At 71.2% G+C, this 56883-nt stretch carries 52 protein-coding genes and 1 pseudogene; 19 read left to right on the forward strand and 34 right to left on the reverse strand.

Going from position 1 to position 56883, the window contains the following annotated elements:
• Positions 1–60: 60 nt before the first annotated feature.
• Together RBL05_RS09085 and RBL05_RS09090 are read right to left on the reverse strand one after the other, a co-directional pair.
• Positions 61–324, reverse strand: coding sequence for a hypothetical protein (locus RBL05_RS09085; protein WP_308739780.1), 264 nt, complete (start codon positions 322–324; stop codon positions 61–63).
• A 568-nt stretch (positions 325–892) separates the two neighbouring features.
• Complete coding sequence (locus tag RBL05_RS09090; protein ID WP_308739779.1) at positions 893–2326, reverse strand: aldehyde dehydrogenase family protein; 1434 nt, start codon at positions 2324–2326, stop codon at positions 893–895.
• Between the two features lie 138 nt (positions 2327–2464).
• Here RBL05_RS09090 and RBL05_RS09095 point away from each other — a divergent pair, with 138 nt between their 5' ends.
• Positions 2465–3520: a MauE/DoxX family redox-associated membrane protein gene (locus RBL05_RS09095; protein WP_308739778.1), complete on the forward strand. Its 1056-nt coding sequence runs from the start codon at positions 2465–2467 to the stop codon at positions 3518–3520.
• Positions 3521–3535: 15 nt separating this feature from the next.
• On the opposite strand, the gene RBL05_RS09100 is transcribed toward RBL05_RS09095, so the two are convergent.
• Both RBL05_RS09100 and RBL05_RS09105 read right to left on the reverse strand, forming a co-directional pair.
• Positions 3536–4273, reverse strand: a complete 738-nt coding sequence (locus RBL05_RS09100) for a hypothetical protein (RefSeq protein ID WP_308739777.1) — start codon at positions 4271–4273, stop codon at positions 3536–3538.
• A 105-nt stretch (positions 4274–4378) separates the two neighbouring features.
• The gene (locus tag RBL05_RS09105) at positions 4379–5038 is read right to left on the reverse strand and encodes a choice-of-anchor G family protein (RefSeq protein ID WP_308739776.1); all 660 of its coding nucleotides are present in this window, start codon (positions 5036–5038) and stop codon (positions 4379–4381) included.
• A gap of 317 nt (positions 5039–5355) precedes the next feature.
• Between RBL05_RS09105 and RBL05_RS09110 the strand changes: the two genes are divergently transcribed.
• Positions 5356–5919, forward strand: coding sequence for a hypothetical protein (locus tag RBL05_RS09110; RefSeq protein ID WP_308739775.1), 564 nt, complete (start codon positions 5356–5358; stop codon positions 5917–5919).
• Here RBL05_RS09110 and RBL05_RS09115 read toward each other — a convergent pair whose 3' ends face one another.
• The 3 genes from RBL05_RS09115 to manA are packed head-to-tail and all read right to left on the reverse strand — an operon-like array spanning position 5920 to position 8560.
• Positions 5920–7065 (reverse strand): hypothetical protein, encoded by a 1146-nt coding sequence (locus RBL05_RS09115; protein WP_308739774.1) that lies wholly within the window; start codon positions 7063–7065, stop codon positions 5920–5922. It lies immediately after the preceding gene.
• Positions 7062–7349, reverse strand: coding sequence for a PqqD family protein (locus RBL05_RS09120; protein ID WP_308739773.1), 288 nt, complete (start codon positions 7347–7349; stop codon positions 7062–7064). Before RBL05_RS09120 ends, RBL05_RS09115 begins: the two co-directional genes overlap by 4 nt.
• Complete coding sequence (gene manA, locus RBL05_RS09125) at positions 7346–8560, reverse strand: mannose-6-phosphate isomerase, class I (protein ID WP_308739772.1); 1215 nt, start codon at positions 8558–8560, stop codon at positions 7346–7348. Before manA ends, RBL05_RS09120 begins: the two co-directional genes overlap by 4 nt.
• 120 nt (positions 8561–8680) lie before the next feature.
• On the opposite strand from manA, the gene RBL05_RS09130 reads away from it, so the two are divergent.
• The gene (locus RBL05_RS09130; protein WP_308739771.1) at positions 8681–9514 is read left to right on the forward strand and encodes a nucleotidyltransferase family protein; all 834 of its coding nucleotides are present in this window, start codon (positions 8681–8683) and stop codon (positions 9512–9514) included.
• Here RBL05_RS09130 and RBL05_RS09135 read toward each other — a convergent pair.
• Both RBL05_RS09135 and RBL05_RS09140 read right to left on the reverse strand, forming a co-directional pair.
• On the reverse strand, positions 9414–9989 hold the full coding sequence (locus RBL05_RS09135) for a VanZ family protein (protein WP_308739770.1): 576 nt from the start codon (positions 9987–9989) through the stop codon (positions 9414–9416). The two genes, RBL05_RS09130 and RBL05_RS09135, sit on opposite strands and share 101 nt — an antisense overlap.
• A gap of 2 nt (positions 9990–9991) precedes the next feature.
• Complete coding sequence (locus RBL05_RS09140) at positions 9992–11476, reverse strand: sugar transferase (protein WP_308739769.1); 1485 nt, start codon at positions 11474–11476, stop codon at positions 9992–9994.
• 335 nt (positions 11477–11811) lie between these two features.
• On the opposite strand from RBL05_RS09140, the gene RBL05_RS09145 reads away from it, so the two are divergent.
• Together RBL05_RS09145 and RBL05_RS09150 are read left to right on the forward strand one after the other, a co-directional pair.
• Positions 11812–12852, forward strand: coding sequence for a glycosyltransferase family 4 protein (locus tag RBL05_RS09145; protein WP_308739768.1), 1041 nt, complete (start codon positions 11812–11814; stop codon positions 12850–12852).
• A 343-nt stretch (positions 12853–13195) separates the two neighbouring features.
• Positions 13196–14209: a glycosyltransferase family 4 protein gene (locus RBL05_RS09150; RefSeq protein ID WP_308739767.1), complete on the forward strand. Its 1014-nt coding sequence runs from the start codon at positions 13196–13198 to the stop codon at positions 14207–14209.
• A 6-nt stretch (positions 14210–14215) separates the two neighbouring features.
• On the opposite strand, the gene RBL05_RS09155 is transcribed toward RBL05_RS09150, so the two are convergent.
• On the reverse strand, positions 14216–16027 hold the full coding sequence (locus tag RBL05_RS09155; protein ID WP_318603580.1) for an ABC transporter ATP-binding protein: 1812 nt from the start codon (positions 16025–16027) through the stop codon (positions 14216–14218).
• A gap of 207 nt (positions 16028–16234) precedes the next feature.
• Here RBL05_RS09155 and RBL05_RS09160 point away from each other — a divergent pair, with 207 nt between their 5' ends.
• The 4 genes from RBL05_RS09160 to RBL05_RS09175 are packed head-to-tail and all read left to right on the forward strand — an operon-like array spanning position 16235 to position 19345.
• Complete coding sequence (locus RBL05_RS09160) at positions 16235–17380, forward strand: glycosyltransferase family 4 protein (RefSeq protein WP_308739765.1); 1146 nt, start codon at positions 16235–16237, stop codon at positions 17378–17380.
• 2 nt (positions 17381–17382) lie between these two features.
• A complete protein-coding gene (locus RBL05_RS09165; protein ID WP_308739764.1) occupies positions 17383–17616 on the forward strand; it encodes a hypothetical protein in 234 nt (77 codons plus the stop codon).
• Positions 17617–17636: 20 nt separating this feature from the next.
• On the forward strand, positions 17637–18461 hold the full coding sequence (locus RBL05_RS09170; protein ID WP_308739763.1) for a glycosyltransferase: 825 nt from the start codon (positions 17637–17639) through the stop codon (positions 18459–18461).
• On the forward strand, positions 18458–19345 hold the full coding sequence (locus RBL05_RS09175; protein ID WP_308739762.1) for a capsular polysaccharide synthesis protein: 888 nt from the start codon (positions 18458–18460) through the stop codon (positions 19343–19345). Before RBL05_RS09170 ends, RBL05_RS09175 begins: the two co-directional genes overlap by 4 nt.
• On the opposite strand, the gene RBL05_RS09180 is transcribed toward RBL05_RS09175, so the two are convergent.
• The 17 genes and pseudogenes from RBL05_RS09180 to RBL05_RS09260 form a co-directional block, all read right to left on the reverse strand.
• A complete protein-coding gene (locus RBL05_RS09180; RefSeq protein WP_308739761.1) occupies positions 19336–20484 on the reverse strand; it encodes a glycosyltransferase in 1149 nt (382 codons plus the stop codon). The two genes, RBL05_RS09175 and RBL05_RS09180, sit on opposite strands and share 10 nt — an antisense overlap.
• Positions 20484–21422 (reverse strand): glycosyltransferase family 2 protein, encoded by a 939-nt coding sequence (locus RBL05_RS09185; RefSeq protein WP_308739760.1) that lies wholly within the window; start codon positions 21420–21422, stop codon positions 20484–20486. The genes RBL05_RS09180 and RBL05_RS09185 overlap by 1 nt, the downstream gene beginning before the upstream one ends.
• Complete coding sequence (locus RBL05_RS09190) at positions 21412–22482, reverse strand: glycosyltransferase family 4 protein (RefSeq protein ID WP_308739759.1); 1071 nt, start codon at positions 22480–22482, stop codon at positions 21412–21414. Before RBL05_RS09190 ends, RBL05_RS09185 begins: the two co-directional genes overlap by 11 nt.
• Entirely contained in the window at positions 22479–23711 is a 1233-nt protein-coding gene (locus RBL05_RS09195; protein ID WP_308739758.1) for an ABC transporter permease, read from the reverse strand. The genes RBL05_RS09190 and RBL05_RS09195 overlap by 4 nt, the downstream gene beginning before the upstream one ends.
• A complete protein-coding gene (locus RBL05_RS09200; protein WP_308739757.1) occupies positions 23708–24811 on the reverse strand; it encodes a glycosyltransferase family 4 protein in 1104 nt (367 codons plus the stop codon). The genes RBL05_RS09195 and RBL05_RS09200 overlap by 4 nt, the downstream gene beginning before the upstream one ends.
• Positions 24802–25479 (reverse strand): sugar phosphate isomerase/epimerase family protein, encoded by a 678-nt coding sequence (locus RBL05_RS09205; RefSeq protein ID WP_318603583.1) that lies wholly within the window; start codon positions 25477–25479, stop codon positions 24802–24804. The genes RBL05_RS09200 and RBL05_RS09205 overlap by 10 nt, the downstream gene beginning before the upstream one ends.
• The gene (locus tag RBL05_RS09210) at positions 25443–27050 is read right to left on the reverse strand and encodes an N-acetylneuraminate synthase family protein (protein ID WP_318603584.1); all 1608 of its coding nucleotides are present in this window, start codon (positions 27048–27050) and stop codon (positions 25443–25445) included. The genes RBL05_RS09205 and RBL05_RS09210 overlap by 37 nt, the downstream gene beginning before the upstream one ends.
• Entirely contained in the window at positions 27047–27754 is a 708-nt protein-coding gene (locus RBL05_RS09215) for a cytidylyltransferase domain-containing protein (RefSeq protein WP_308739755.1), read from the reverse strand. Before RBL05_RS09215 ends, RBL05_RS09210 begins: the two co-directional genes overlap by 4 nt.
• On the reverse strand, positions 27751–28839 hold the full coding sequence (locus RBL05_RS09220) for a hypothetical protein (RefSeq protein ID WP_308739754.1): 1089 nt from the start codon (positions 28837–28839) through the stop codon (positions 27751–27753). The genes RBL05_RS09215 and RBL05_RS09220 overlap by 4 nt, the downstream gene beginning before the upstream one ends.
• Before the next feature lie 145 nt (positions 28840–28984).
• Positions 28985–29854 (reverse strand): annotated as a pseudogene (locus RBL05_RS09225) (hypothetical protein); the annotation flags it as partial.
• The gene (locus tag RBL05_RS09230) at positions 29851–30825 is read right to left on the reverse strand and encodes a glycosyltransferase family 2 protein (protein ID WP_318603585.1); all 975 of its coding nucleotides are present in this window, start codon (positions 30823–30825) and stop codon (positions 29851–29853) included. The pseudogene RBL05_RS09225 and the gene RBL05_RS09230, both read right to left, overlap by 4 nt.
• Entirely contained in the window at positions 30825–32435 is a 1611-nt protein-coding gene (locus RBL05_RS09235) for a polysaccharide biosynthesis tyrosine autokinase (protein WP_308739753.1), read from the reverse strand. The genes RBL05_RS09230 and RBL05_RS09235 overlap by 1 nt, the downstream gene beginning before the upstream one ends.
• 531 nt (positions 32436–32966) lie before the next feature.
• Positions 32967–34718: a pyruvate dehydrogenase gene (locus RBL05_RS09240; RefSeq protein ID WP_318603586.1), complete on the reverse strand. Its 1752-nt coding sequence runs from the start codon at positions 34716–34718 to the stop codon at positions 32967–32969.
• Between the two features lie 172 nt (positions 34719–34890).
• Entirely contained in the window at positions 34891–36228 is a 1338-nt protein-coding gene (locus RBL05_RS09245) for a hemolysin family protein (protein ID WP_308739752.1), read from the reverse strand.
• Between the two features lie 58 nt (positions 36229–36286).
• The gene (locus RBL05_RS09250) at positions 36287–37216 is read right to left on the reverse strand and encodes a serine hydrolase domain-containing protein (protein WP_308739751.1); all 930 of its coding nucleotides are present in this window, start codon (positions 37214–37216) and stop codon (positions 36287–36289) included.
• Positions 37217–37246: 30 nt separating this feature from the next.
• Complete coding sequence (locus RBL05_RS09255) at positions 37247–38392, reverse strand: type II CAAX prenyl endopeptidase Rce1 family protein (RefSeq protein WP_308739750.1); 1146 nt, start codon at positions 38390–38392, stop codon at positions 37247–37249.
• Positions 38389–39303 (reverse strand): class II glutamine amidotransferase, encoded by a 915-nt coding sequence (locus RBL05_RS09260; protein WP_308739749.1) that lies wholly within the window; start codon positions 39301–39303, stop codon positions 38389–38391. Before RBL05_RS09260 ends, RBL05_RS09255 begins: the two co-directional genes overlap by 4 nt.
• A gap of 124 nt (positions 39304–39427) precedes the next feature.
• Here RBL05_RS09260 and RBL05_RS09265 point away from each other — a divergent pair, with 124 nt between their 5' ends.
• Together RBL05_RS09265 and RBL05_RS09270 are read left to right on the forward strand one after the other, a co-directional pair.
• On the forward strand, positions 39428–40189 hold the full coding sequence (locus RBL05_RS09265) for a glycosyltransferase family 2 protein (protein ID WP_308739748.1): 762 nt from the start codon (positions 39428–39430) through the stop codon (positions 40187–40189).
• Complete coding sequence (locus tag RBL05_RS09270; protein ID WP_308739747.1) at positions 40186–40926, forward strand: hypothetical protein; 741 nt, start codon at positions 40186–40188, stop codon at positions 40924–40926. Before RBL05_RS09265 ends, RBL05_RS09270 begins: the two co-directional genes overlap by 4 nt.
• Positions 40927–40984: 58 nt before the next feature.
• On the opposite strand, the gene RBL05_RS09275 is transcribed toward RBL05_RS09270, so the two are convergent.
• The 3 genes from RBL05_RS09275 to cmtR all read right to left on the reverse strand — a co-directional run bounded on the left by RBL05_RS09275 (position 40985) and on the right by cmtR (position 43373).
• A complete protein-coding gene (locus tag RBL05_RS09275) occupies positions 40985–42007 on the reverse strand; it encodes an aldo/keto reductase (protein ID WP_308739746.1) in 1023 nt (340 codons plus the stop codon).
• Between the two features lie 407 nt (positions 42008–42414).
• Positions 42415–43017 carry a cadmium resistance transporter gene (locus tag RBL05_RS09280; protein WP_016997609.1) on the reverse strand — a complete coding sequence of 201 codons (603 nt, stop codon included), beginning with the start codon at positions 43015–43017 and terminating at the stop codon, positions 42415–42417.
• Positions 43014–43373 carry a Cd(II)/Pb(II)-sensing metalloregulatory transcriptional regulator CmtR gene (cmtR, locus tag RBL05_RS09285; RefSeq protein ID WP_006590980.1) on the reverse strand — a complete coding sequence of 120 codons (360 nt, stop codon included), beginning with the start codon at positions 43371–43373 and terminating at the stop codon, positions 43014–43016. The genes RBL05_RS09280 and cmtR overlap by 4 nt, the downstream gene beginning before the upstream one ends.
• A gap of 192 nt (positions 43374–43565) precedes the next feature.
• Here cmtR and RBL05_RS09290 point away from each other — a divergent pair, with 192 nt between their 5' ends.
• Positions 43566–44138 (forward strand): recombinase family protein, encoded by a 573-nt coding sequence (locus RBL05_RS09290; protein ID WP_054687552.1) that lies wholly within the window; start codon positions 43566–43568, stop codon positions 44136–44138.
• Positions 44139–44336: 198 nt separating this feature from the next.
• On the opposite strand, the gene RBL05_RS09295 is transcribed toward RBL05_RS09290, so the two are convergent.
• Positions 44337–45635, reverse strand: coding sequence for a thermonuclease family protein (locus RBL05_RS09295; protein ID WP_308739745.1), 1299 nt, complete (start codon positions 45633–45635; stop codon positions 44337–44339).
• 149 nt (positions 45636–45784) lie between these two features.
• Between RBL05_RS09295 and RBL05_RS09300 the strand changes: the two genes are divergently transcribed.
• The gene (locus tag RBL05_RS09300; protein WP_308739744.1) at positions 45785–46270 is read left to right on the forward strand and encodes a DUF2087 domain-containing protein; all 486 of its coding nucleotides are present in this window, start codon (positions 45785–45787) and stop codon (positions 46268–46270) included.
• A gap of 126 nt (positions 46271–46396) precedes the next feature.
• Here RBL05_RS09300 and RBL05_RS09305 read toward each other — a convergent pair whose 3' ends face one another.
• Positions 46397–46918: a hypothetical protein gene (locus tag RBL05_RS09305; RefSeq protein ID WP_308739743.1), complete on the reverse strand. Its 522-nt coding sequence runs from the start codon at positions 46916–46918 to the stop codon at positions 46397–46399.
• Positions 46919–47007: 89 nt separating this feature from the next.
• Between RBL05_RS09305 and RBL05_RS09310 the strand changes: the two genes are divergently transcribed.
• Positions 47008–47904: an ornithine cyclodeaminase gene (locus tag RBL05_RS09310; RefSeq protein WP_308739742.1), complete on the forward strand. Its 897-nt coding sequence runs from the start codon at positions 47008–47010 to the stop codon at positions 47902–47904.
• A gap of 203 nt (positions 47905–48107) precedes the next feature.
• Here the strand turns inward: RBL05_RS09310 and RBL05_RS09315 are convergent, their stop codons facing one another.
• Together RBL05_RS09315 and RBL05_RS09320 are read right to left on the reverse strand one after the other, a co-directional pair.
• On the reverse strand, positions 48108–48284 hold the full coding sequence (locus tag RBL05_RS09315) for a hypothetical protein (RefSeq protein WP_308739741.1): 177 nt from the start codon (positions 48282–48284) through the stop codon (positions 48108–48110).
• A gap of 27 nt (positions 48285–48311) precedes the next feature.
• Positions 48312–50954, reverse strand: a complete 2643-nt coding sequence (locus RBL05_RS09320; RefSeq protein WP_308739740.1) for an FAD/NAD(P)-binding protein — start codon at positions 50952–50954, stop codon at positions 48312–48314.
• Positions 50955–51101: 147 nt separating this feature from the next.
• On the opposite strand from RBL05_RS09320, the gene RBL05_RS09325 reads away from it, so the two are divergent.
• Genes RBL05_RS09325 through RBL05_RS09345 form a run of 5 tightly spaced genes read left to right on the forward strand, consistent with a single transcriptional unit; the run spans position 51102 to position 56650 of the window.
• A complete protein-coding gene (locus RBL05_RS09325) occupies positions 51102–52148 on the forward strand; it encodes an amino acid ABC transporter permease (RefSeq protein ID WP_308739739.1) in 1047 nt (348 codons plus the stop codon).
• Positions 52145–53176 (forward strand): amino acid ABC transporter ATP-binding protein, encoded by a 1032-nt coding sequence (locus tag RBL05_RS09330; RefSeq protein WP_308739738.1) that lies wholly within the window; start codon positions 52145–52147, stop codon positions 53174–53176. Before RBL05_RS09325 ends, RBL05_RS09330 begins: the two co-directional genes overlap by 4 nt.
• On the forward strand, positions 53173–54186 hold the full coding sequence (locus tag RBL05_RS09335) for a transporter substrate-binding domain-containing protein (RefSeq protein ID WP_308739737.1): 1014 nt from the start codon (positions 53173–53175) through the stop codon (positions 54184–54186). Before RBL05_RS09330 ends, RBL05_RS09335 begins: the two co-directional genes overlap by 4 nt.
• Positions 54183–55280 carry an LLM class flavin-dependent oxidoreductase gene (locus RBL05_RS09340; RefSeq protein WP_308739736.1) on the forward strand — a complete coding sequence of 366 codons (1098 nt, stop codon included), beginning with the start codon at positions 54183–54185 and terminating at the stop codon, positions 55278–55280. Before RBL05_RS09335 ends, RBL05_RS09340 begins: the two co-directional genes overlap by 4 nt.
• Positions 55277–56650, forward strand: coding sequence for an LLM class flavin-dependent oxidoreductase (locus RBL05_RS09345; protein ID WP_308739735.1), 1374 nt, complete (start codon positions 55277–55279; stop codon positions 56648–56650). Before RBL05_RS09340 ends, RBL05_RS09345 begins: the two co-directional genes overlap by 4 nt.
• Positions 56651–56883 lie beyond the last annotated feature (233 nt).

A 56883-nucleotide genomic window follows, 5' to 3' on the forward strand; every position in this document is an offset into this window, starting at 1 on the left:
GCACATTAGCCCCGGCGCGCTGCGACGACGAATGCCGCAGGGGGCCCATGTTCGGACGCGTCAGGGCGTCGGCGCCAGCGTGGAAGGGCCACGCTGCAGGGTGTAGTCCCGCCCGTTGTATGTGACGCGGCGGAGACTGTAAACCGTCAGGGCGGGCACCGTGGCGTTGGACCCGACCGATCGAACGGCCTGGAAGTGGGGTCGACCCGTGGCGTAGATGCGACGCAGGTTGTTGTCACGAGCCCAACTAGTCACGATGGCCGGGTTCGAGTAGGTGGTGGTATATGCGGTGTAGCCGCTGATGGCGGGCGCGCCGCTGTCCACCGTGGGAATCGTCCAGGTCGAGTCAGTGCCGACCCGAGTCCACGTGAGGGCGGCATGCGTCGGAGAGGGGAGATAGAGCGTGTATCTCGCCGCCGTGGGGTTCGGCGAGGCTGGGACGTTCTCCATCCAAATGCCCGCCGTCGGGTATTCGGCACTGCCGTTGATGGTGATGGTCTGCCTACGATTCGTCGTGCCAGCCGGGCCCGTGCTCGACGACACTGTGAGGATGCCTCCCAAGAGAGGCGCTGACGAGGCAGCGACTGCGGGCGCTGCAACAGCCACAGCGGCCACAGGGGCAACCCAGGCCGCACCCCGCAGGAGGTGCCGACGGGTGGGGATGGGATCGGAGCCGGTCATTGGCACCTTCCTGATGGTGGCGGCACCCTCGAGGGCACGGCGTGCGGACACGTCCCATGCCCGGTCGGAGCCTAGGACGCTCTGAACGGTAGCCAAGCTACGGCTAAACCTCGCGCCGGCGCAACGGTCTCGCGGCTATGTTCGACCGATGTGTCACGCCGCACGACGCACTACGCCCGGGTTCAGTCATTTTGGGCGTTTTCCCAGGCAGTCAACGGAACAGCCGACCCAGCAGCGCCCGCTTCGCCCCGCGATACGGCGGGGTGACGAGGCGCAGCGTGTCGGGGCGCAGCGGCTTCTTCACCACGGGCTTCGCATGCGTGAACACCTCGAAACTCGCGCGGCCGTGGTACTTCCCCATGCCGGACTCCCCCACGCCGCCGAAGGGCATGGTCTGGGAGCCGAGATGGGCGAGCGTGTGGCCGAGAGCGAGGGAGCCCGAGGAGGTCTCGGCCGTGAACCGCTCCTCGATCTCGGGGCGGGGACTGAACACGTAGGCGGTCAACGGCTTCTCGCCCCCATTGATGCGGGTGATCGCCTCGTCGGGCCCGTCCACGGCGAGCAGCGGGAGCACGGGGCCGAAGATCTCCTCCCCCATCACCGGATCATCCCAGTCCACGCCGTCGAGGATCGTCGGCGGAAGGTAGCGATTGGCCCGATCGGCTGCGGAGGTGCCGCCGAGCACAGCCTTGCCGTCGTCGATCAGGGCGAGCACGCGGTCGAAGTGCTTCTGGTTCACCATGCGGCCGTAGTCGCGGCTGCGCCGGGGGTCGCGCCCGTACATCGAGGCGACGGCGTCCTTCAGATGGGGCACGAGGGCGTCGAGGGTGGAGCGCTCGGCCATGAGGTAGTCGGGGGCGACGCAGGTCTGCCCGGCATTGGTGAACTTGCCCCACACGATGCGGCGAGCAGTGGCCGCAAGGTCGATGCCTCGATCGACGAACACCGGCGACTTCCCGCCGAGCTCGAGCACGGTGGGGGCGAGGTGCTCGGCGGCGGCGCGGGCGACGATCCGGCCGACGGCACCGTTGCCTGTGTAGAAGATCAGGTCGAAGCGCTGTTCGAGCAGGAGCGTCGTCTCCTCGACCGCGCCTTCGACGACTCGCACCCAGGCCGGGTCGAGGTGGGCGCGCACGAGGTGCGCGAGCGCGGCGGAGGTGGCGGGGGCGACCTCGCTGGGCTTGAGCAGCGCGGTGTTGCCGCCGGCGATCGCGCCGATCAGCGGTGCGAGCGCAAGGTTCACGGGGTAGTTCCACGGGGAGATGATCAGCGTGGTCCCGAGCGGCTCGCGACGGATCTGCCCGCTGGAGGGCGCGAGCAGCAGCCCTGGGCCGAAGCGCTCCGGTCGCAGCCAGGCGCGGAGGTTCTTCCGCAGGTGCGCGATCTCCTGGGTGACGACGCCGACCTCGGTGATCAGCGATTCGGTGCGGGACTTGCCGAGGTCCAGCTCGAGGGCCTTCAGCAGCCGGGGGCGTTCGGCACGGAGACCGCGGGCGAGGGCGTCGAGCTGCGCGATCCGCGCTTCGAGCGGCCGGGTGGTGCCGGCGTTGAAGGAGTCCCGCAGCGCGGCGACGTCGGCGAGGATCTCGCCTCGTCGGACGGCGTCGAGGGCGGTGGGAGCGGCCTGGTGCGCGTCAGTCGACATGGCTCCAGGGTAGGGCCGACGGGTCGCGGTGCGCCGTGGGCGAACGGCTGGCCCGTCCCCGTTCCGACGGGCATCGATGCCCGACAATGGAGGCTGACGCCGTCCCGAAGGCCGGGCCGACGCGAGGAGGCTCCCCGAATGGCTGTGCTGCTGTCGGCACCGATCCTGCTGTCGATCACCCTGCTGATCTCCGGGCTCGCGAAGCTCGGTGCGCGCGAGGGGACGCAGGATGCGATGCGCTCGCTGCGCCTTCCGCTGCCGACGATGCACGCCTCGATCGCCTCGGTGCTGCCGGTGACGGAGATCGTGCTCGCGCTCGCGATCTGGATCCCGGCTCCGCCGCTGCAGGTGCTGCTGACGGGGCTCGTGGCGGCTCTGATGCTCGCCTATCTGGTGATCATCGCGCGGGCGCTGACCTTCGAGGAGCAGGTGCACTGCTCCTGCTTCGGCACCCTCGCCTCCCCCACCGTCTCCCGCACCACGCTGGTGCGGAACGTGCTCCTGAGCGTGCTGGGCCTGTTGGCCGTGGTCGCGGCGGCGAGCGGCGCGATGACCACTCTCCTGGTGCAGGCGCCGATGGGGCTGATCGGTCTCGGGATCGCGCTGCTGATCGCGATTGCGCTGACGGCCGCCACGATCGGCGGCAGCGTCGCCGAGACCGATGCCGACGCCCCGACCGCTCCTGCCCCCGCGGCGGCGGATCCGGACGAGGACGAGCTGCTGGACTACGAGCGCTCCCCGATCCCGGCGGCGGTGCTGCAGCAGCCCGACGGCCGCCTGATCACCCTCACCCAGCTCACCGCGCAGCGTGCGGCGCTGCTGGTGTTCGTCACCGAGGGATGCGGTCCGTGCGAGCGGGTGCTGGACCACGCCGAGGAGTGGATCGGCGAGCTGGAGCAGACGCTGCAGGTGCGGTTCGTGTTCTCCCGCCCGCTGGACCAGCTGCGCGAGCGGACGACGGACCGCGTCACCGACCACGCCCTGCACGACCTGCAGTTCACCGCCCGCACCGCGCTCGGCGGCGCGAGCGCGCCGAGCGCAGTGCTGTTGGGGGCCGACGGTCAGCTCGCCGGCGGCCCCGTCAACGGCGGCAGCGCGGTGATCGAGTTCGTGCAGGAGATCCGAGAGCAACTGGCAGAGGCGCAGCAGAGCCCCGTCGACGGCGAGCAGGAGATGGACTGGCCCGCTCCGTGAACGGGCCAGTCCTTCTCACGCGCTGCGCACGAGGTTCTCTCCGCCGCTTCCCCGTCCGAGGTAGACATCGAGCAGATCGATCCCGCCTGCGTCGACCGCGCCGATGTGCAAGGCAGCGACATCGTACCGCCCATCCGGCAGGGCCGCAAGATCATCCGGCACGGCGCCGGGCTCGCCGTTCTGCGCATTGATGGTCAGCACCACGACTTCGGTCAGAACGGTGAAGAGCCCCTGGAGAAGGAGGTTGAGCGCCCCCGTGAGGGGCGTGAGCGCTCCGGCCGCAAGGATCGCGTCGCGGATGGTCGTTCCGATGACCGACAGGATCGCAGAGGTGAGCCCCAGTAGCGACGGCTGGACGGTCGCATTGCCGCTGACCAGGTCGGCGAGACTCCCGGTGATCGTGACAGGAATGAGGCCCAGGAGCCCCCGAACCCGGATATCGACTCGGATCGCACCGAGGACGGCGTCGACAAGGGTTCCGACCTCTCGCGCAAGCGCATCGGTGGGCAGAGGAGCGTCGGTGAAGAGTCGAGTGTTCGGCGCGAGGCTGTTGAGCCAAGGGGACGCAGTGGTGCCCTCGTAGGCACCGCCCAGGAGTGCGCCGAGATCGACGGTGACCACTGCAGGGTTGGACAGCGCCAGCTTCACCGGCCGTCCAGTGCCAGCGGGGAGTTCGGCGGTGTCGAGCGACAGGCTGAGCGAATCCACTCGGAGCAGGTCATTCACGAGAGGAAGGCTGTTGAGCGTGCTCACCAGACCCGAGGTGAGTCCACTGAGGGTGCCGTTGATGGTCTCGACCGTTGCACCCACCGTAGGCGATGTGAGTTCCGCCTTCAGATAGGAGACGAGGTAGTCGCGCTACAGGTCAGCCGGCGGGTTGCAGAGCGAATTGAACTGGGTGCGTCCGGCGACCGCACCGACCGAGAGCTCAGCGTTCGCTACGGTGGAGAGGAAGTCAGCGGTCCCGCTGCCGCCGATCTCGCTCACCACCCTATGGAGGTCGAGGGAGGCGAGCTCGGGCCAGCCCTCGGAGGGCTCGAGACGGATGGACCCGTCGTCCGCGACGGCACCGCTGGCTCCGCGCACAGTGCCATCCTCGTTCGCGTAGCCGTACTGGTTGAGAACACCCGTGTCAGTGTTGAAGTTGAGCAGATCCGACAGCGTGTCGGCCAGGCCGGTGAGGTTCAACTGCACCGCGTTGAGGACGCCCGCGGAAAGCGGATTGGTCTCCTCGTCAGAAGGCGGCGTCGTGGCGTCGACCTCGGCCGTGGCACCGTTGACCGAGGCGACGGCATCCAGATCCGCGGACAGGATCGAGCCGCTCAGAAGCCTGCCGATGCCGGTGGAGTCGTAGAGAGTCCCAGCAGGGTCGCACTCGCCGGGGCTGGCCGCCATCGCCGGCGCGCTGAGCGAGAACGCGGCGACGGGCGTCGCCCATGCCGCGCCCTTGACGAGGGTGCGGCGGGTGAAGGCGGAGTGTCCGGCCTCGGCGGGGCGGACACGGGAGGGTGCGGTCACGGGAACCTCTTTCGGGCACAGGCGTCCCGGCGCCTCACCTCACGAGTGGCCGGGTCGCGTCGAGTGGACGACGGGGGACGCTTCGCTCCGGGCGCACCAGCTGGCACCTTCCGAGGGAGGCGCACTCAGGCGGACAGGTGCGACCGCGGACCGTCACGCCCCCGATATTGACATGCCCTCGGCGAATAGAAAGGAGGGCGGTCACGATTCTTCACCTCCGACACCTTTCCGTAACCTTACCGCCCAGTAAGTTTTCCGCGTTGCCACTCTTATCTGGACATTTCGGACAAGTCTCCTGTGGCGTCTAGTCTGTGCGCATGAGCTCTCCCGTCCCCGTGCACCGCCCTGAGCCGCAGCCGCCCTCGGTCCTGTTCGTGTGCACCGGCAACGTCTGCCGCTCCCCTTTCGCCGAGCATCTGCTGCGTGATCGACTGCCTGGCAATCGCGCCGCGAGCAGGGGCATCTTCGCCCTGGAGGGCAGTGCGATGGAGTCACAGATGGCGGGTGAGCTCTCCGCGCGCGGGGTCGACCCGCAGGGCTTTCGCGCCCGCCAGGTATCCGCCACGGACCTCGGGGCGGATCTCATCCTGACGATGTCGCGCCGACAGCGCGCCTACCTCCTGGAAGAATTCCCTGCCGCAGCTCGGCGCATCGGACATATGGGACATGTTCCAGAACTCGCTCGGATGGCGTCGGAGAATTCGGCCGCTCCGCTGAAGGAAATCATCTCCGCGTGGACGCGCCGCGCGATTCCCGCGGGCCTCGACGTCCCCGATCCCTACGGCAAGGATGCGGCGCAGGCGGCACGGACGGCCGCGCTGCTGACCGAACGGGTGGAGCAGCTGTTGCCGGTGCTGCGCCGGGGCATCCTCGCCCCCTGATCAGCCCTGGCGGGCCCAGCCGTGGCCCACGAGCTCCGCGACCGCGCCACGGACGAGGGCCGCGCTCTCGGGGTGCTCCCCGATCTCCTCGATCACCAGTTGCTCGAGCTGGTCGAAGGCGAGAGGGCCCGCGTCGGCGAGCAGGTCCCAGACCAGTCCCGCGAGGCCCGGCAGGTGGATCGCCCCGTGCTCGCCGAGCACGAACAGCCCGGACTCGACGGCGAGCGCCTGGCGGAACGGTGCGGCGGCGATCGTGCCGGGTGCTGGCACCGCGTCCTCGCCGCCGGCAGCATCGGTGGGCCGCGGCGCGATCTCGACCGTCTCGACGTGCTCGGGCGGCGGCAGGTGGCGCAGCAGCTCCTCTAGCTCCGCGGCCTCCCGATAGCGCACCTCGAGCGCCCCGCCCACGGAGTCCAGCAGGGCGGCGAGCGCGGCGAGGCCGTCGGGCACCTCCCACAGGGAGGAGGTCTGCGGCACGATCCGGGTCAGCGCCTCGGACAGCGGCACCCGCGTCACCGAGGACCCCTCCCCCGGCTCGCCCTCGTCCTGGATCCGCTCGAGCAGCAGCACCATCGCAGGTGCCGGGGCGGCCGCCTCATCGGCGGCGCGCAGGCCCAGGCCCGGCAAGGCGAGATCCCGCTTCGCGCCGAGCTCCGGGTCGTGCTTGGAGACGGGCTTGGGATACGGGGTGAGCGCGAAGGTGCCGGGGGTGATGATCGTCAGCTCGTCGGTGAGATAGGCGCCGTCCCGTCCGAGCAGGGAGGAGGCGGTGGACTTCCCCGCCCCGGACGCGCCGACGAGCACGAGGGTGCCGAGCTCGGGGTGAACGACGGCGCCGGCGTGGAGCAGCAGGCGGGTGCAGATCAGCCGGCGGATCACCTCGCGGGTGAGGTGGCCGGAGATGGTGTAGCTCGCCTCGGGCCGCGCCTGCAGCGGGACGGTCCCGGCGGGGAGGTCGCCGCCGGCGAGCGCGTAGTCGAGGCGGATCTGCGGCGTCGCACCGTCGTCGTCGGCGGAAAGCAGGTGGGACCACAGGGCGTCGATCTCCTCGGCCACGGTCTCCAGGCCGGGCCCGAAGGTGAGCAGCACGCTGTGGCCGGCGACCTCGAGCCGGGTCGCGGCGATGGTGGTGGGCGCGGCGGTCATGCGGCGTCCTCCTCGATCGTCTCGAGGATCCCGCCCGCGTCGAGCTCGGCGAGGAAGCTAGTGATGATCTGCTCGGCGTCCTCGGGCACGTCCTCGACCTCCTGCCGCAGCCGGTCGGCGAGCTCGGCGGGACTCGCCGCGCGGTCCGGCGTCTCGGCGAGAAGCTCGAGCACGAGGGCGCCCACGCCCTGGATCCGGGTGATCGGGCCGTGGGGCAGCGCCCCGACCCACAGGTCCTCCCCGTCCCAGTCGCTGACCAGGGGGCGCAGCCGGTAGCGGGTCACGGGACGCTCGCCTGGACGAAGCGGCCGGAGCCGCCGGCGTGGAGCTGACCGGCGGCGGCGGGCACGAACAGGGCCTTGCCGGCGGTGAGCACGTGGCGACCCAGGTCGCTCTGCAGCAGCACCTCCCCCTCGAGGCCGAGGAGGGTGCGGGGCCCGCCGCCGGGGACGCGGTGGCGGGTGCGGAAGGTGCCGGGCGGGTCGGTGAGCGTGGTCAGCGACAGCTCGAAGTCGTCGACGGGGGCGTAGTAGGCGACCGACGTCGCGTTCTGCCGCTCGGGGGCGACGCGCAGGGGCGGTGCGGCCTGCACGCTCACGCACTGAAGCATCTCGTCGGCGTCGACCTTCTTGGGGGTCAGTCCCGCGCGCAGCACGTTGTCGCTGGCGGCCATGATCTCCAGGCCCACGCCGTGCAGGTAGGCGTGCAGGGTGCCTGCGGGCACGAACATCGCCCCGCCCGGGCGGAGGGTGACGGGGTTCAGCAGCAGCGCGGCGACCACGCCGGGGTCGCCCGGGTGGTGCTCGGCCAGCAGCGCGACGGTCTGGTCGATGCGCGGGGAGGGCGAGCGGCCGGACTCGGCACGGGCCCGACATGCCTCGACGACCTGCTGGACCGCCTCGGGGCTCGGGCGCATGGCGGACGAGACCAGGGTGCGGAACGCGGCGCGCATGCCGTGGGCGGTGGGGCTGCGGGTGAGGAGGGTGTGGAGGCGGTCGGTGAGGTCGGTGCCGAGCCCCTCCAGAAGCGCGGCGGCGCGGCGCGGGGTGCGGAACCCGCACAGCGCGGTGAACCGGGTCAGCGCGATGAGCATCTCGGGCTTGTGGTTGTCGTCGCGGTAGTTGCGCAGCGGCGACTCGAGCGGGAGCCCCGCGGCGGTCTCCGCGGCGAAGGATTCCTGGGCGTGCTCGCGATCGGGGTGGACCTGCAGGGACAGCGGCTTGTCCGGCGCGATGACCTTCAGCAGGTAGGGCAGGCGGGCGCCGAAGGCGCGCTCCACGCCGTCGCCGAGCATGCGGCGCGGGTCCGCGGCGATCGCGGCGTCGAGCCCGGCGCCGGCGTCCGGTCCGGTGGCGAGGGTGGAGGGCGCCAGCGGGTGCGCGCCGTACCAGGCCTCGGCCCAGGGGGCGCCGTCGGCGGGACGGCCCAGGAACTCGGGAATCGCGGTGGTCGATCCCCAGTCGTAGTGCTGGATGCGGCTATCGAGCTCCCACACGTCCGCGCCCCCTTCCCTTATCGTCCCTACGTCCTGCTGCGCTCATGACGAGCGTCCTTCCGCCCGTCGGCGCCGCTGTCGATCCTGCGGCCGGGGCCTGCGACTCCTACACTTCCCCCCATGACATCCCCCGTGCAGGTGCCGGTGCCCGTGCGTCTGCGCATGGCCCATGGCTGCCTCGACCATATTGCCCGAGGCGCGGGTGTGAGAATCCTGCATCTCAAGGGCGAGGCGCTGCATCCGCTGCTGGCCGAGGGCCGCGCCGGCTCCTCGGACTGCGACGTGCTGGTGGACCCGGCGCAGGTCGCGCCGCTGGTGGCCGCGCTCGAGGCCGACGGCTGGGAGCAGGTGACCACCTTCGAGCACGGGAGCGTCTTCGCGCATGCCGCGACGTTCCACCACCGCGTGTGGGGCACGGCCGATCTGCACCGCGCCTTCCCGGGCCTGGACCGGGATGCGGCGGCGACCTTCGAGCGCCTGTGGGCGCAGCGCGAGACCGTGGACCTGGGCGGCGCCCCGTGCTCGGTCCCGGATCTCACCGCGCAGCGTCTGGTGCTGCTGGTGCACGCCGCCCGCGATGCGAGCGGCCGCTCCCGTCACGACGTGCGCGTGGCCTGGACCGAGGTGGACAAGGCGGAGCGGGCGCGGATCGAGGACCTCGCCGCCGAGCTCGGCGCCCAGGTGCCGCTCGCGCTCGCGACCGGCCGCCCGGAGGCGGTCGAGGGCCTGCCCGGTGCGCGGGTGTGGCAGGCGGTGCACGACGGCGCCGCCCCCTCCGAGGTATGGTGGGCGCGGCTGCGGGACGCCGAGGGACCGCTCGTGAAGGCGCGGCTGCTGGTCGAGGCGCTGCAGGTCAATCGCGATCATCTGGGCCTCCGCCTGGGCCATGCCCCGTCTCGGCGCGAGGTGCGCCGGGAGTGGTGGGTGCGCTGGGGGCGCTTCCTGCGTCGCTGAGTCCCGGCCGACGGGCCGACCTGCGCACGGCGACCCTGCACACGAGGAGCCCCAGGCCGACGCCGAGCGCGGCCCCGGCGGTGTTGGCGAGGATGTCGACCAGGTCCTGCTCCCGCGTGCCGATCTCGCCCTGGTAGAGCTCGACCGCGATCGAGAGCCCCGCGCCGGCCGCCACCCACCACCAGGTGGGCACCAGCACGGCGAGCGCCGCGAAGAACGGCACGAACAGCGCCACGTTCGCGAGCGCCGCGAACATCTCCGGCGTGATCTGCTCGCGCAGGCCGACGGCACCGGTGACGGCGTACCAGACCCGCACGTTCAGCCGGTTCACGGCCCAGCCGTCCGACGTCAGCAGCAGGGCACCGGCCGCGAGCGGGTAGAGCAGCAGCACGAGCGCGGCGAGGAGGCGGAGGGTGCGGGGCAGTGCGCTGTGGGGGCGCGCAGCGGGCGCTCCGCCCGGGGCGGGCCGGGCCATCGTCAGTAGGCGCCCGAGGAGGCGAGCACGGCCTTGACCGTGCGGATGAGGATCTGGAGGTCCTGGGTGAAGGACCAGTTGTCGACGTAGTAGGTGTCCAGCCGCACCGTGTCCTCCCAGGAGAGGTCGCTGCGGCCCGAGACCTGCCACAGCCCGGTGATTCCGGGGCGCACGTGGAGGCGGCGCTTCGCGTCGTCGTCGTAGCGCTCCACCTCGCCGGGCAGGGCGGGGCGGGGGCCGACGAGGCTCATGTCGCCGCGCAGCACGTTCCACAGCTGCAGCAGCTCGTCGAGGGAGAAGCGGCGCAGGAAGCGTCCGGGGGCGGTGATGCGTGGGTCGTCCTGCATCTTGAACATGACCGTGTTGCCGCGGTCCTGGACGGCGCGCTCGACCATCTCGACCTTCACGGCCTCGGCGTCGGTGACCATCGTGCGGAACTTCAGGAACTCGAACTGCTTGCCGTCGCGGCCCACGCGCTGCTGACGGAAGATCACCGGGCCTCCGTCGTGGGTGCGGATGCGCAGCGCGATCAGGGCCAGCAGCGGGGAGATCAGCGCCAGCAGGGCCGCGGCAACGACCACGTCGAACAGGCGCTTGGTCCAGCGCAGGGCCTGGCGGGCGCGGGGCAGGTCCATGTGCACCAACGGCAGGCCCGCGACGGGGCGCATCGTGACGCGGTCCGCGGAGATCTCGGTGAGGGCGGGGACCACGATCACGCCGATCTTCTCGTGCTCGAGCTTCCAGGCGGTGCGGCGGAACTCCTCGGCGCTCGCGGTGGAGCCGGCGGTGAACAGCAGCATGTCCGGCGCGACGGACTCCGCGATGGCCAGCAGGTCACGCTCCGCGCCGAGCACGGGGATCCCGAGCCGCGAGGATTCGACGATGCCCCTCGGGGTCACCGCACCCACAATGTCGTAGCCGAGCCACCGCTCGCGGTGCAGGGTCGCGGCGATCCCGTCGACGTGGCCAAGGGCACCCACGGCGATCACCGATTGCCGGAAGAGGCCGCGTACGCGGGCATTGGCGAGGCCGCGCCGCAGCAGCAGCCGGTTCAGCAGGAGCAACGGCGGGCCGGTCACGAAGAACGCGAGGAAGAAGGCGCGGGAGAGCTCGAGATCCAGCAGGTAGACGAACGCTCCGATGGCCCCGAAGGCGGCGCCGGATGCGTGGAGGACGTTGCGGTAGAGCTGCGGGCCGGCGGTTAGCTGTCGGCGGTCGTACCCGCCGAACATCACGATCGCGGCCAACCAGCCCAGCGCCATTACGACAGAGGCGCTGGCGACGTTCTCGCGAAGATCACCGGCCGGCGGCAGGACGAGCTGGCGCACGGCGAACGCGATGCCCACCGCGAGGGCGAGCACAAGCACGTCCCCGACGATCATGGCCGGCAGCGCCAGCAGGCGCAGCCGTGCCTCCGACGAGCGCCGGGTCCGCGTCGAGGGTCGATGGCGCGCCGGCGCGGCACGCTCGACATCCAGATCAGTCAAGGTCCCCAACCCCAGGTTCCCCGGGAACAGCGTTCAACGGCCCCTCCACGGTTCATCGGCGACCACAGCCACTGTCTCATACCCCTGCGCTGGACCGGCCGGCCCTGCGCCCAACTGCCTCGAGCGCCCGTAGGAGATATCGGGCGAAGCGACGCTTAGTTGCAACTTTAAGGGTGAGGTCCGACAGGCGACACAGTTGTGCAGAAACTGTGACCGACCCTGCACACGGCACCCCAGCCGATGCTCGATTTCCATGCAGTTTCCAGCGGGAACTGGCATCTGCCACCACTGCTAACATCGGCGTCTCGACACCGGGGCGCCCACCAGGAGGTCAGATGCCGCATCACACTCGGTGCCTTGTCCTCACCGGCGGTTCCGCCGCCGACGGCCCCTACGGCATCGACAAGCTGGGCACCCTGGGGTACGAGCTCGTGGAAGTGAAGCCCGCCAGCCATCGCCTCCACCGCAAGATGCGGGACGTCATCGAGCACCGCACGGGATTACCGCTCGACAAGACGCTCCGATCGGTCCCGCGAGCTCGGAACAGCGACCTGGTTCTCGCGTTCCTGGAGCGAGAGGCACTGACAGCCGCGGCACTGGCACGCCGCGGAGTCCCGCCATACGCCAATCGTCCACTCGCCATGATCTGCTGCTGGCTCGCCGACGAGCTCAGAGAGATGCCCGCTGAGAGCAGACGACGGGTTGCGGCGCGATACCAGGGCGTCGACCTCACGATCGTCTTCAGCGAGAACCAGATCGACATCCTTGTCGACGCGGGGTTCTCGGAAGGTTCCGTCGAGGCTGTTCCCTTCGGGTTTGCCGAGAGGATATTCACCCCGCAGCCCTTCCACGCTCGCTCCCCTTCGATCACAGCCGTGGGATTCGACCGTGGGCGAGACTACGCAACCCTCATCCAGGCCGTCCGAGGAACGGACCTCCGAGTAGATCTCTACTGCAAGCCAGAGAACATCACAGGTCTCAGCCTGCCGGACAACGTCCATTTCCATGGCGTCGTTCCGTTCGACAGATACAAGCAAGCGATCTCGTCCTCGCAGATCGTCGCCGTTCCGACTCGCGAGATGGCATATCCATCAGGGCAGACCGTCGCGCTCGAGGCCGGCGCAACTGGAGCCTGCCTTGTCCTCACGAGAACGCCCGCTCAGAGCGAGTACTTCTCTGACGACACCGCCTTGCTCTGCCCTCCAGGGGACGTAGAAGCCTGTCGATTGGCCCTCTTGCGCGCTGCGGAGGACTCCGAGCTCCGGGAAGGTCTCGGAGCGTCCGCTGCCCATGACATCCGGTCGCGTTTCACGTACTCGCAGATGTGGAAGCGCATTGACGGCCTGTTCCGAGACCGAGGGTGGGTCAACGATTGACCGCGACCGATCCCGGGTCCTGTCACCCGCAGCCGAGGAGACGATCCGCCACACTCCGGAACCGACTGGCACATGGCCCAGACGAAGGCGCTGAACTCCGATGACCACCCACGAAACTGCCCGCCGCGTCGTCGTTCTCTCGCCCGTCCCCGCCCTCGAGTCGCCGACGCATGCGGGAGGTCTCCTGCTCACAAGGATCGTCCGGGCCCACCTTTCGTCCGGTGCGCACGTCACAGTGCTCGTCCCGTCCACGAACGCCACGATCGAGGCCCTCCACGGGACCGCGCCTGCCGCTCCCACCCATCTGCTCGGCAGGCCGCGCGACCATCGCGGCCTGCATCGATTGGCACTGACCGTCGTCCATCGTGCCCTCCCCGTCCTGCCCTCGCGGGGTCTCGCCGAGGCTCCCTGGCACTTCCTCGCCGATCTGCTCATCGACCGCTCAGTCCGTCGGCTGCTCCGCGCGGCCGATCTCGTGGACCTCCAGTGGGAGGAGTACGGGCGCCTTACGCCGCTGATCCGGAAGGTCGCCCCGAACGTCGCGACGACCTGCATGTTCCACGACGTGAACGAGCAGAAGCTCACCCGCAGCATCGACACAGCGGGAGACAGAGTTGGCACGCGGGCAGCTCTCGCCGACCGTGCCCGCAATCGCCGGCTCCTCCGACGCGCCGCACCTGCGCTCGACCGCGCCTTCGTCCTCTCCGAGAAGGACCGGGTGCTGCTCGAAGGCTGCACCTCCGGGCTGCCATCCGCCATCGTCCGACCGCCGCTCGTCGACGACTCCACGCCGCTATTCGACGTCGACTCCCGCCCGCCGATCATCGGCTTCGTCGCCGCACTGCGACGCCACGAGAACCGTGACGCCGCGCTGCGGCTCGCCACTCGCATCTGGCCGCTCGTCCGTTCTGCACGGCCCGACGCACGCCTCCGCATCATCGGGGGTGGTCTCGAGGATGCGCCCCGCGCGCAGCTCAGTGGCCTTCCAGGAGTCGAGCTCACCGGATTCGTCGATGATCTCGACGAGGCGTACTCCGGGCTCCGCGCTACCGTCTCACCGATCGACCGCGGTGCCGGGGTCAAGTTCAAGGTGATCGAGTCCATCGTTCGCGGCATACCGACCCTCACCACCACCGTGGGAGCTGAGGGCATCGACACTGACCTTTTCGACCTAGTCTCCGATGATGATCACGAGCTGGCCCAGGGAGTCCTCGACGCACTGTCGAACGACGGTGCGGCAGTTCGGGCGCGTAAGGCGGCTATGCGCGCTCGCACGACATACGGAGCACGCGAGTTCGCTAAGGAATACCTCTCGGGCGTTGAGGACGCGTTGATGAGCCGCCAGGCGAGGGGCTGACCAGCGTCAGACGTCGAGCTCGAGTCGCCCCAGCTCCACGAGCCGTGCGAACTCCGAGTTCTGCCGGTGAAGTTCTGTCATCGTGCCCCGTCCGGCCAGTCGGCCCTCCGAGAAGAACAGTATGTCGTCCGCGTTCTTGACGGTCGAGAGGCGGTGCGCGATCACGATCACTGTGAGCTCGCCGTGCAAAGCGGCGATGGTCTCGGTGATCTGGTGCTCCGTCTCGTTGTCCAATGCGCTGGTCGCTTCGTCGAGGATCAGCACTCGTGGGCGGGCGTACAGGGCGCGCGCGATGCCGATTCGCTGTGCCTGGCCCCCGGAGACGCGGACCCCGCCGTCACCGACCCACTGGCCGAGCCCCTCGGGCAGGTCCGCGACGAAATCCTCGAGCCGAGCTCGGCGCACGACGTCGGCGAGATGCTCCTCGTCCACCTCATCGCGCAGGGCACCGAAGGTGATGAGGTCTCGGAGCGGGGCATCCCAGAGATACACCTGCTGGGAGACGACGGCCACCTCGGACATCCAGCGTCGCGGCTCCTGGGAGACATCCATGTCGCCGACCGTGATGGTGCCTTCGGTCGGCCGGAGCAGACCGGCGACGAGGTCGGCGAAGGTCGTCTTCCCTGCACCGGAGGGCCCCACGAGGGCGACGGTCGTACCCCGATCGATCCGGACCTCCACCTGGGAGAGGACATCACGGTTGCCCGTGGCGTAGCGGAACCCCAGATCCCGGACCTCGACGGGCTCTTCCGGCACCGGAGCGTCCTGCTCACCGGTCGGGACGATCTCCACCCGACCGACCTCGTTCTCCAGGCTCCCGATCTCGTCCGCCGCGAACGTCAGGTTCGGCATTGCCGCGCGGAGGTTGTTGACGGTCGCGACGACGCGGTTGAGCGCTGGGACGATGCGCACCGCACCGGCCGCGAACACGGCGAGCAGGCCGAAGGCGGTCGCCTCGTCGTAGAGCCAGAAGAGAAGCAGCGCGATCAGGAGGATCCCGACGATCATCGCGATCTCGAGGAGGTACTTCGGAGCTTCTCCCAGGATGCCCTGGCGCTGCGCTGTCCTCGCATACCGGCTGCGATTGGCGCGATAACGCTCGACGAAGAGCGACTCCCTGCGGAAGAGCCTCGTCTCCCGGAAGCCCTCGATCGCCGGGTTGAGATGGGACCACGCGTCCTGCTCGAGCATCAGGCCCCGGAGCCCGAACTTGTAGGCGAAGGGCTTGAACACCCGAGCCACCAGCAGTGCCGTCCCGCCGAAGACGAGGATCGCCAGCACCGAGGCGAGCGGTGCCATGAGCACGAGAGCGAGGAAGATCGCGATGATCGCGAGTGCATCCGTGAGGACCAAGATCGCGCCCAGGAGGACCCCGCGGAACGCCTGCGGAATGGCTCCCGTGATGGCCTGCAGAATCCTGGACCGAGAGCGGCGACGGAACTCCTGGTAATCGGAGCGAAGGTATCGCTCCAGCATGGTTGCCTGCGCTGCGGCCTGCGCCCGGTTGACGACGCCCAGGCTCCACCATCGGATCCCGATCACGCCGAGATTCTTCGTGACGAAGGCGAGGCCGACGACGAGCGTCACGGCGAGGAGGAGTGTCTGGCGGTCGTGCGTGCCCACGAGCGGCACGACGAAGCGCTCCACCACGCCTGGAATGGACTCCGGCGACATGAGCATCTGGGTGAGCGGCAGCATGAGCGCCACCGCGACGAGGTCGAGCAGTGCCGAGATCACAGAGGTGAACAGCAGGCCGATCAGGCTTCCCCGCATGCGCCACGGCACGATCGCGATGACAGTGCGCAGCCGAGCAACCACAGCACGGATGCCCCCTCGTTCCGTGGTCGGCATATCCACCTTCTCCTGTACGTCAGGAACCCCTCGCCGGCTCGTGGGGCCGTGGGTTCCACGTGCCATATCCTACGAACAGAACGGACTTGTCCCAGCCCAGGACCTTGAGAACATGGAGCGGCCTGACGTGCAGCGTCATTTCATCCACCCGGCGCACTTGGCCGGAGCACCATGATGAGCGTCCGAGTCGATCACGTCATCGTCACGAGCCCCTGGGACCCCGCATCTCCTCGTTCCTGGTCCGGCGTGGTGCTGCCCATGATGGAGTCGCTGCGCGACGAGTTCGAACGAGTGGACTTCGTGCCGGCCGGGACGGAGACCGCTCTAATCGACCGGGCCCTTGCGCGCCTGCACGGCCTCCGCGATCGAACGCATCTGCCCGCGTGGTCGGCGCCGACTGCACGACGCCGGAGCCGACGAGTAGCAGACGCGCTTCGGACCCTCCCGAGAGATGCGCCGATCATCGGGATCGCGGCGACACCCGAGCTCCTCGACGTGCCGAGCTCGCGCCGGATCGTGCAGGTCACGGACTCCTCCTTCGCAGCGCTGGCAGACACCTATCCGGACCTCGCCCGCGTCCCGGCCCACGTGCGGAGAGGCGCCCTGCGCATCGAGCGGGAGGTCGCCGGGCGCACCGAGTCTTTCGTGGTCGCCTCCGCCTGGAGCCGCGAGCGGCTGCTCGACGATCTCGAGATCCGCCCCTCGCGAGTGCGGGTCGCCCGTCTAGGCCCTGGGGTGCGGTCGCTGCCCGGGGTCGTCCGCCCCCCGAGGCCGCAGGATGCCCCTCTGCGGCTGCTCTTCGTCGCCAGCGATTGGAGGCGAAAGGGAGGAGATATTGCCGTCTCCGCGGTGGACGAGCTGCGTCGGCGCGGTCACGACGTGCGGCTCACCGTGGTCGGAGACGCGGTCCCGCCCCTTCCGGAGCACGTGCTGCGGGCCGGCCGGCTCCGCCGCGAGCAGATGAGCAGCGCGTACCTGACACACGACGTCCTCCTCGAGCCGTCGAGAGCCAGCGCAGGAGGAGTCGTCGTGACCGATGCGCTCCACCACGGGCTCCCCGTCCTCGCCGCCGCGACTGGTGGGCTGACCGACCTCGTCATCGACAGCAGTTCGGGCTGGCTCATCGCCGACGACGGGGCGCCAGGTCCATTCATCAAGGCTGTCGAGGAACGGGTCCTCACAAGTGATCTCGCGTCGTACTCCGACAACGCCGCTCGGTGGGCTGCGGACAACGCGGACTGGAGGGGCTGGGCTCGATCCGTCCGTGCGGCGATCGAGGGATTCAACGACACTCGCGACGAAGGGGAGATGACTCGGTGAGAATGATTGAGGGTCTCCGGCAGGCCAAACATCAGACATTCCTGGTCTCGAAGAAGGTGCGCCGCGCGGTAGCGGCCGCTGCGCTTCACGATGCCGACCGCCGCGGTGCTCGGCACGAGGAGAAGCGGCCGTTCACCTACACCGAGAACAAGTTTCCCCAGCCCCTCACCCTCAGGCACCAGTCCCACTTCCGGTTCACCGACCGGCTCCGCTCCCAGCTCGAGGACTATCGATGACAACGGTCCCCTTCAGCGTCGTGATCCCCGCCTACAACGCCGCGGACACGATCGGGCAGCAGCTCGAGGCCCTGATCTGCCAGGAGAGTGCCCCTCCGTTCGAGGTGGTCGTCGCGGACAATCGATCCACGGATGGCACGGCCGAGGTTGCGCGGCACTTCTCGAACCGGCTGGACATCCGCGTGGTCCCGGCGTTCGAACGGCAGGGCGTGAACTGCGCACGCAACGCCGGGATCCAGGCAGCGCGCGGAGAGATCGTGGTTCTGCTCGATGCGGACGACCGCGCCCGGCCCGGAGTGCTCGCAGCATTCGCCGATGCCTTCGCGAAGGAGCCGGCACTCGGCATCGCGGGCGGCATCCTCAGCACCCGCGATCCGGCGACCTACGAGATGGAGCATCCTCAGTGGTATCTCCCGTATCTCCCCGGCTGCATCATGGCGATCCGCCGCGAGGTGATCGACGCGATCGGCGGGTTCGACGAGTCCTTCGTGGGCGGCCACGATGAAGTGGATTTCTGCTGGAGAGCTCAGCATGCAGGTTTCCCGATCGGGCTCGCACGGGGCGCGCTCCTGGACCGCACGGATCGCCCGACTCCGCGCAGCGCCTTCCGGCAGTTCCGCCGCTACGGCGCGACCTATATCCAGCTGTGGGTGAAGCACCGCGATCGCGGAATCCCGGGGAGCACCGTGCGCGGTGAGTTGCAGATGCTCCGCAAGACGCTCCGCCGTGTCCCCGACCTCCGGAGCCGTGACCTGCCACGCCGTCTTGACGCCGCGCAGGCGATCGGATGGAACGTCGGTCGCTGGCAGGGCGATCTCCACTATCGAACGCTGGGGCCCCGATGAGCAGGCGGAACGCGCAGTCCGCTGTTCTGGACGCGATGCGGCAGGTGAAGCACGCGGGCTTCGTCGCCTCCAAGGGCAGTCGGGCGACGATGAAGGCGGCCTCGACGCAGCTGACCTCCGCCTTATGGCACAGCCAGGAGACGCGACGTCCTTACCTGTACACCGCAGGGATGTATCGGCGGTCTTTCCTCAACTGGGATGCGGCCCATTCGGACGGGCAAGGCGAGGTACCTCGACGCATCTTCACCCTGTGGACAGGAGACGGCCCGTTGCCCGAGGTACGTCGGCATGGCCTCGACGCGCTCCGGGACGTTCAGGACGGCATCGAGATTATCCTCGTCACCCCGAAGAACGTGCACGAGTGGATCGTGCCGGGACACGACCTGCACCCTGCCTACGAGAACCTCTCGCTGGTGCACCGATCCGACTACCTCCGCGCTTATCTCCTTCACCATCACGGCGGTGGATACAGCGACGTCAAAGCCCCGAACCACCATTGGGGACCTGCGTTCGACCAGCTCGCACAGGACGGTCTATGGCTCGTCGGCTATCCCGAGCGCTCTACGCAATGGGTTGCGCAGCTGCCCCGGCAGCTGGGTCGGGACCTGAAGCGCAATTACCGGATCGTCCCCGGTGGGAGTTCTTTCGTGGCACGAGCCGATTCGACCTTCACACGAGAGTGGATGGCAGAACTGGAGCGTCGACTCGACTACCTCGGACCCCTTCTTGAGCAACATCCAGGCGGTGTACGCAACGAGGTGCTCGAGTATCCCGTGAGCTGGAACGATCTCCTCGCCAAGATCATCCATCCGCTCGCACTGAAGCACCATGGACGGATCGCTGTGAGGGAGGATCTTCTACCGGACATCACGAACTATCGCTGAGCCGAACATTCGCCTCTGTCCACGGCGTCTCGTACCCGACGCCTCAGCTCCTGGGCGAACTGCTCCTCCGAGAAAACCCCGGCGCGTTCTTGGATCAGCGTCGACTCCCAGCCGGTCCAGTCGGAATCTTTCACGGCCGCACGGATCTCCTCACCAACCGGTGCGTCAAAGAACCTGCCGTTCACGCTGTCCTGCACCGTATCGAGGTACCCGCCCGCGCGCAGCGCGATCGTCGGGACTCCGTGCGCCCCCGCCTCGAGCGGGGTCAGCCCGAAGTCCTCGTGGCTCGCGGCGATCAGCGCCGTAGCGTGGCCGTACGCCCACCGCATCTGCGCGTCGGAGAGCCCTTCCACCAGGCGCACGTTCTCGGGCGCCATGTCGAGGAGGCGCTGCTTCTCGGGACCTCGACCGATCACGAGCAGGCGCCGCTCCGGCATACCGGCGAACGCCTCGATCACGGCATCGACATGCTTGTAAGGCTGGAGCCTCGAGACCACGAGGTAGTGGCCGTCGTCGGACCCGTCCTCCACGGCCCAGCCCGTGAGCTGGCTGATCGGCTCCTGCTCCCCTTCAGCGACGGCCGGGCTGAACGGAGGGAACAGCATGGGAGCGTCAATCCCGTAGACGCGCTGGATCCGCTCACGCACGACGGACGAGTTCGCGAGGTACTTATCGGCCGTCCGCGCGGCGCGCTGGTCCCATCGGGTGAGGAACGGGGTCAGCGCCTTGAGAGCGATCCGCTTCGGGTCGAGCGGACCGGCCTCGCCGAGATAGTCCTCGGGCAGGTAGAGCCACCGGGCGGGTGAATGGCAGTACACGATCTTCCGCCCCGTGGTCGGGAAGGCGTGCGCCCAGCCGGAAGAGGACGCGATCACGACGTCCGCATCGATCCTCATCCTCGACGAGGCCGAGGCGAGGAGCGGCAGGGCGATGCGGGGGTCCCGTCGGAACGCACCGAAGCGGTTCAGTCCGCTGGTACGGATCCGCATCTGCTGGAACTCCGGGTAGGTCTGCTCCGGTTCGTAGAACAGCGTGTGGATCTCCGCCTCGGGGAACGCCTTGGCGAGGGAGAGCACCACCCGCTCGGCGCCTCCGCGCTGCGTGAGGTAGTCGTGGGCGATCGCGATCCTCGGAGTCATCAGAACGTCTCCTTCGCCGTGTGCGGGCTCCGGTAGCCACCGAGCGCAGCAGATTCCACGCTGAGTGCCACGAGCTTTCGCCCCACGCCGTGCGGGAGGAACCGCAGCAGGGAGTCCACGGCACCTCCCAGACGCGCAGGGTTCAACGGGACTCTGGACAGTCCACGGACCAGCGCGTTCCACAAGCTCCACTCGGGAATCGCGTGCGGTAGGCCTGACTGCGGGTGCTTCCGTTCGAACAGCCGGCGCGCAGCGCCAGAGTGCGACGCGCGCCGGGACCGAACAGCGGTGGTGACGGCTGCGACTCGATGCGGGGTCTCGAGCTCAGGAGCGAGGTGGACCTCGAAGCCAGCCGCGTGAATGCGGTACCCGTAGTCCACGTCCTCCCACCCGTACAGGCGGTACTCGGAGTCGTACGGTCCGACGGCTTCCCAGATCTCACGGGTGATCGAGCAGTTCCCTGCCCAGTAGCGCCAGGTAACCGCGGATGCAGAGTTGTAGGCGTCGCGTCGAAACCTCTGGTCAGCATCCTTGCCGTATACCTCGGCGTAAGGGGTGGTCGAGTACTCGTTGAGATACAGACCGATCACGCCGCCCGGACCGTCCTGGTGCGCGGACACGTGTGCCGCGACGTAGTCGACGGCCGGCAGAAGATCGTCGTCGCAGCGGATCAGCACGTCGCCGCGGGCAGCCTCGAATCCCGCGTTCAGCGCAGCGACGCGCCCGCGGTTCTCCGGGAAGACGATGCTGCGCAGGTCGAGCCGGGACTCGTTCTCGAGCAGCGCCACCGAGCCGTCGTCGACACCATCCACCACGACGACGACCTCGAAGGACGGCGTGCTGTCCTTCTGCGCTGCCAGGCTGTCGAGGAGCTGAGGGAGTCGATCCGCTCCGCGGTACGACGGCACGATGATCGATGCCACGGGGTCAGAAGCCACTTCCGCCTCCTGAACTTCTGGGGCCTGCATTCGGTCCAAGAGCGATGAGCAACTCCGCGACGCGCCCGGCGCCGGCCTCCGGCGAGAAGTGCTCCGCCCACCGTCGACGGGCGCCACGCCGGACCTCGTCCTCGTCGAGCTCTCTGATCAGCGACAAGATCGTCTCCGCGAGATCCGTGTCGTCGCCGCGACCCGCGACCCAGGGATGGTCCGGACCTGCCACCTCGGGCAGCGCCCCGGCATCCGAGATCACGAACGGCACTCCTCGCGCCATCGACTCGGCAGCGACGAGCCCGAACGGCTCCTCCCAGACGGAGGGGAACACCGCCAGATCCACCTGGTCGAAGAACTCCTCCCGGCGCACCCAGCCCAGATGATCCACGCTCCCCGCAAGGGGCTCGAGAGCGTCCTGGATCTCCCGATCATCTGCCGAGTCCCCGAACCTGTTCTCCCCGGCGAGGACCAGGCGCACCTCGCGCTCCGACCGTGCGATCACCTCGATCATCGCGCGTGCGAGCACGTGCACGCCCTTGTCCTTCGTGAGGCGCCCGAGGAACCCCACGCGCAACGGCCCCTCCGGCGGGGACGCCATGTCCCGGAAGGCGATGTCCTCGGTCCAGTTCTCCAGCACGTGAGTACCGCGGATCCGAGAGGCCATGAAGTGCGAGGGGACCAGGACCCGTGCAGCGCCGAGACGACCGATCCGCGTCGCCAGCGCATTGACCCCGGTGGGGAGGATGTGGAGGTGCGCGATCCGCGGCCCCATCCCGGTGGTCGCGGCAGTCGGCACCAGCCCATTGCACCACAGCGGGACCGCGCGGTTCCGCAGGCGCCAGGCGGCGAGCGCACGCATGTACCCGAGGCGGGTCGATGCCTTCAACGGCACCACGTCGAAGCCGCGTGCACGGGCCTCTTCGAGCAGCTCGCCCGGCGTGGTCGGCGCCAGCACGGTCACGTCGATGTCCATCGACCGCAGGGCTGTCGCGATGTTGAGCAACATGACCTCGCCGCCGCCCATGTCGCCGTTGTTCGTGGCGATCGCGATCGTCGGAGTGCTCACCGAGCTCCCACCTCGGCAGAGGAGGGTCCGCCTGGCGTCGCCGTTTGCCGTGCCCGCGCATGCGCATAGAGCGCGACGGCGATGACGAGGGCCCACTGGAGGGTGAACAGCACCTCGCCGAGACGCCAGGCGCAGATCAGCGTGGTCACGGTCGCTGCCTGGGCGACGATCTCCTGACGGCTCAGCTCGCGAGTGAACGGGCGCAGGGCGAACACCACGGTCACTCCGAGAACGATGAGCAGCCACGGCCACCCGCCCTCGACCAGTGCCGTCCAGTACGAGTTGTGGAACAGCCATGCCTTGCCCGGATCGTCGTCGAACACCACGTAGGCCTCGCCGAGTCCCGAGCCGAAGAAGCCGGCGTCGTGGACCTTGACCTCGGAGGCGGCGTCGATTCGGCTGCGCAGAAGGTCCGAGCCCTCCCGATCCGAGAAGACGCCGATCTGGGAATAGTCCTCGGCGACCTGGGCCACGCCGATCACGATCGCGATACCCAACAGCCATCGTCCGAGGACCGACAGCTTCGGCGCCAAGACGATCCATCCCACCCCCGCCGCGAGCGCGGCGATCGATGTGCGCGATCCCGTCTCCCAGACGAGGACTCCGATCACGAGGACAAGCAGGACCCTCGCCCAGCGGCGCTCCACCACAGCGAGCATCAGCACTCCGAAGACGGCATAGGCCATGCCCGCCACGTTCTTGTCCTCGAAGAAGCCCGAGAGGTATCCCCCGTAATAGTCCGGCGCGAACCCGCTGTAGAACGCGAAGGCGTTGAACAGCATCCCTACGCCGAGACCTGCCAGACCAGAGCGGAAATCTATACGCCCGGTGGCGAGGACCATGAGCAGGACTGCTGTCAGACCAAGCCTGATGAGCCGTCGCTTCCAGTCGAAGGCGAACTCGGAGGGGTCCGCGAACATCGAGATCATCCCGACATATAACAGACCGATCACCAGCAGCGGTACCAGCAGCTGCAGACGGCCGAGCTCCACCTGCGGCCGACGGGTGATGGCGAGCAGGACGATCCCGACGATCACCACCTGGTTGAGCGGGATCGGCAGGCCGAACATCGATCCTTCGAAGATCAGGCCGAAGAACAGCACCAGCTCGGGGATGCGCAGCTTCCCGACAGAAGACAGGACCCCCGCGGTCTCGCTGCGCAGCCGGGAGCCGACCGCGGTCGCGGTGCGGTCGATCCGCGCGTCCTGCGCGGCGGTGCGGTGGCTCATGCGGCCACCTCCCGGTACGCGTCCGCGATCGCCGCAGTCATCTCCGCGACGGTGAGCCCGTGCTCCGCGGGGTCTGGCCGCGCCGAGAGGTCGGTCCCCTGCGCGAGGATCCGGCTCGCCACGGCCTCCGGCGAGCGCGCCTCCTCGGCCGTGACCAGGCACCGCTCGGGCACGATCTCGCCGTTGCCGCCCACGTCGGTGGCGACCACGCCGAGGCCGTGGGCGACGGCATCCAGGAGCGTGTAGGAGAGGTTCTCCCAGGCGGAGAGCTGGACGACCTCGTCGTGGGCGCGAAGTGCCTCGCGCGCGTCCACGTGGCCGGGGAAGTCGATCCGGTCCTCGAGGTGGAGGGAGTAGGCGAGGGTGCGCAGGGCGCCCTCCTCCGGTCCGCGGCCGGCGATCGTGAGTCGGGCCTCGGGGTGCTCGCGGGCGACAAGGTCGAAGGCCTGCATCAGCTGGTCGATGTTCTTCTCCGGCGCGAGGCGCGCAAGAGACAGCACGCGCAGGCCCGCGCGGGGCTGCGGGGTGGGCTGCGGGGCGTCGACGCCGTTGCGGATCACGGTGAGCTTCTGCCCGCTCCCCCACTGCTCGGCGACCTGCGCGGCGGTGGAGTCGCTGACGGCGGTCACCCGGTCGGTGCGCAGCAGGCGGGCGCGATGCGCACCGGCCTTCACCCGGGCCTGCAGGTCGCCGGACTGGTAGTAGCCCCGCACGCCGGAGATCCCGTGCTCGGTGGAGACCAGGCGGATCCGTTCACCGCGGCCGGAGCGCAGCCCGGTCACGGCCGCGATCCCGGCGAGGTCCGCGAAGGCGAGGTGGGTGTGCAGCAGGTCGGGGCGCAGGCGCTGCAGGGTGCGGCGGATCGTGCGCACCGCGGCGGCGGTGCCGTCGGCCGGGGAGACCGGCCCGGTCACCACGGGCGTTCCTTGAGCGCGCAGCGCCGCGGCGAGCGGCCCCACGGGGCACAGCACCACGAGGCGCCAGCCAGGGATCCCGGCGCGGGCTGCGTCGAGCACATGGCGGGCCACGCCGCCGAGGTCGGCGACGGGCACGCACCACAGCGCGAGCGCCTCCTCGAGGAGCCCTTCGCTCAGAACCATTCCTGCAGCCGATCCAGAGCCACGAAGAAGCCCTCTCCGGTGTTGACGTGCCCCATCCAGATCTCCGGTATGAACGGCGCGTCGGGGGCGAGACGGTCCATGCGCTCGGCGAGGTCCTTGAAGTCGACCTCGCCCTCGCCCACCTGCACGCCTTCGCCGTCCACGCCCACCGAGTCCACGATGTGCAGGTGCTCGGTGTGCGGGCCCATCAGGTCGATGTACTCGCTGAAGGGGCGCTGGTAGAAGTTCGCGGCGAGCTTCGAGTGGGACACGTCGAAGGTGAGGCGGCGACCGTAGGTCTCGCAGAACCACACCGTGTCCTCGGGCTCCATGAACAGGTTGTGGTGCTGCTGGCCGCCCATCAGCCACGGGAACGGCGGGAGGGTCTGCGCGGTCAGGCGCACTCCGGTCTCGTCCACCCGCTCCAGGCCCTGCTGCACCCGCTCGTACAGCGGGTAGCGCTCCTCGGGGCGCAGGTGACGGTCCGGGAGGAAGCCGCCCATGGTCACCACCACGATCGGGTCCTGCTCGCAGGTGAAGTGCTCGCGCAGGTCGCGGGTCAGGTCCACCACGCGCTGCACCTCGTGGATCGACCGCTCCCAGATCGCCTCGTCCGGGGAGGCCAGGTCGATCAGGAAGTCGCCCGGGTACAGGTCCGGGGCGTGCACGGTGAAGAACTGCTCGAGCTTCTCCCCGGCGCGAAGAACTCGGAGAGGTCGAGGTCCATGTCCTTCGCGCTCTGGTGGAACTCGAGGAAGTCCGGCTCGGAGACCTCCAGCAGGGCGCGGAAGTCGTGGAATCGCACCGGCAGCCCCCAGGGACGGCGGAAGCTGTAGCCGCTGCGCTGCTGGGCCCGGCCGGCGAGGTCACCGGGGTAGAAGAAGTCGCCGGCGGGCACATCGCGGTGCAGGGTGGTGCCCAGCAGCGCCTCGCGCTGGTTGGGCTGCAGTCCGCGGCCGGGGCTCTTGACGTCGACGTCCGCGGCGGTGACCACGTCGCCGGAGCGCAGGTCGCGGGCGGCGACCAGCGACTTGGCGAGGTTCACGCGGTTCATCAGCTCGCCGGTGGAGAGCTCGCGGGGACCGTCGATGCCCAGCGCCTCCTCGACGTCGCGGATCTGGCGGACCATCTGCCCTAGCTCCTCAGGCAACAGGGAGACCTTGTGGTCATTGCCCTCGAGGGTCTTGTCCACAGTGACGTGCTTCTCGATGATGTGCGCGCCGCGGGCCACGGCCGCGACCGGCACGTGCCAGCCGCGCTCGTGCCCGGAGTAGCCCACCAAGCCGTCGCCGAGCTCGGCGAGGCGGTCCATGTACCGCAGGTTCACGTCCTTGTAGGGCGCGGGATAGGTCGACTGGGTCTGCAGCAGCGCGAACGGCGCGCCCTGGCCGCGCAGCACCTCGACCGCGCCGGTGATCTCCTGCTCGGTGCTCATCCCGGTCGAGACGATCATCGGGGCGCCGAAGCCGGCGACATGCGCGAGCAGGTCGTGGTTGGTGAGATCGGCGGAGGCGATCTTGTACCCGGGCACGCCGTAGCGCTGCAGGGCATCGGCCGAAGGCAGGTCCCAGGGCGTGCAGATCACGTCGACCTCGCGCGCGGCGCAGTGGTCGAACACCCGGTACATGTCCTCGACGGACAGGGAGTACTTGGCCAGCAGGTTCATCGTGTACTGCGGGCCGAGGTCCTCGCCGGCGCTCGCGGCGCCGCCGGAGCGGTACAGCGCCGCCATGTCGCGCAGCTGGAACTTCACGACGTCCACGCCAGCCGCCACGCAGTGGTCCACGAGGGTCTTGGCGAGCTCGACGTCGCCCTGATGGTTGTTGCCGATCTCGCCGATGATCAGCGCGGGATGGTCCTCGCCCACGGTGCGGCGGCCGATGGTGAGGGTGCGCGTGCCGGGGGTGGCGACGGCAACGAGGCGGCCGCGCTCGTCGAGCACGGGGATGCGGTCCACGCCGTCGCGGAACAGCGGAGTGATCTCGGCGACCGGGGTGCCCTCGGGGACCGAGACGAAGCGCGGGTTCGCGGCGTCGACCGCGGGCGCGGCGAGGTCGGGCGCGGTGTGCTCCGCGAGCCAGCGGCGGATGTCGCCGTCGCTGAGGGTGCCGCGCACGACGCCGTGCTCGTCCAGGACGAACGCGACCCGGGCCTTGTTCGCGCTGATGCGCCGCAGCGCCTCGAGCACGGTCGCGGTGACGTCGACCGTGTAGGGGGCGGTGGTGCGGTCCAGGATCACGAGGTCCTCCATCCGAGTCGGGCGAGCATGCTCTCGGCGGCGGCGACGTCGGTGAGGGTGTCGATGTCCACGCCCTCCACCTCGTCCAGCACGAACAGGTCCGTGCGCCCCCCGATGCGGTTGTTCTTGGTGCGGTAGATGTGCGGCGCCGTGACGTAGAGGCTGCCGTTCTCGAAGTAGTGCATCTGCTGCGCGGTCAGCTCCTGGCGGCGGGGCCGGGCGTCCACGTCATAGGCGGCGCGCGCGCTCTGCCCGGGCGCCTCCGGCAGGCGCCAGAAGAACGGCGACTCCGGCACCACGCCCACCAGCGCATCGACGCCCTTCTCGCGGAACATGGCGAGCGCCCGGCGGATCGTGTCCGGGCGGCGCACGGGCGAGGTGGCCTGCAGCAGCACCACGGCGTCCAGCGCCGTGCCCTCGGCCTCGACCACGTCCATGGCGTGCAGGACCGTCGGCTCGGTAGGGGCGTCGTCGGTCGCGAGCTCGGCGGGGCGCTGGATCACACGCGCGCCGTGCGCGGCGGCGACCTCCGCGATCTCCTCGTCCTCCGTGGAGACGGCGACGATCACGTCATCGTCCTGCTGCGCCTCGAGCGCCTGCGCGATCGTCCAGGCGATCAGCGGCCGCCCACCCACGGGCAGCAGGTTCTTGCGCGGGATGCCCTTGGAGCCGCCCCGCGCGGGGATCACGACCAGTGCCGTCATCCGGCGCCCTCGAGGATCTGGGCGATGAGGCGGGAGGGCTCGTCGGCCCCGGTGGCCAGCGCGGGGGTGGGCTCCCCGCCCCAGCGGCGCATGTCGTAGCGGTCCCAGAACTCGCGCACCCAGGCGGGCACCTTCTCGCCGGCGACCCAGGAGGGGATGCCGCGGGCGGCGGCCTCGAGCACGCCGGTGGAGAAGATCCCGACCACCGGGGCGCCCACCTCGTGCAGCGGGATCGAGGTGTCCTGGAACTCGACACCGCGGCGCATCATCAGCCTGTGCGCGGCGCGGGAGAGGACGTCCGTCTCGGAGGGGTGCGGACGGTACAGCGCGCCCTCGGCGCGGCAGAAGGACATCGCGATCCCGGCGGTGAGGCGGCGTGGCAGCTCGGCGCCGTGCATCTGGCCGATGAACACGGGCTTCTGCCCGGTCACGTCGACCTCGCCCTCGCTCTCCTTGCCGGCCTGCCACAGCAGCTGGGAGCCGACGGTGCGCACCTCCACGTCGTCGCGGCCGGAGCGGTAGAACTCCGCGTCGGCGTCGCTCCAGGCCAGCAGCGTGGTGCGGGGCGGCAGCGGCGGGGCGTAGGGAGTCAGGGCACCGTGCTGGACCACGGCGGAGGCGGTGTCGGTGGCGAGCGCCCACTCGTGGGCGGCGCGGCCCGCGGCGAGGTGCTGGCCGAGGGTGAGCACTGCGCCGATCCCGCGCCTGTCGAGCACGACGGCGAGGCGGCGGCGCTGCTCGTCCTCGGTGGTGGCGGGCTCGATCCGCTGATGGGTCCACTCGTCGCCGGCGAGCTCGGGCAGGTCGAGGCCGGCGGGGCTGAGCACGTCCACGCCGATGCGCAGGTAGGGCAGGGAGGTCAGCAGGCTCGCGCGGGAGGTCGGGGAGGCGGAGTCCAGCCCGATCAGCAGGCGGGTGTCCCCCTCTCCCTCGCGGGAGTGGAGCATCAGGCCGGGCATCTGCTGCGTGCCGCGACGCGAGCGCACCGCACTGGTGACGGCGTGCTTCACCTGTCGGGCGCGGTTCCGTGTGCTCTGCCATTCCTGCCAGCGCTCCAGGGAGCTGGGGTGGATCAGTCCTGCCACAGCGAATCGACCTCCTCGAGGCGATGATCGAAGGTGTGCTCGGCGAGGGTGCGGCGCCTGCCGGCTTCTCGCATCCTCTCCCCCAGGCCCGGTCCTGCAGGGCGCGCCGCGCGAGATCGAGGAGCTCCTCGCGATCGTGCCACACGGCGACCTCGGTGCCGACCTCGTAGAACTGGTCCACGTCGTCGCGGTCCACGAGCTGCACCCCGCCCATGCCGGGGATCTCGAAGGTGCGCATCGCGTGCCCGTTCTGCAGGCCGTGGATCGCGACGGCCGCCGCGCCCTCGGCGTGGATCTGGTAGGCGCGCTCGAGCGGCACCTCGCGGGAGGCGGCGATCGGGGGCCGTGACCATGAGAAGGTGCGGGCGCGGTCGAACGGGTGGCGGGAGAAGTCCCGGCCCCAGGCGTGCACGGGCAGGTCGTGCTCGGCGAGGTGTGCGAGCAGCTCCTTGCGGTTGGCGTAGCCGGACCCGATGAACACGATCTCGTCGGTGCGTCGGCTGGTGGGCTCGCTGCGGTGCGGGTCGAAGGCGTTGGGCACGAAGTGCGCATCGACGCCGCGGGCGCGGAGCATGTCCGTCTCGGAGCGGGCGTAGTCCACCACGGGCCCGACCTGGCGCAGGAACTCGTCGGAGTAGTCATGGCGGTGGAGGTCGTCGTAGAGCCACAGGACCCGCGGGGTGTCGCCCAGCGAGTCCCAGAACCGCTGATCCAGGCCGTCGCCCTTGATGACCACGACGCGGTGCGGGCGCACCTCCCGCATCCGCGCGATCACGCGGTCGGTGAGGCGGGCGCGCTCGGCGGTGCGGCGGTCGCCGGGCAGGTGGAGACGGTCGGGCAGCTCGACGGTCGCCTTCAGCCGCAGCTTGTCGCCCACGGTGTCGTAGGCGTCGTAGCGGGCGGTGTGGACCTCGTAGCCGCGGCGGGCGAGGGCGTCGCCGATGCTGCGCCAGTAGCCGTGGAAGGCCGGGGAGATCAGCAGGAGCCGCTCCGGGGCGGAGGGGGTGGGGCTCATCGCGGGAGGGTCCTTCCGGCGCGGTGGATCAGGTCGAGCTCCTCGCGGGCCACGGCCAGCGGGGCCACGTCCCGCCCGGCGGCGCGGCGCCCGCTGTTCCACAGCAGGTTCGCGCCGGTGGCCAGGGTCATGCCGGCACGCAGCAGGTGCACGTTTCCGTGCTTGCGGGCGTAGCGCATGCGGGCACCGACGAGCCAGCGGCGCCGGCGGGCCTCCCCGCCGGAGGAGCCGCCGCCCACGTGGCGCACCTCGAGGTCCGCATCGAGCAGGGCGGGGATCCCGGCGCGGCGCAGCCGCAGCTGGAGGTCCACCTCCTCGGTGTACATGAAGTACCCCTCGTCGAAGCCGCCGGCCTTCCGCACCTCCGCGAGCGGCAGCAGCAGCACCGCCCCGGAGACCCAGTCCACCGGCACCATCCCGCTGCCGCGCTCGGCATCGAGGTCGTGGCCGACGGCGCGGTGCAGCACGTCGCGGTGGCGCTGGGAGGCGAGCGGCACCAGCCACTCCACCACCTGGTGGGAGATCGTGGGGAAGTACCTCGCGGCGTAGCCGGAGCCGCCGTCCTCGCCGACGTTCCGGCATCCCACCACGGCGGGCATCCAGGGCAGGGCGTGCGCGAGCAGGTCCGCGCAGAAGCCGGGCGGGATCTGCAGGTCGGAGTTCAGCACGAGGGCGTGCTCGATCGCGGGCCCGCCCGCGGCGTCAGCCGCAGCGACCGGCGCGGCGAGCGCGTCCAGTCCCGTGTTCACGGCGGCGCCGAAGCCGCCGTTGGCGGGACGGCGCACCAGCTCCACCCCGGCCGGCAGCTCGCCGGCGGGGACGGGGACTGGGCTCGCGTCGTCGACCAGGACCACGCGGGCGGGGCGCTGCGCGGCGGGCACGGCCTCGCCGCACAGCGACTCGAGCAGCGGCAGCACGGGAGCGAGCGCTCCGTGGACGGGGATGATCACCCCGAGCCCGCGGAGGCTCATCACCGACCCCAGGTGGAGGCGGCGCGGCGACCGCGCGGGGAGGTGCGCGCGGCGGCCGCGGTGTCCCCCTCGGGCTCGTGCTCGTCATGCTCGACGACCGGGCCGGGCTCGGCGGGCGCGGTGGCCGGGCCGGGCTCGGCGGGGCCGCCGGCCTGCTCGACGTCGACCTCCTCGGAATCCGGCACCACGGCGGACTCGTCGTAGCCGCCGAGTGCGCCGTAGCCGTACTTGCCGTAGGCGCTGTAGCCGTAGACGGCGTCGCCGTACGCGAGGCGGTTCAGGCGGCCGGTCGAAGCGCGGTTGAGCACGGCGCCGTAGACGGTGCCGTTCACGGCGCGGATCGCCTCGACCGCCTTCTGCATCACGGCGGTGCGGGTCTGGCCGGGGACGGCCACGAGGATCGCGCCGTCGGAGTGGCGGGTGAGCAGCTGCGCATCGGTGACCGCGAGCACCGGCGGCGCATCGATGATCACGAAGTACTGCCGCGACAGCTCGTCGATCAGCTCCTGCATGCGGCGCGAGCCGAGCAGCTCGGAGGGGTTCGGCGGGATCTGCCCGGCCGGGAGCAGGGTCAGCAGCGGGACGGTCGTCGGCTCGGCGACGTCCTCGAGGCTCACCGAGGCGGCGAGCAGCTGGGACAGGCCCACCTCTCCGTCCACGGAGAACTGCTGGGCGATCATCGGGCGGCGCAGGTCCGCATCGACGAGCAGCGTGGGCTGCCCGGCGCGGGCCATGACGCGGGCGAGGTTCGCGGCGACGGTGGACTTGCCCTCGCCGGGGGCGGAGGAGGTCACCACGATCGAGCGGGGCGGGTTGTCCACGTCGATGTAGCGCAGGTTCGTGCGCAGCTTGCGCAGCGCCTCCCGGCTCGGGAAGGACGTGGGCTCGGGCAGCACGCCGTCCTTGCCGCGGGCGAGCTCCTTCGCGTCCGGGAGCGCGCCGAGGGTGGGCAGGCCCACCACGTCGGTGACGTCGTCGGCGGTGCGCAGGCGGCTGTCGTTGCGGTCCCGCAGCCAGGCGAGGCCCAGGGCGACCAGCAGACCGAAAGCGGCGCCGGCGATCAGGAACTTGACGCGGTCCGGGGAGACCGGGGCGCCGGGCACGACCGCGTTCTGGTAGTTGGTCAGCTGCACGCCGACGGCGGCGTCCTCGTTCCCGCCGGTCTCGAGCTCGCGGGCCTCGGCGGCGGTCGCCTCGACGGCGGCGTTCGCGATCGCGGAGGCCTCATCGGCGGTGGGCGCGACGGCCTCGACGGTGATGATCGGGGCGTTGGGGTCCAGGGTGGTCTGCAGGGAGCCGGCGACCTCGTCGGGGCTCGCCTCGAGGCCAAGCTCGTCCACGATCCGCTGACCCACCGCGCGGGTGTTGAACAGCGGCAGGTAGGACTGCGCCTTCTGGTACTGGAAGGCCATGTTCCCGCTGGCCTGCTGGATCGGGTCGCCGTTCTCGTCGGACTGCGCGCTGGCGGAGACGTAGCCGAGCGCGCTCGCGGAGTAGGTGGTGCTCTGCGTGAAGGAGAGCCCGTAGCCGGCGGCGGCACCGAGCACGAGGCCGGCGACGAGGAGCAGGAGGTTGCGCAGCAGCAGCCTGAGGAAGTCTTCGATCGTCACCGGAACTCTTCTTCTGAGATCATTCGAGGGGGCCTGGTCATATTAGGTGAAACCGGTGCACAACCGACCGGAATGTCATCACGACCACGTCACGGACCAGCGCTTCGCCGGAGACTGCGCCGGTGTTCACCTGCCGGTCGCCGAACCAGCATCGGCCGAGCGGCCGGGGTCACCTCATGCCCGGTCAGGTATGCGCTGCAGCATCTCGGGATGTCTTCGCGTCATCGACGGGGACGACCGATTCGTCCGCTCTGATCGATTTGGGCAGAATGCCCGGCATGCCGCTTACAGTGTTCCGGGTCTCACGGCGCGATGATTCCTCCGTGACGGCGCTGCTCACGCTCGCCGCGCTGGTGCTGACGGCGAGCCGACCGGTGGTTAGAGGGGCAGGCGCGGCCGGCCGCTGCGCCGTCGTCGGTCGCGGGTTCCTCCGGTGAGGGCACGTGCCCCTCCTTCGAAGGTCGAAGGATGCCGGCGACCCGGCGCGGAGGAGGCCCCCGCTCCGATCCGAGCGCGGCGGCAGAGCCGAGGTCAGCGAGGCATGTTCCGCAGGTTGCTCGCCGCCATGTCGACCATCCTCCCCACCCCGCCGCCGAGCACGACCTTCGTCGAGGCGGTGGCGAAGCCGCGGATCTGCTGCGCGGTGATCTTCGGGGGCATGGAGAGGGCGTCGGGATCGGTGACCACGTCGATGAGCACCGGGCCGGGGGTTGCGAGCGCGACGGCGAGCTGCTTCTTCAGCTTCTTCGGCTCGGTGATGCGCACCGCGCCGATGCCCACGCCCTCGGCGATCGCGGCGTAGTCCACGGCCTCGTGGTCGGTGCCGTGGTCGGGCAGGCCCTCCACGAGCATCTCGAGCTTGACCATGCCGAGGCTGGAGTTGTTGAACACGAGGATCTTCGTGTCCAGCTCATGCAGCTTCACGGTCAGCAGCTCGCCCATCAGCATGCCGAGCCCGCCGTCGCCGCTCATCGAGATCACCTGTCGGCCAGGGAACGCCTTCGAGGCTCCGATGGCCTGGGGAAGGGCGTTGGCCATGGTGCCGTGGTGCCAGGAGCCGAACACGCGTCGCTTCCCGTTGGGGGTGATGTAGCGGGCGCCCCAGACGTTGCACATGCCGGTGTCCACGGTGAACACGGCGTCGTCGTCGGCGAGCTCGTCGAGCGTCGCGGCGACGAACTCGGGGTGGATGGGCGTCATCCGCTCGACGTTCTTCGTGTACGCGGCGACCACACCGGAGAGCGCCTTGTGGTGTGCCTTCAGCTGGCGGTGCAGGTAGCGGTGCCCCTTGGTGGACGTCAGCAGCGGCAGCACCGCCTGGAGGGTGAGCGCGACGTCGCCGTGCACGGCGAGGTCGAGGCCCACGCGGCGGCCCAGCCGGGACGCGTCGGCGTCGATCTGCACGATCCGCGGCGCCCCCTTGCCGTTCTCGCGCGGCAGGAACTCGCTGTAGGGGAAGTCGGTGCCCAGCAGGATCACGAGATCCGCCTCGTGCATCGCCTCGTAGCAGGCACCGTACCCGAGCAGACCGCTCATCCCCACGTCGTAGGGGTTGTCGTACTGCATCCACTCCTTGCCGCCGAAGGCGTGGCCGATCGGCGCCTTGACCCGTTCGGCGAGCGCGAGAACCTCCTCGCGGGCGCCGCGCACCCCGGCGCCGGCGAACAGCATCACGGTGTCGGCCTCGTCGATCAGCTCGGCGAGGCGGCCGACGGGGCCGGCGGCGGGCTGGACCGCGCCGAGCTCGGTGGCGAGATCCCGGGTGAGCGGGGCGTCGACCCCCTGGTCGGCGACGTCGCCGGGCAGCACCAGCACGGAGACGCCGCTCTTCGCGATCGCGGTCTGGATCGCGATGTGCAGCATCGTCGCGCCGTGGGGGCCGGAGTTGACCATCTCGCAGAAGTGGGAGCACTCCTGGAACAGCCGCTCGGGATGGGTCTCCTGGAAGAAGCCGGTGCCGATCTTCTCCGAGGGGATGTGGGAGGCGATCGCGAGGACCGGCGCGTTGTCGCGGTGCGCGTCGTACAGGCCCTGGATCATATGGGTGTTGCCGGGGCCGCAGGAGCCGGCGCACACGGCGAGCTTCCCGGTCAGTCGGGCCTCGGCGCCCGCGGCGAAGGCGCCGGCCTCCTCGTTGCGCACGTGCACCCACTCGATGCCCTCGGTGGTGCGGACGGCGTCGACCACGGGGTTCAGGGAGTCGCCGACCACCCCGTAGATGCGTTCCACGCCGAGGTCGCGGAGCTGGGCGACGAGAAGCTGGGCGAAGGTGCTGCGAGCCATGAGAGGTCCTCCCGAGGTGTGGGTTCCCGGGAGCACGGTCCCGGGACGGAGTGCATGTCCCCGACCCTACTCGCGAGACGCCACGAGGGCAGGGCTGAGCCCCGACCGATCGGCTCGGGAACGGCGCGGGCGGCAGCGGAGGCGAGGCGCGGCGGGGGCGGGCCCCGCCGGCTCAGACGGAGGAAGTCTCCTCGTCGGACTGCTCCTCGCCCTCGGCGGGCGTCCCCGGGATGAAGCGCACCGTCTTCACCCGGCGCTCGTCGACCTCGGCGACCTCGAGGGTCCCGCCGTCGATCGCGACCGTGTCCCCGGCCTCGGGGATGCGTCCCAGCTGCGCCATGAGGAAGCCGCCGACGGTCTCGTAGCCGCCGGTGTCCGGCAGGGAGATGTCGGTCGCGGCCTCGAACTCCTGGAGGATCAGGCCGCCTTCGAAGGTGCCGTCGGCCGCGAGGATGCTGTCCAGGCCGCCGGGAGCGGGCCAGGTCTCCGCATCGAACTCGTCGTAGATCTCGCCCACGAGCTCCTCGAGCAGGTCCTCGAGGGTGACGATGCCGTCGGTGCCGCCGTACTCGTCCACGACCACGGCGATCTGGTCGGCGTGGGCGCGCATCCGGTTCAGCGCCGAGAGCACCTGCACGGTGCCCGGGATGTGCTCGATGGGGCGCACCAGCTCCGACATGCGGGTGCGGTCCGGGTCCTCGACCAGGAGCATGTCGCGCACGTGCACGAAGCCGAGCACGTCGTCGACGTCGTCGCCCGTGACGGGGTAGCGGGAGAAGCCGGTGTCGCGGATCTCCTGTCGGCTCTCCTCGACGCTCTGGCGCCCGTCGAGGAAGTGGACCTGGTGACGGGGCTGCATGACCTCGACGACGGTGCGCTCGGAGGCATCGAACACGTCGGCCAGCACCCGCGACTCCGCCTGGTCCAGCGCGTCGGAGTCGCGGACCATCGCCTTGATCTCCTCGGCGGAGACCGCCTCACGGTTCGCGTTCGGGTCGCCGCCCAGCAGGCGCACGACGAGGTTCGTCGACGCCGACAGCAGCCAGATCACCGGGCGCATCAGCTGCCCGAACAGGTGCAGCGGCGGGCCGACGATCCGCGTCATGCCCAGCGCGTTCTGCATGGCCAGGCGCTTGGGGACGAGCTCGCCGAGCACGAGGGAGAGGTAGGCGATGATCAGCGTCATCCCGATCAGCGCGGCGGTCCCGGCGGTGGCCTCCGGCAGGCCCAGCCCCGTCAGCACCGGCACGAGCGAGGGCGCGATCGTGGAGGCGCCGTAGGCGGAGGAGAAGAACCCGGCGACGGTCACGCCGATCTGCACGGCGGAGAGGAACTGGTTGGGGTCGCGGACCATCGTCGCGGTCTTCGCGCCGCGGGGCCCGGACTCCTCGAGCTGGTCGATCTGCGACTCGCGGAGATTCACGATCGCCATCTCGGTGCCCGCGAACACGCCGCCGATCAGCACGAAGAGCAGCACGAGGGCGATGTTCAGGAGGACGGAAGGATCCATGGGGACAAACCTACCGGTGCGGCCGCCCAGCGGCTGTGGAGGGCCTGCGCCGCACAGGTCACAGTAGCGGCAGCAGCTCCTCCCACACGGCGCGGAGGATCTCGGCGCCGGCGCGGCCCTCGAGGTGAGAGGTCACGGTGAGCACGGCCTGCTGCGCGGGCAGGACCAGCAGGAACTGGCCGTAGGCACCGTCGGCCCGCCAGGCCCCGTCGGCCGTGCAGTCCCAGACCCCGAAGCCGTACCGGGCCGCCTCCGGCTCGGGGTCGCCGGTCGTGACCCAGGTGCCCTCGGCGTGGAGGGCGTCGACCCAGTCGGCCGGGACGAGCCGGGCGCCCTCGTGGGCGCCGCGGTCCAGGAGGAGGCCGCCGAGGCGCGCGAGCTGACCGCTCTTCAGGTGCAGGCCGGTCGCGCCCCAGGTGTGGCCGTCACGGGTGGTGAACCACTGCGGGTTCAGGATCCCGAGCGGTGCGAACAGGCGCGGTATCAGCCAGTCGCGCAGGGTCTGCCCGGTGCGCTCCTCGATCACGCGGGCGAGCAGGAAGATCGAGCCGTTGGAGTACTGGAACCGCTCGCCCGGTGCGGCGGTGAGGTCGGTGGCGAGCAGGTGGGCGGTGAGGTCCTCGTGCTCGCGCTCGGCGTCGAGGAAGCCGAGCACCGGGGAGCCGGAGGTCATGGTCAGCAGGTGCCGCAGCCGGACCTCGTCCACGCCCTGCCCGTACCCTCCGTCCGGGGCGGGCAGGTGGTCTGTGAGCAGGTCCTCGACCCGCAGCAACCCCTCGGCCTGCGCGATCCCGACGGCGAGGGCGGTGACGGTCTTCGAGACCGAGTAGACGTTCTCGGCGGTGTCCTCGACGAATCGGTGGGAGAGCTCGGGACGGCCCGTGCGGTGCAGGTGCAGGGCGCGCACGCCCAGGCGCTGCTCCAGGATCCGCTGGCGCAGCGGCAGCAGGAGGAGGTGGTCGGCGGGGGTGGCAGCGAGGTCGCTCATGGCTCGACCGTAGCCGGTGGGGCCGATGCCTCAGATGTGCACCGGGTCGGGGGCCTCCTGGCCTGCAGACCGGGCGACGGGCTCGCGCAGGCGCACGCCCTCCCGTCGGCCGATCCACACCACGAGCAGGCCGGTGAGCAGCAGCAGCGCGATCGCGCCCGTGACCCCGCCGGCGAGCGCGGCCTCTGGCGCGCTCGCGGCGGGGACGGAGAGCGCGGCGGCGGAGGTGCCCGGCGCGGCGGCGGCCGCCCCGACGGCGCCGACGCCGGAGCCCGCGCCGCTGCCCGCGCCGAAGGCCCCGACCAGGTGCGCGAGGACGGTGAGCGTGGTGGTCAGCGCTATCGGCAGCTCGAGCCCGCCCGTCTTCCAGGCGAGCATCCCGGCGCTGAGGCCGAGGGCGAGTGCGGGAAGCAGCACGGCCGGGGTGAGATCCCGGCCGATCAGCATCACGGCGGTGCCGGCGAGGACGGGCAGGGCGGGGCTGCGCAGCCAGGTGCCGAGCGCCTGCATCACGGTGCCGCGCAGGCTCAGCTCGAGTCCGATCGCCTGCACCGGGGCGAGGACCAGCACCAGCAGCACCACCAGCAGCAGCTGCGGGATCGAGGCGCCGGACCCGGCGGCGTCGGGGGCGCCGGCGAGCATACCGGCGAGCGCGGCGAGCACGACCACCGCGAGCCCTCCCCCGGCTCCGGCGAGCAGCAGGGAGCGGTCCGGGCGCAGACGGGCCGCGACCGACCACGCGGTGCCGAGCGGTCGCCAGCCGCCCACGCGCACGCCGACGATCCCGGCAGGCAGCCACATCGCGCCCATCGCCAGGGCCAGGCCGACGTCCAGGGGGCTGGTCGGGTCGCCGCTGGTGACGCCACGGGCGATGTTCACGCCGGGCACCACCGCGAGCAGCAGCACCGCGGTGACCAGCACGACGGAGCTGAGCACCACATAGGCGAGGAGGGCCGCGCCGAGGCTGAGCAGCGGCTTCGCGGGCCGGGACCAGGCCGGGCGGAGGGCGGCGAGGCGGTGGTACGCCGTCGCGGGGGTGGCCGACGGTGCGGCGTCGGGGGTGCTGTCGGGCGCAGCGGCGCCGGCTGGAACGGCGTCGGCTCCAGTGCCAGACGCGATGCCGTCGGCCGGGCCGGAGGTCACACCGTCGGCTCGCCCGGAGCTCGCCCCGCTCATGCGGCGCGCTCGGCGAGGCGGCGACGCTCCTGCTGCGCCTGGTCCTGGGCCGCATGCGCCTGGGACGCGGCGGCGGAGAGGCCGAGGTCCTCCAGCGCCAGCGGCTGGGCGAGCGGGCCGAAAGGGCGCTCGCGGTGCATGGAGCCGTCGGCCGCGAGGTGCAGCAGCTCGCCGGAGTCCATGAGACGCCAGGCGGGGTCATCATCCATCGGCTCGGAGGCGATCACCACCGAGTCGATGCCGGCGAGGTCCTCGCTGCGGGTGCGCAGCGTGGCGGAGGACTGGTCCAGCGCCTCGCGGGGCGCGGACGCGGTCGCCTCGCGCTCCAGCACCCACAGCTCGTTGGTGGCGGGCAGGCGCACCGCGATCAGCTCCTCGTCCTTCAGCACCAGCACGTTCACCGAGTACACGGGCACGTTCCGCGCGATCCAGTCCAGCGCCGCGACGACGCCGCCGCGCAGGTCGCCGCCGTGCGCGGCGACCTCCCCGGTGATCAGCGCGGCCATCCATTCGCTGTCGGTCGTGCCGCGGACGTGATGGGCGGCACCGAGCTCGCGGACCCGCTCCTTCATCTGCTCGGTGACCTCGAGCACCCCGTTGTGGGCGGAGAGGATCCCGTCCTGCAGGAAGGGGTGGGTGTTCTCGTCGCTGTGCCCGGTGCCGGAGGAGAGCCGCACGTGCGCGATCATCGCGCGGGACCGCACCGCGGTGGCGATCTGCCCGAAGCGCTCGGAGGCGTAGGCGGCCACGGGCTTCTTCGCGACCTGCGGGGCACCGTGCTCGTCGATCCAGCCCAGCCCCGTCCCGTCAGCGTTGAAGCGGGACTGGCTGAGCAGCGAGTAGGGGGCGTCCAGCAGCCAGAAGTCGGCGGTGATGGGCTGGTCGGAATGGAGGGCGAAGAGTCGGCACATGACGCATCCACTGTAGAGCGGGACGGCCGAGATCGCCGTGAGGGCCGACACCCGGCCGGGAGATCGGCCGCCCGGGCGAGCGCTGCCAGGATCCGCCCCGGAAGCACGGGTAGCGTTCTGCGATGTGGAGTCCCCCGCCGGCACCGAGCCCCGCAGCTGCTCGGTCGTCGTGCCCGTTCGCGACGACGCCGCCGAGCTGCGAGGTCTCCTGGAGGCCCTCGCGCAGCAGCGGGAGCCCGCGCTCGAGATCATCGTGGTGGACAACGGCTCGTGCGACGGCTCCGCAGCGGTGGCCCGAGCCGCGGGCTGCATCGTGCTGACCCTTCCCCCTCCGAGCATCGCCGCGGCCGCCGCCGCGGGCTACGACGTCGCCCGCGGGGACCTCATCGTGCGCTGCGACGCGGACAGCCGACCCTCGCCCGGATGGCTCGGCGCCCATCGTCTCGCACATGTCCGGTCGGGGCCCCGCACCGTGCTCGTCACCGGCCCCGGCCGTTTCCGGATTCCCGCACCTCTCGGGGAGCTCCTCTCGGGTCTCTACGTCGGCACGTACCTGCTGTGCACCGCCGCGGCGCTGGGGCACTTCCCGGCGTTCGGCACGACCATGTCGATGCGGCGCGCATGGTGGCACGAGGTCCGGGAGGAGACCTCCCGCAGCGCAGAGGTGCATGACGACATGGACCTGTCCTTCCGGGTACGGCCGGGGCAGCGCGTCCAGGTGACGCGGACGGTCGCGGTGGGCATGTCGGCCCGGGCGCTGCGGGTCGGCCACGATCCGCTGCGTCGGTGGCGCCGTGCGACTCGCACCCTGCGACGCAACTGGCGTCTCGAGCGGCCGTGGCAGCGCTGGGCGGCGAGGCTCACCGCGCCGGGTCGAGGGCGATGACCGCCGGACGGGCACGCGCCGTGGCCCTGCTGCCGGTGCGCTGGTCCGGGCTCGCCCTGGCGGCGGGCCTCGCGCTGACCGGGCACGGGGTGGAGGCCGCGGTGGCGATGCTGGTGGCGCTCGCGCAGGTGGTGGGCTGGCGCTCTCGCCTCCCGCTGGCCTGGGAGGTGGCGACCTCGGCGGCCTGCATGGTCGCGGCGATCAGCTCGTTCCTCCTGCTCTACGAGCGGATCCCCTGGTGGGACGTCCCGGTGCACACCGTGCTGAACGGGCTGCTCGCCGTGCTGGTGGCGCGGGTGGTCCGTTCCCGGGAGGTCTCCGCGGCGGAGGTGGTCGTGACCGGCGCGGTCCTCGCGGTGGTCTGGGAGCTGATGGAGCTGGCGGGTCATCACTGGGTGGACCCCGCCGTGCACGTCGCCCCGGCCGACACCGCGCTGGATCTGATCGTGGCGCTCGGCGGCAGCGCGGTCGCGGCGCTGCTGTGGCGCCGACGGCGCTCAGCGCATCAGCAGCACCGCGACGAACGCCACCAGCAGGGTCGCGGCTCCGAGACCCCAGACCCAGCCCGGCACCGCGCGGCTCTTCGAGGTCACGACCGTCGCGTAGATGGCGATGATCGTGGCGAAGAGCAAGATCCCGGAGAGCAGGAGCAGCAGGAGGGCGGCGGTGCTCATGCGGCGACCGCCGAGCGCTGCATCGATGACGACAACTGCGGTCCTTCCTCCACCGTGCCCTGACCCGCCAGAAGGTAGTATAGGACACGCTGACCTGGGTCCCGGGGCTCCGGGCTTCGGCTCAGCGGGTCTTCGCGCGCCCGCCGCGGGTGGACTCCCCCGGGGCGAGCGCGCCGACGACCCTGTGCGGGACGTAGGGCGCCTCGAGCGCGGCGATCTCGTCGGCCGTGAGCTCGAGGTCGAGCGCGCCGAGCGCCCCGTCGATGTGCGAGGTCCTGGTCGCGCCGATGATCGGGGAGACGACCGGGTTCTTCGCGAGCAGCCAGGCCAGCGCCACGTGGACGCGCTCCACGCCGCGGTCTGCGGCGATCTTCGCGACCTGCTCGACGATGGCGCGGTCGGTGTCCTCGGTGGTGTCGTACTTCGACTTCGCCGTCTGGTCGGTGCGGGCCCGCTCGGTGTCCGCGTCCCAGTCGCGGGTGAGGCGGCCGGCGGCGAGCGGGCTGTACGGGGTGGAGGCGACGCCGAGCTCGCGCAGCAGCGGCATCATCTCCCGCTCCTCCTCGCGGTAGAGGAGGTTGTAGTGGTTCTGCATCGAGACGAACTTCGTCCAGCCGTTCACCTCGGCGACGTGCTGCGCCTGCAGGAACTGCCAGGCGAACATGGCCGAGGCCCCGAGGTAGCGGACCTTCCCCGAGCGGACCAGGTCATCCAGCGCCTGCATCGTCTCCTCGATCGGGACGGTGTGGTCCCAGCGGTGGATGATGTACAGGTCGATGTAGTCGGTGCCGAGCCGGCGCAGGCTCGCCTCCGCCTCGGCGAGGATCGCCTTGCGGGAGAGCCCGCCGCCGTTGGGGCCCTCGTGCATCGTCCCGTGCACCTTCGTGGCCAGCACGATCTCGTCGCGGTTCGCGTAGTCGACCAGGGCCTTGCCCACGATCTCCTCGCTGCGGCCGATCGAGTACACGTTCGCGGTGTCGAAGAAGTTGATGCCGGCGTCGAGGGCGTGCTTGATGACGGGGCGGGAGTCATTCTCCTCCAGGACCCACTTGTGGACCCAGCGCTCGGCATTGCCGAAGCCCATCGTGCCCAGACACAGCCGCGACACGTCCAGTCCGGTGCGGCCCAGCTTCACGTACTCCATGCGGTGCTCCTCCTGCGATGGTGCGGGCGTCGCTCGCCCGATGCCCCCACCCTCGCGCCGCCCGCGCCGCGATGGGAGGACCTGTCAGAGCACCCCTCCCGCGGACGGGCCGTGCGCACCCCGCTGCACGACTCTCCCGGAGTTGTTCGACGAAACGTGCCAGATTCGTGGCACGTTTCGTCGAACAACTCCCCCGCGCCGCGCTGTCAGCGGCCCGTCCCGGCCCGGGGAGCCGCCGAGACGTGGATGTCTGAGCGTGTGGCTTCGTTCGCTTGGTGGCGGGGTTTTTGCAGCGCTCCGTGGCGGTCTTGTTGCCGCGATCACGCAGGACTGGCTGCAGGTAGGTGTTGCGGTCTGAACCGAGAGGGGTGCGCCCGGTCGGGGCCGTTTGGATCGCTGCCGCTACGTCAGAGTCCGAAGGCTCCGCCGCTGACGAGGATCACGATGCCGAGGCCGATGAGAACGATGGGGAAGAGGATGTGCTCCCAGCGTTCGAGCACTTCGGCGATCGGGGGGCGGGTGGCGACGAACTTTGCCAGGGCCACCAGGACCGCGACGAGCGCGAGGAAGACGATGCAGTAGGCGACTACTGCGAGAGGTTCCACGCTGAGGAAGACAGGGGTGTAGACGCCGATGTTGTCGCCGCCGTTGGCAAGGGTGACGCCTGCGACTGTCCACACGCCGACCTTCTTGCCGGCAACCTTGGCCTCGTCGTCATCGTCGTCATCGTCTCCGCGCCAGGCCTGCCATGCGGCCCAGAGGCCGAGGCCCAGAGGGATGAGACCGAAGTACGGGATGGCTGCCGAGGGCAGGAATGCTCCGGCACCGATGGTCACCAGGACCGCGGCACCGAGGATGCCGGCGAATCCGAGGTACTGGCCGGCCAGAATGCGGGCGGTAGTGCCGCGCTGGCCTGCCCCTCGCGCGAAGAAGAGGGAGAGCACGATGATGTCGTCGATGTTGGTCGCTGCGAACAGGCCCATCGCCTGCAAGACCGAGGTGAGGATCATGCGCCCTCCCCAGCTGCGTCGCATCCGGGAAGCGAGCAGGCGGGATCGATGCACGGGGCGTCTTCGTCCACTGCCAGGGTGGCATCGACCAGTGCCGTCAGCGCCTGCGCCAGGTGCGAATCGGCGATCTCATATCGTGTCCGACGACCCTCGGGCTCGGAGACGACGATCCCGCAATCGCGCAGGCATGCCAGGTGGTTGGACACGTTCGGGCGTGTCAGGTCCAGATCTCGGGCCAGTTCCGCCGGGTAAGCGGGATGGTCGAGCAGGGTCAAGATGATCCGGGATCGAGTGGGGTCGGCCAGTGCACGACCCAGGCGGTTCATCACGTCGAGACGCGAAGCAATAGTCAGCATGGACTGAACTATACAGCGCGCACTGAACACTCGGTCACAGGCGTCAGCCCAGATCGCATGCCCGTAAGGGGATCCTTCACCGTACTTCGTGCGAGCTTAGTCCTCGACGACTTTTTATGAGGGATCGTCATGTACGCAAGACCCGTACGGCGACATGGGCGGTGAGGGGAGGGCAACTGCAACAATGGGGACATGCATGTCGGCTACGCGCGCGTCTCGACTCTCGAGCAAGACCTCTCCGCCCAACGGGAAGCACTCGAGCGCCTCGGAGTCGAGAACAAGAACATCTACTTCGACCACGGCCTCACGGGAACGACCCGCGCCCGGCCCGGGCTGCGCGAGGCACTGGCCGCGACCCGGGATGGGGACACCCTGGTGGTGACCAAGCTCGACCGGCTGGCCCGCTCGCTCCCGGACGCGAGGGACATCGCCGACGAGCTCACCATCAAGGGAGTGGCGCTCAGTCTCGGAGGCAGCGTCTACGACCCCAACGACGCCGTCGGCCGGTTGCTGTTCAACGTGCTCGGCATGGTGGCCGAGTTTGAGGCGGACCTCATCCGCCTGCGCACCCGCGAGGGCATGGCCATCGCCAGATCCAAGGGCAAACTTAAAGGCAAGAAGCCCAAGCTCTCGCCCTCTCAGCGCAAGCACCTGCTGACGTTGCACGCCGCCGGTGAGCACACCCAAGCCGAGCTGGCCGAGCTGTTCAACGTCTCCCGCACCACCATCTACCGCGAGTTGCGCCGCACCACGGCCGACACCTGACCGCGCCTGCACCGCCACTGAGCGATCACAGAAACCCGCCACCAAGCCATCACATCCACAGTCTGAGCGGGACGAGGCGATCAGCACGGGAAGGAGGGACCGGGACGCGCCGGCCCGGCGCTGGCCGGGGAGACGGCCCGGGATCGACGGGGACGGCCGCGGCGAGCCGCCGTCACCGTCAGGTGGCGAACGTGCCGGTCAGCTGCACTTGCGGAAGGTCTTGCCGCCGGGCATGCCGTAGCGCTTGCCGGTGTAGCCGCCGTCGTCCGAGTAGGGGATCTCCGGGCCGTAGGGCTCACAGCCGGACTTCCCGCCACCGGACTTCCCGCTGCCCGAGCTGCCGCCGCCGGACGAGTCACCGCCGGAAGCGCCGCCGCCCGAGTTGCCGCCGCCGGAGTTCGAACCGCCAGAGCTCGAGGACCCGCCCCCGGAGCCGGACTTCCCGTCGGACCCCGAGCCGCTGCCGCTGCCCGAGCTCGTCGCGCCGGAGACTGTCTCCTCGTCGGACGAGTCCGCGGCCGGTGCCGCTTCCCGCTCGCGACGCTCCAGCTCCTCCCGCTCGATCCGCTCGCGCTCCTGCTCCTCCCGCTCGATCCGCTCGCGCTCCTGCCGCTCCCGTTCCTCGCGCTCCTTCTGCTCGCGCAGCCCCTGCTGCTCCTCGTCCCAGTCGTCCTTGAGGCCCTGCACCCGGTCTCGCCCGTCGACGGCGCGCTCGCGCACCTCGTCGGCGGCCTCCCGCTGCCCGTCGAGGAAGGGGGCGGCCAGCGGCAGGGCGAGAACCGCGTTCGGGCCGGTCGCGAGCACGTCCGCGTCGAGGGCGTCGACGAGCGCCTCCGCGTCCTCGACCAGCGTCGTCGCGTCGGCGAGCGCCTGGGCGGGGTCGCCCGCGACCGTCTGCGGGATCGCCTCGGCCGCGGCGCCGAGCTGCTCGACCTGTGCGGGGACGGTGCACTCGGTCGCGGCGGAGAAGAGGCCGAGCCCCTCGGACTGCGCGGTCGCCGCAGCCTCCTCGACCTCGGGCAGGAAGCGGGCGTTGGGCTCGAAGTAGACCGGCACGCCGAGTCCCTCCGCGGCGATCTCGGCGTTCACCAGCGAGCCCGACTCGTACACACCCGCGAGGGTGCGGTCGTAGCGGTCCAGCCGCTCCTCGTCGTACTCGAGCTCGATCTCGGTGCCGGCCGGGAGCCGCTCGGCGAGGAAATCCGTCGCCTCGGGGCCCAGGCACTGCACGGGCAGGTCGGGGTGCTTCGTCTCGGGGGTGTCGATGTTGAGCAGGCGGATCGTGGTCTCCTCCCCAGCGACGACCGCGACCAGGGTGTCGCCGTCGACCACGCGCACCACGGTCCCCTCGCCGCTGCCGTCGTCGCAGCCGGTGAGCAGGCTCCCCGCGAGCAGGGCGCCGAGGGCGAGGCCCAGGCTCCGCGCACGCCGCGGCCGACGCCCCTCCTCTCCGACGCTCGCGATCCGACCCCGACGCGACCCGCTGAACCTGCCCATGACCACCTGATTCGTTCCTCTCAAGAGCACCTGCTCGTCAATGCTTGAAGCATCTCCGACCGGTGCGACAACCGCACCTCGGAAAGGCGCCCAGTCACCGAGATCACACGGTCTCGTGCCACCCTGGAGCGAGCCGCGAAGGAGGACCCATGACCACCGCCCCCGACCACCCCGCCGAGCTGGGCCGCGCCCGGCAGCTCGTCGCCCTGCTCTCCGCCGAGAAGCTGCGCCGCGGACTCGGACGCCTGCTCACCGGGGACGGACCGGCCGAAGACCCCTCGGTGCGCGGGCCGCTCTCGCGCCTGGACTGGCTCGGCGAGGACGGCACGGCGGACGTCCCGGCGCTGCGTCGGATCGCGGACTCGCTCGCGCTGATGCGCTCGGACCGGGCGATCCTCGAGGTGCCGCGGCTGGACGACATCCCGGTGAAGACCGAGGAGTCCCGCGAGGTCAGCGGCAGGATCGCGCGAATCGTGTTCGAGCGGGTCGGGTCAGCGCGCAGCCTCGGCGAGTCGGAGCTGAACGCCGCGATCGCGATGTTCGCGGCCGATGTGGCGCTCGTCCGGCGCGACGCCGTGGACTCGGGCGTGCTGGAGCGCTCGGCCGACGGCGCCTGGTACCGCCTGGCCGGCTGACCTCTCCGCCGGCTGATCCGTCGGCCGCGCAGCCGAGCGGCTCGGCGCCACCCCGGCCCGTCGACCGACCGGCTAGGCGCCGTCCCGGCCCGTCGGCCGACCGACTCTACGCCCGGCCGGCCGCGGCTACTTCCGGAAGGACTTGATCACGTTGGCCAGCATCGGAACCAGCACCACGAGGGCGATCCACCCGAAGCTGAAGTTGTCACGGAAGAACTCGTTCCTGGCGAAGAACCCGAAGAAGATGACGAGGAACACGACGATCGGGATCGCCTTGACCAGGGCCTTGCCCACCTCGGCCACCCGATTGCGGACCTCAGGATCGGGCCGGCCGCCGAACTCCCACTCCTCGTACCGGCGCTCGGCCCTCTCGCGAGCGTCGTCCCCGAACTCGCCGAAGCGCGGCCCGGAGTGCTGCGGGGCCGAGCCCGCAGAGCTCGGGCCGAAGTCCTGGTCAGCGCGACGGGACGAGCTCCGCGAGTCGAAGTCCGAGGACCAGGTGCTGCCCCCGCTCGGCAGCGGCCCGGGCCTGCTCTCCGCCGCCCCGGCACCGTCCGCCCCCGTGCCCGGTCCCCCGCGGTCCTTGCCCCCGAGCCACGACGGATCCCCGCCCGGCCCGTGCGCGTCGTTCCCCCACTGTTTCATCATGTTCACAGGGTAGACATTCTCCGCATGACGGTCGCCCCGGTCCCGCACCCCTAACGCGGCACTGACCCGCCCCGCGATACCGTCGAGGCGTGATCCACCTCGACGACGCCCAGGTCAGCACGCTCCTCCCCACCCCGGCCGATCAGGTCGCACTCATGCGCGAGACGCTGCTCGCCCTCGCCGACGGCTCCGCCTCGGTGACGCCGAAGACCCAGGTCGTCCATGAGGAGGGCGGCTTCGCGAACGCGATGCCGGCCGCCTGGACGGAGCGCGGACTGCTGGGCATCAAGTGGGTGACGGTCACCCCGTCGAACCGTGCGCGGGGCCGGGAGATGATCGGCGGGCTGATGGTGCTCTCCGCGGCCGACGGCTCGACCCGCGCCACGATGGACGCCGCCGAGCTCACCGCCCAGCGCACCGCGGCCGTGACCGGCGCGAGCCTTGCGCTGGACGACCGGCCGATCACCTTCGTCGGCACCGGTGTGCAGGCCCGCTCCCACGCCCGGGTGATCGAGGCGCTGGGTCGGGGCCCTCTGGCCGTGTGGGGCCGCCGCCCCGAGGCCCTCCGGGAGCTCGCCGCCTGGTGCGCCGAGCACACGCCCGGCCTCGAGCTGCGCACCGCGACCGACCGGGCCGAGGCGCTCGCAGGCGCGGGTGTCGTGATCAGCGCCCTGCCGATCGGGCTGAGCGACGCGGCGCTGCACCCGGGTGACGTCGCCGCCGACGCGACGCTGCTGCCGATCGACTACGCCTCGGTCGCCGGCGCCGAGATCTCCCGCACCGGCACGGTCGTCGCCGACGACGTCGAGCAGTTCGAGTCGCTGAGGCCGCTGAAGCACGGCAAGGACTACCCCCGGGCGACCGGGTCGACCGGTGACCTGCTGCGGGAGGGCCGGCCGTGCGGCCTGGTCGTGGCGCAGAACCTCGGCTCCGGGCTCGGAGACGTGGTGCTGGCCGACGCCGTCGCCCGCGCCGCAGGGGCCTGACCTCCGCACCTCCGGTCGGCCCGCCCGCCTACCCCTGTGCGGCCCGGCCCGTCGGCCCAGACTCGAGCACCTCACTCACCGAGACCTGATTCTGTGTCGCTATAGCCCTCGATAACGACACAGAACCACGTCTCGATGGCCGCCCCCGGCCACCAGGACCACCCGCCCCGCCATCGAGACGCACGGCTGGCTGGAGAAGGACCTCAGGAGCGGCTGACCTGCGACTCGGTCGCGGGCAGGAGGGCACCCTCCGCGGGGAGGACGTAGCCGTGGTGGGTGCCGCCGTGTCGGTCGACGAGCTCCATCCACCGCATGGCGAATCGCTCGAAGGCCTCGATCTGCGCGGGGTCGATCTCATCACGGACGTGGCACGTGATCATGCCGCGACGCTACCGCCCGATGACCGTTCAGGCGGCGCGGACCTGCTCGCCGCGGCGGAGGTCGAGCTCGGCGGAGGTGGACCAGCCGCTGAACAGCGCCTCGCCCGGCTCGAGGTCGCGGCCGGCGGCGAGGGCGCCGAGGTGCACGGGCTCGTAGCCGAGGCGGTGCAGCAGCGCGGTGACGAGCTCCGCGGCCCGATCGTCGTCGGCGGCGAGCGCGATCGCCCGACGGGACGGGTCGCCGTGGTCGCGGCCGTGCTCCTCGACGTCGTGGTAGCCGATGTGGTTCAGGGTCTTCACCACGTGCGCGCCGGGCAGGCGCGCGGCGAGCAGCTCGCTGGTGGAGAGCTCGCCGGCGTGGTCGCCGAGCTCGGCGCGGGCGGCGTCGACAGCGGTCGCATCAGCCTCGCCCCAGGGGTTGGTCGCATCGACCACGACCGCGCCCTGCAGGGCGCCGGCCTCGAGGGTCAGCGCGACGTGCAACGGCAGGGTCAGCGCGATGACGTCGCTGGTCGCGGCGAGATCCTGGAGGCCGACGTGGCGGGCGCCGGGAAGCTTCGCGGTGAGCGCGGGCGGGGCGGAGCGGCCGGTGACGGCGACCTCGAGCCCGCGGCGCAGCGCCGTGCGGGTCAGGGCCGAGCCGATCTTGCCCGGGCCGAGCACGCCGAGCCGCGGGGTGTGCGGGGCGCGAACGGCGACAGGGGCGAGCACCGGGGCGCCGCCGTCGGACTCCTCGCCGTCGATCCGCTCCCCGTCGGGGCCCTCGGCCTCCGGCCGGGGCGCGTGCCCGCGCAGCGCGGTCTCGAGCAGCTCGCGGGCGAGGGCGTCGTTGCGGCGGTGGCAGGGGGCGTTGGTGTGCGGGCGGGCGAAGGCGGCGATGGGCAGCTCGGAGGTCCAGGGGCCGACGGCCCACAGCCGCTCGCGCGGCGTCCCGTCGGGGCCGATCACGCGGTGGCGGGCGTCGGTGTCGAGGGCGCCGGGCGAGGCGGCGGACTCCCGCCCGAGCGCTGCGTCGCCGCCCGTGACCAGGTCGCGCAGCAGCGGGTTGGTCGACTCCTGCAGCGAGGGCTCGGGCAGGAAGGCGTCCACGAGCGCGCCGGCCGCGATCTCGATCCCGGTGGCGCCGCGAGCGCGGAAGCGGCCGCTGGCCTCGTCGGCCGTGACACGCAGGCCCGGCCCGAGGAAGCGGATGACGCCCGCGCGCTCGACAGCGAGCAGCTGCTGGAGGCGGTGCGGGGGCGGGCCGGAGTCGACGAAGCTGAACAGCGAATGCCACCAGCGGGGGTAGCCGCTGGCCGCGCCGCCGCGCAGGCGGGTGGCGGGAAGCTGGTCCACCAGCACGCCGTGCAGCTGCAGCAGCAGCTGGAAGAGGGCGCGGGCGGCGGTGACCTCGTCGCCGATGCGGTCGCGCAGGTCCGCCTCGATATGGCCGACGACGGCATCGCGCGTGGCCTGCTCCGCCGCCTCGGGCAGCGTGGTCGCGCCGAGATCGGAAAGCGGCTCGTCGAGCCAGGCCAGCGGCTCCTCCCCCTCCGGAGAGAGAGGCGCGCCGGGGACCTGGTGGGCGATCTCGGCAGCGATGAGCGGCAGCACATCGGTGCGGAAGTCGAGCAGGCCGTTCTCGTCCTCGAGGGCGCGGAGGTTCTCGGGAGTGACGTGCACGAGCTCGCCGAGCCCGGTCGGGGCGCCCTCGTCGCGAACCTTCGAGTGGTACGGGACGCCGCGGCGGGAGCCGACCCAGAGCCGGGGCTCCTCGCCGGAGGGGAGGTAGTCCAGGCGGCCTCGCAGATCGGCGGTCGCGTCCGCGCCCGCGCTCTCCGCCTCGGCGGCGGGGACGAAGCGGCCGCCGCGCCCCTCGGTCAGCAGCGCCATGAGGTCGATGAACGCCAGTCCCATGCCGCGCACGATCACGTCCTGCCCGGCGCCGAGCAGCTCGACCTGCGCGTCGGAGGCCTGGGAGGGGCCGAGATAGGTGCCGCCGTGGCGTCGCGCGAAGGCGGCGAGCTCGTGGCGGGCGGCGTTCGGGCGGGAGTCGGTGTGGCCGGCGGCCAGCAGCAGCAGGTCGGCGGCCAGGGGGGCGCGGTCCTCGAGCTCGACGTTCCAGGTCGCGGGACTGTCGGCCGCGCGCACTGCTGTCGCGGTGGTGCGGTGCACGGTCACGGACACGGTCGAGGGCAGCGCCGCGAGCACCTGCCCGAAGAACCACTCGAGGTAGAGCGCCTGGACGCGCCGGGAGGCGAAGTCCGTCGGCCCGAGCGCGTGGATCTCGGCGAGACGGGTGGTGCCGGCCGTCGGCGCAGCGATCGTGCCGCGGCGGATCCCGTCGGCCCATTCGGCCAGCGACGGACCGGCGACCACGGGCCCCTCGGCCTCGACGGTCTCATCGGTGAAGATCGAGACGTCCGCGGCGCGGGAGTTCATCAGCAGCAGGGGGCTCTCGTCGGCCCGCCAGATCCGGCCGGCGCCGGGCATGTGCGGGTCGACGATGTCCACGTGCAGCGGCGCCTGGGCGAGGCGCTCGGCCGTCCCGGGCACGCCGGCGTTCGCGCCGAGCCGCTCGAGCACACCGATCGCGCGCGGCCCGCCGCCGACCATCACCAGCCGCGACGGGGCGCCGCGGCCGGTGTCGTCCGCGCTGGTGGGGGTCGGTGCGCTGTGCCGGGAGTTCATGCGTGCGGGTCCCTTCCGAGGTGCCTCTGTGTCACAACGTGACGTGTCATAGTCGCCACCTTGCATCCGCATTAGATTCGCTTATAACGTCGAGCCTCGCAAGCCTCGACCGGCCTGCGGTTCACGTTCCGTCACGGAAGGCACACCATGACCCCCTCCGTCGTCACCCACGACACAGCCCGCCGCGCCGACGCGCCCGGCGCCGCCTCCGGGGCCGACGTCATGTCGTGCCCGCCCGGGACAGGCGCCGACGGTCGCGCATCGCTGGGCCCGATCAGCGATGCGGAGCTCTCCCGCCTGCGCGTGATCCCCGCCCGCCACCCGGGCAGGATCGTGCTCGCGGTGCTGGTGGGCCTGCTCGCCGCCGCAGTGCTGTGGTCCTTCGTGACCAATCCGCGCTGGGAGTGGGGCGTGGTCGCGCAGTGGTTCTTCGCCGAATCGATCATCCGCGGACTGCTGGAGACGCTGAAGCTCACCGTGCTCGCCGGCGCCGTCGGCTTCGGACTGGGGCTCGTCCTCGCCCTGATGCGCCTGTCGAAGTCCTCCCTGATCTCGTCGGTGAGCTGGACGTTCTCCTGGATCTTCCGCTCCACGCCGCTGCTGGTGCAGCTGCTGCTCTGGTACAACCTCGGCTACCTCTACGAGCACATCACGCTCGGGATCCCGCTGACCGACGTCACCTTCGTCGACGCCCGCACCAGCGACCTGATGACCCCGATGATCGCCGCGGTCCTCGGGCTCGGCCTGCACCAGGCCGCGTACGCCGCCGAGCTGATCCGCGGCGGGATCCTGTCGGTGGACCAGGGCCAGATCGAGGCCGCCAGCGCCCTGGGCATCCCCGCCCGCGACCGCTCGCTGCGGATCGTGCTGCCCCAGGCGATGCGCGCGATCCTTCCCACCGCGTTCAACGAGATCATCGGCCTGGTGAAGGGCACCTCGATCGTGTACGTGCTCGCGCACGCCGAGCTGTTCTTCACCGTGCAGCTGGTCTACGGCCGCACCCAGCAGGTGCTGCCGATGCTGCTGGTCGCGACGGTCTGGTACGTCGTGATCACCTCGCTGCTCTCCGTCGGGCAGTACTACATCGAGCGCCACTACTCCAAGGGTGCGGTGCGCACCCTGCCGCCCACCCCGCTGCAGCGGCTCCGCGCCCGCCTCGGCCGCCGCCCCGTCACCGCAGGAGCCACCGCATGAGCCCGCTGACCTCCCTGCTGCGCCGCCGTTCGGCCGACGGGACGCAGAAGCCCGCCGGCGCCCGTTCGGCCGAAGCGACCAGCCCGTCGGCCACCCGGCCCGGCACGCCGGCCACCCAGCCCGACCCGTCGGCCGCCCGGCCCGGCCCGTCGGCCGACGGCCCCCGCGGCGGCCTGGTCGAGATCCGCGGGGTGCACAAGTCCTTCGGGGACCTCGAGGTGCTGCGCGGCATCGACCTCACGATCGCGCCCGGCGAGGTGACCGCGATCCTGGGCCCCTCGGGCTCCGGCAAGTCCACGCTGCTGCGCTCGATCAATCACCTCGAGCCCGTCACCAGCGGTCTGATCAGCGTGGACGGCGAGGTGATCGGCTACCGCCGCGACGGCGACCTGTTGCACGAGCTGCGCGAGCCCGAGGTGCTGCGCCAGCGCACCGCGATCGGGATGGTGTTCCAGTCCTTCAACCTCTTCGCCCACATGACGGCGCTGGAGAACATCACGGAGGCGCCCCGTCGGGCGCTCGGCGTGAAGCGCACCGAGGCGGAGGCGCATGCCCGGGAGCTGCTCGCGCTGGTGGGCCTGTCCGAGAAGGCGGGCGCCTACCCGCGCCAGCTCTCCGGCGGCCAGCAGCAGCGCGTCGCGATCGCCCGCGCCCTCGCCCTGCGCCCGAAGGTGCTGCTGTTCGACGAGCCGACCAGCGCCCTGGATCCCGAGCTGGTCGACGAGGTGCTCGCGGTGATCCGCTCCCTCGCCAGCGCCGGAACCACGCTCGTGATCGTCACGCACGAGATCTCCTTCGCCCGCGACGTCGCCGACACCGTGGTGTTCATGGACCAGGGCCGGATCGTCGAGCAGGGCCCTCCCGCTCAGGTCATCGACTCCCCCACCCATGGGCGCACCCGCTCCTTCCTGCAGCGGGTCAGCGCGGAGTCCGCCGGCCCGTCGGCCGCGGACGCCGAGGCGACCGACGCCGACGCGCTCGACTCCGCCCGCGCCGCCTCCAGCACCCTCTCGAAGGACCTCTCATGACCCGCCCTGCTCGCGCACGACTGCGCCCCACCCGTCGCACCGTCGCCGCCGGCGGCCTGCTGCTCCCGCTGGGCCTGCTCGCCGCCTGCGCCGATCCGGTGGCCGTCCCGGGCACCGCCGCAGGCGACGCCGCCGGGGCCGCGGCCTCCGAGGGCGACGGCAGCAGCGCCCCCACCATCGACACCTCCGGCACCCAGGAGCTCATCCGCACGGAGGTCGACGAGGAGATCGCTGCGCTGGTGCCTGCGGAGATCGCCGAGTCCGGGGTGCTGCGCGTGGGCATCAACGGCGCCTCCCCGCCGCCGCTGTCGTTCCTGGCCGACGACAACCAGACCTACATCGGCTCCGAGATCGACATCGCGCGGCTCGTCGCCGACAAGCTGGGCCTGGAGTTCGAGCAGAGGCTGACCACCTGGGAGAACTGGCCGCTGAAGCTCGAGGGCGGCGAGTTCGACGTGGTCCACGCGAACGTCGGCATCAACGCCGAGCGCCTGGAGAAGTTCGACTTCGCCTCCTACCGCGCCGCCTACATGGCCTTCCTCGCGCAGAAGGGCGCCGAGGGCTGGCTCGAGAACGCGAACACCCTGTCCGGGAAGACCATCGCCGTCGGCGCCGCGACCAACCAGGAGAAGATCCTCGTCGACTGGAACACGCAGCTCGAGGAAGCAGGACGGGCACCGGCGGAGCTGAAGAACTACTCCACCGAGGCCGACACCCTCCTCGCCCTCGGCTCCGGCCGCATCGACGGCTACCTGGCTCCCTTCCCCACGCAGAGCTTCACCGCCTCCCGCCGCGAGGACATGGAGGTGCAGGGCAGGATCAACGCGGGCTGGCCCGACCAGACCCTCGTCGCCGCCACCCTCCCCGCCGGCAGCGGCCTCGCCGAGCCCTACGCCGCCGCGCTGAACGCCGTGATGGCCGACGGCACCTACGCCCAGGTCCTCGAGCGCTGGCAGCTGAGCGACGAGGCCCTCCCCGAATCCCGCGTCCACACCAAGGAGAACCCGTGAGCACCACCGTCACGCCCGACGAGACCACCCGCCCGGGCGCCGCGCCCGGCACCGATCCGTCGGCCGGCCCCGCCGCCGAGGGAGCCGCGGGCGCGCTGCCCGTCCTCGCCGTCGACCTCGTCACCGACCCGTCCCTGCTGGAGGGCCTCGCCCCGCTCGCCCGCGGTCTCGAGGACGCCGGGATCGGTGCGCTGACCCTCAGCGACGGCGGCCTGCACCCGATCCACGTCGCGGCGCATCTCGCGCCGCTGACCCGCGGGATCGGCCTGCTGCCCCGCGCCGACGCGATCTACGTCGAGCCGTTCCACCTGGCCACGCAGCTGATGAGCCTGGACCACATCAGCCACGGCCGGGCCGGCTGGCTGCTGCAGGCCGAGACCGACCCGTCGGCCGCCGAGGCGGTGGGCCGCGAGGTGCTGGGCCTGGAGGCGACCGCCCGCGAGGCCGCCGACGTGCTCGAGGCCGCCCGCACGATCTGGGGCACCTGGGCGCCGGACGCCGTCGTGCGCGACACCGAGCGCGGCGTGTACGTCGACGCCTCGCGCCTGCAGTACGCCGATGTCGAGGCGGAGACCTTCTCGGTGCGCGGCCCGGCGATCACGCCCCGCTCCCCGCAGGGCCTGCTGCCCGTCCTCGTCGCCGACACCGACCGCGCGGCCGCCGGCGAGCGCGTGAAAGGCGAGCTGGCCGACGGGCGGGTGCTGGACCTCGACGTCTCCGGCGGGGCCCGCGTCGAGGAGCTCGCCGCGCAGATCGGCTCGGCTCTCGCGGAGACCGGCACGGAGGAGGCGTCGGGCGCGGGTGAGCAGGCCGATCCGTCGGCCGCCTCGCAGCAGGTGCGGCTCGTGCGCCTGGTGGGCCTGGACCTGGAGGCCGACCCGCTGGGCACCGTCCGGCAGCTGGCGGACGAGCTCCGCTCCCGCGGCCTGATCACCCCCGCTCCGGCCGCGTCGGACGCGGCGTCATCGTCGACCTCGGCCTCGGCGTCGGGCCGCACCCTCCGCGACCTGCTGGGCTTGCCCGATGCCCCCTTCCAGCTCGATCCCGCCCGGCGCGCCGACCGCGCCCGCCTCACCTCCGAGGAGCACGCATGAGCACCGCCACCACCCCGCTGTCCGACGCGCCGCTGTCCGAGGAGGCCGCCGCGCTCGCGACCGGCCCCGCCGAGCACCCGCTCCACCCCGAGCACACCCCGACCGGACAGCTCTCCTTCGGCGCCTTCTTCCAGGGCGTGAACTCCTCGACGATCTGGCGCCTGCCCGAGAGCGGCGATCAGGTCGCGTGGGAGTCCTTCGAGTCGCTGGTCCGCACCGCCGAGCGCGGGAAGTTCGCGGCGTTCTTCCTCGGCGAGGGCCTGCGGCTGCGCGAGCACCGCGGCGTGCCCTTCGAGCTCGACGTCGCCGGCCGGCCCGACGCCCAGACGCTGCTCGCGGCGCTGGCCGGCGTGACCGAGAAGATCGGCCTGGTCGCCACGCAGAACACCACCTTCAACGACCCGGTCGACCTCGCGCGGCGCCTGCAGACCCTCGACCTGCTCTCCGGCGGCCGCGCCGGCTGGAACATCGTCACCACCGACAACGCCTGGACCGGAGAGAACTTCCGCCGCGGCGGCTACCTCGACCACGCCGACCGCTACACGCACGCCGAGGCGTTCCTGCAGGTCGCCGAGCAGTACTGGGCCGGCCAGAAGATCTCGCACGACGGCGCCCACTACACGGTGCACGCCCAGGGCGACCTGCCCCGCTCCGCGCAGGGCCGGCCCGTCCTCTTCCAGGCCGGCGCCTCCCCCGCCGGTCAGGACTTCGCCGCCCGCACGGCCGACGTCATCTTCTCCCCGCACGGCTCCCTCGCCGCGGCCGTCGAGTTCCGTCGCAGCATCGTCGAGCGCACCGTCGCCGCGGGCCGCGACGCGGGCGCCGTGAAGATCCTGCCGGGCGCCGAGATCATCCTCGCCCCCACCGAGGCGGAGGCCGACGAGAAGGTGCGCTGGGTGCGCGACCACCAGATCGGCCCCGAGCAGGCCATCGCCCTGCTCGAGCAGTACTGGGGCCGCGACCTCTCCGAGTTCGATCCCGAGGGGCCGCTGCCGGACGTGCCGCCGGAGGTCGTCGAGTCCGGCGTGACCCGCGGTGCCGGCTTCCAGTTCGAGAAGGCCGAGCAGCTCACCCGCCAGTGGCGGGAGGAGGCGGCCGAGAAGGGCCAGAGCATCCTCGAGTTCGCCCGCGTGAAGTCCGGGGCGCGCCGCGGCGAGTTCACCGGCAGCTACGACGCCGTCGCGGACCGGCTGGTGGAGTTCGCGCGGCTCGGCGCGATCGACGGCCTGAACATCACGCCGTGGCTGATCCCCTCGGGGCTCGACGACATCGTCGACCACCTCATCCCGCGTCTGCAGGAGCGGGGCGTGTACCCGACCGAGTACGCCGGCACCACGCTGCGCGAGAACCTGGGCCTCCCGCCGCTGTGACCCGGTGAGCGGGGCGGGGCTGGGGCGGGGCAGCCGATCACGGCCCCTCCCCCGCCCCGTCGCCGCTGCCACTCACCTTTTGCTGGCGCCACGACTCATCCGGCCCACCGCATGAGTCCTGGCGGCAGCAAAACCTGCCGCGCGTCCGCCGATCCAGGCCCAGCACAGCGCTGGGTTCATCGTCTCGCCGCGCTGCCAGAGAGGTCCGACGGCGTCGAGCAGGCCCTGTGCCC

The organism is Brachybacterium sp. GU-2 (genome assembly GCF_030866705.2).
Taxonomy (GTDB): Bacteria; Actinomycetota; Actinomycetes; order Actinomycetales; family Dermabacteraceae; genus Brachybacterium; species Brachybacterium conglomeratum.

Coding starts and splice junctions, on each gene's coding strand:
- RBL05_RS09325 (WP_308739739.1), top strand. CDS start 51,102: ATGACCCCCTCCGTCGTCACCCACGACACAGCCCGCCGCGCCGACGCG.
- RBL05_RS09095 (WP_308739778.1), top strand. CDS start 2,465: ATGGCTGTGCTGCTGTCGGCACCGATCCTGCTGTCGATCACCCTGCTG.
- RBL05_RS09160 (WP_308739765.1), top strand. CDS start 16,235: ATGAGCGTCCGAGTCGATCACGTCATCGTCACGAGCCCCTGGGACCCC.
- RBL05_RS09230 (WP_318603585.1), bottom strand. CDS start 30,825: ATGAGCCTCCGCGGGCTCGGGGTGATCATCCCCGTCCACGGAGCGCTC.
- RBL05_RS09165 (WP_308739764.1), top strand. CDS start 17,383: ATGATTGAGGGTCTCCGGCAGGCCAAACATCAGACATTCCTGGTCTCG.
- RBL05_RS09115 (WP_308739774.1), bottom strand. CDS start 7,065: ATGACCGCCGCGCCCACCACCATCGCCGCGACCCGGCTCGAGGTCGCC.
- cmtR (WP_006590980.1), bottom strand. CDS start 43,373: ATGCTGACTATTGCTTCGCGTCTCGACGTGATGAACCGCCTGGGTCGT.
- RBL05_RS09260 (WP_308739749.1), bottom strand. CDS start 39,303: ATGTGCCGACTCTTCGCCCTCCATTCCGACCAGCCCATCACCGCCGAC.
- RBL05_RS09250 (WP_308739751.1), bottom strand. CDS start 37,216: ATGAGCGACCTCGCTGCCACCCCCGCCGACCACCTCCTCCTGCTGCCG.
- RBL05_RS09280 (WP_016997609.1), bottom strand. CDS start 43,017: ATGATCCTCACCTCGGTCTTGCAGGCGATGGGCCTGTTCGCAGCGACC.
- RBL05_RS09195 (WP_308739758.1), bottom strand. CDS start 23,711: ATGAGCCACCGCACCGCCGCGCAGGACGCGCGGATCGACCGCACCGCG.
- RBL05_RS09240 (WP_318603586.1), bottom strand. CDS start 34,718: ATGGCTCGCAGCACCTTCGCCCAGCTTCTCGTCGCCCAGCTCCGCGAC.
- RBL05_RS09270 (WP_308739747.1), top strand. CDS start 40,186: ATGACCGCCGGACGGGCACGCGCCGTGGCCCTGCTGCCGGTGCGCTGG.
- RBL05_RS09245 (WP_308739752.1), bottom strand. CDS start 36,228: ATGGATCCTTCCGTCCTCCTGAACATCGCCCTCGTGCTGCTCTTCGTG.
- RBL05_RS09145 (WP_308739768.1), top strand. CDS start 11,812: ATGCCGCATCACACTCGGTGCCTTGTCCTCACCGGCGGTTCCGCCGCC.
- RBL05_RS09090 (WP_308739779.1), bottom strand. CDS start 2,326: ATGTCGACTGACGCGCACCAGGCCGCTCCCACCGCCCTCGACGCCGTC.
- RBL05_RS09110 (WP_308739775.1), top strand. CDS start 5,356: ATGAGCTCTCCCGTCCCCGTGCACCGCCCTGAGCCGCAGCCGCCCTCG.
- RBL05_RS09300 (WP_308739744.1), top strand. CDS start 45,785: ATGACCACCGCCCCCGACCACCCCGCCGAGCTGGGCCGCGCCCGGCAG.
- RBL05_RS09215 (WP_308739755.1), bottom strand. CDS start 27,754: ATGACGGCACTGGTCGTGATCCCCGCGCGGGGCGGCTCCAAGGGCATC.
- RBL05_RS09200 (WP_308739757.1), bottom strand. CDS start 24,811: ATGGTTCTGAGCGAAGGGCTCCTCGAGGAGGCGCTCGCGCTGTGGTGC.
- RBL05_RS09275 (WP_308739746.1), bottom strand. CDS start 42,007: ATGGAGTACGTGAAGCTGGGCCGCACCGGACTGGACGTGTCGCGGCTG.
- RBL05_RS09305 (WP_308739743.1), bottom strand. CDS start 46,918: ATGATGAAACAGTGGGGGAACGACGCGCACGGGCCGGGCGGGGATCCG.
- RBL05_RS09135 (WP_308739770.1), bottom strand. CDS start 9,989: ATGGCCCGGCCCGCCCCGGGCGGAGCGCCCGCTGCGCGCCCCCACAGC.
- RBL05_RS09315 (WP_308739741.1), bottom strand. CDS start 48,284: ATGATCACGTGCCACGTCCGTGATGAGATCGACCCCGCGCAGATCGAG.
- RBL05_RS09320 (WP_308739740.1), bottom strand. CDS start 50,954: ATGAACTCCCGGCACAGCGCACCGACCCCCACCAGCGCGGACGACACC.
- RBL05_RS09130 (WP_308739771.1), top strand. CDS start 8,681: ATGACATCCCCCGTGCAGGTGCCGGTGCCCGTGCGTCTGCGCATGGCC.
- RBL05_RS09290 (WP_054687552.1), top strand. CDS start 43,566: ATGCATGTCGGCTACGCGCGCGTCTCGACTCTCGAGCAAGACCTCTCC.
- RBL05_RS09335 (WP_308739737.1), top strand. CDS start 53,173: ATGACCCGCCCTGCTCGCGCACGACTGCGCCCCACCCGTCGCACCGTC.
- RBL05_RS09295 (WP_308739745.1), bottom strand. CDS start 45,635: ATGGGCAGGTTCAGCGGGTCGCGTCGGGGTCGGATCGCGAGCGTCGGA.
- RBL05_RS09175 (WP_308739762.1), top strand. CDS start 18,458: ATGAGCAGGCGGAACGCGCAGTCCGCTGTTCTGGACGCGATGCGGCAG.
- RBL05_RS09180 (WP_308739761.1), bottom strand. CDS start 20,484: ATGACTCCGAGGATCGCGATCGCCCACGACTACCTCACGCAGCGCGGA.
- RBL05_RS09345 (WP_308739735.1), top strand. CDS start 55,277: ATGAGCACCGCCACCACCCCGCTGTCCGACGCGCCGCTGTCCGAGGAG.
- RBL05_RS09330 (WP_308739738.1), top strand. CDS start 52,145: ATGAGCCCGCTGACCTCCCTGCTGCGCCGCCGTTCGGCCGACGGGACG.
- RBL05_RS09255 (WP_308739750.1), bottom strand. CDS start 38,392: ATGAGCGGGGCGAGCTCCGGGCGAGCCGACGGTGTGACCTCCGGCCCG.